This is a genomic window from Arthrobacter sp. JUb115 (assembly GCF_004365035.1).
Lineage (GTDB): Bacteria > Actinomycetota > Actinomycetes > Actinomycetales > Micrococcaceae > Glutamicibacter.
This window is the reverse complement of the sequence record NZ_SOBS01000002.1, coordinates 230687-287107: the sequence shown is the minus strand read 5'-3', so window position 1 is coordinate 287107 and position 56421 is coordinate 230687. Positions and strand designations below refer to the sequence as shown.

Below are 56421 nucleotides of genomic sequence, written 5' to 3'. Positions count from 1 at the left end.
GCGGCGATTCGGGCGGTGCTTCCCGATCACGTAGGCATCGGGGTATCGGGCGATGCGTTCGGGGCAGCCGGACTCATCGCAGGATGCGACGCGTGGTTTACCGCGGTGGGCGGAACGATCCCGGCCCCGATGCTTGGAATTACGCGTGCGGTGCAGGCCGGAGACCATCAGAAGGCGCTAGCGGTTTCCGAGGATCTGCGGCCGTTGTGGGACCTGATGGCGCAATGCGGCGGCAGCTTGCGCGTCAGTGCCGCCATTGCCGAGCACCTGGGCCTGGCAGCACCCAATTGCCTGCCCTTGCCGGTCCAGGGACTTAACCGGGAGCAGCGGGCAAGGGTGGCGCTGGTGCTCGATGGACTGGGGCAGGCAAGTCTCTAGCTGGGTGGCCAGCGGCCCTGTTCGGCCAGTGCGAGGCTTCGATTTCGATTCATGATCGTGAAGCCGGCAGATTCGAAACTGGCCAAGATGCCGGAAAATAGGCCCTCTCTGCCCTTGTAGGTGATTCCGGTATCGGTGGGGCGGGCATGCTCGACCGCGGCAGCAGGCAACTGCCCTGAAATGATCCGCCCGCGGAATGCGGGGCGGATCACGAGACAAATCAGCACCCAGGCGGATTCCGCCCCGCGGTTCCATTCTTCATCCTTGAAGTACTGGCATTGGCACCACTAGGGATCGCACTGCTGGCCGGATTCCAAGTTCCATGGAGTCTTCTTCGCGGGCTGGTTCCGGGCGCGCGGTGGGCGTACCCTGTGGCTAACCAGCGAACTTGGCCATCTTTGCCTGGCCATCTAGGAGCGAAAGGGTGCCTACCACCATGCCGCGAATCATCCGTTTTGACCATATCGGCGTCACCGTTGCAGACCTTGAGCTGGTGACTGGCTTCTTCATCGGCTTGGGCTTGAGTGTCGAGGGCAGGGTCGACGGGATGGAAGGGGAGTTCCTGGAAACCGTGTGCGGGGTCAAGGGCTCGCGCACGAATGTCGTCATGCTCAAGTCCGCGGATTCGGAGGTCGGCATCGAGCTGGCCAGCTTCGAGAAGCCTGCCCATGAACCGGGCAACCCGCACGCCATGGCCAACGAACTGGGACTGCGCTCGATCGCCTTCGAGGTAGATGACCTCCAGGGGATGGTCGCCGGCCTTGAAACCCGGGGCTATGGACTGATCGGCGGCGTCGGGGAATACGAAGGCGCCTGGAAAATGGCTTATGTGCGGGGCCCCGAAGGGCTGACGGTAGCCCTGGCCCAGCGGCTGGGAAACTAGGCGAAGCAGTCGTTAACCAGCAGGTGCCCGGGCCCGGGGGAAATCCCCCTGGTCCGGGCACCTGCTCGTTGGCTCTAGCGCTTGGCCTTCTGCAAGGACTTCTCGCTGATTGGCGCATTGTCGCTGGCGCGCAGCTTGCGGAAGTACTCCATGGCCTCATCCTGGCGCTCGGCTTCGCCGCCCGAGGAGATATCGGCACGCAGGTGGTCCTGGGTGTAGCCGAAGGCTTCCACCAAGTCCTGGGCATGCGGGCGCAGGCGGGCAAGCAGGCGGTTGATGTAGCCGGACAGGGTGCGGGCACGCTGCATCGAGAGCAGGCCGTTGGCCAGGTACCAGCCCAGGTCATCCTCGATCAGGGTTAGCGCGAAGACATCGCGCAACCAGGTCAGCACCTCCTTGGTGGTCGGATCCCCGGTCTTCTCCAATGCCGCGGTGAATGCTTCCCAGCGCAGCAGCTGGCCGTGGTCGCGTGCCGCGGAGATCAGCAGGTCCTGGTTCTCGTTGAATGCGGCGGCAGCCTTGGCCTTGTTCTTCCCGGCACCGCGCAGGGCGTTGGCCACCTCGGCGACCTTGGCGTTGATGCGGTCGGTGAACAGAGCGCGCTGGTTCTCCGGGTCCTTGAAGAAATTGGCGCTCTTGCGCTCATCGGAGATATCCGCGAACGCCTGGCCGACGCTGCGCAGGCCCGAGCGGTGCAGGGCAGTGGTGCCCACCTGCTTGGCCACGTACAGGGCCATGGCCCCGGTATCGAGCTTGCGGAATTCGGCGGCATAGTCGGTGAGCAGGCGCTTGCCCACCAGCTGCAGCAGCACATTGTTGTCTCCCTCGAAGGTCACGTAGACATCGAGGTCTGCATAGAGCTGGGTGAAGCGGTTCTTGGCGATGAACCCGGCTCCGCCGCAGGCTTCGCGGCATTCCTGCAGGGTGTCCAGCGCGTCCCAGGTGCTCAGCGGCTTGAGCGCCGCGGCGAGGGTTTCCAGATCCTGGCGGTCCGTGTCGCTGTCCTCGCGCCCGGAGAAGACCGCGTCGAACTTCTCCAGCAGCCCATCGTGGGCGAAGGAGGCAGCGTAGGTGCGGGCCAGGCGGGTGATCAACCGGCGCTGGTGGCGCTGGTAGTCCAGCAAGGTGGTTTCCTCGGTGTCCGAGGTGGAGTTGAACTGGCGGCGCTGGTTGCCGTAGGTGATCGCGATCTGCAGGGCGATCTTCGAGGCGTTGGTGGCGGCGCCATCAAGCGATACGCGGCCCTGGACCAGGGTGCCGAGCATGGTGAAGAAGCGGCGTCCCGGGGAGGGAATCGGCGAGGAATAGGTGCCGGTTTCATCCACGTTGCCGTAGCGGTTGAGCAGGTTGGTGCGCGGCACGCGGACGTTGGTGAAGTGCAGACGGCCGTTATCGATGCCGTTCAGCCCGCCCTTCAGCCCGTCATCTTCGCCTCCGATGCCTTCAAGGAAGTTGCCTGCTTCATCGCGGATCGGCACGTAGAAGCAGTGCACGCCGTGGTTCACGCCCTTGGTGATCAGCTGCGCGAAGACGGTGGCGGCCTTGCCGTGCAGGGCGGCGTTGCCCAGGAATTCCTTCCAGGCGGCCTTGAACGGAGTATGGATGACGAACTCATCGGTGGCTTCGTCGTAGGTAGCGGTGGTGGCAACTGCGGCCACATCGGAGCCGTGGCCGATTTCGGTCATGGCGAAGGCGCCGGGGGTGTCCAGGTTCATCGCCCCGGGCAGCCATGCCTTGTGGTGCTCTTCGGTGCCCAGGTGCAGGATCGCCCCGGCAAACAGGCCCCACTGCACGCCGGCCTTGATCTGCAGCGACGGGTCCGCGGCGACCAGTTCCTCGAAGGCGGCGATGGATCCGCCGTGGTCGTTCTTGCCGCCGAATTCGGTGGGGAAGGCGCGCTGGACGGCTTCCTGCTGCACCAGGATGCCCAGCTGGCCCAGAACGCGTTCGCGGTGCTCATCCATGCCCAGCAGCGGGTCGCGCTGCAGCTGCGGGTCCGCGGCGCGGGCGCGAGAGGCCTTGCGGATTTCGGCATAGGGGCCGAAGAGCTGTTCGGACAGGGCGTTGACGTTGATGCGGTTCTCGCTCATGACGTGTCTTTCTATTCGGTGGTGAGTCGGGTTGGGAGTGCACCTGGGTGCTTCAGTTGGTTTTCGGGGTCCGGGTGGAGGCGATGCCATAGGCCAGCCAATTGGTCAGTTCCGCGGCCAGCGACGGCAATGCCGGCTTGTTGGCGGAATCCGGTTGGCGCAGCCACTGTTCGCCGGCCGCGCGGACCATGCCCAGCGCCGCGCGCGGCCACAACTCCAGGGTCGCGGAAGTGGCGCGCTGGTCATAGAGCTTGAGCAGGCGTTCGCTCATCAAGCTGGATGCCTCTTCGAAGAAGGTGCTCAGGGCGCCAGCGGATTCATCGTCGGCGCAGCGCGGGGCCGATGTCACGAAGAAGTACAGGTTCGGGCTGTTGGCTGCCAGCTCCAGGTAGGAGGAAACCATGGCGTGCAGGGCGCTGATTTCGTCTTCCTTGGCCAGGCCTGCGGCGATGACGCGTTCGCGGAAGTCGTTGATGACCATGGCGCTCAGTGCCTGGCGCAGGCCCTCCTTGTCGCCGAAGTACCGGTAGTACACCGGTTTGGAAGTTTTCGCGTGATTGGCGATGTCTTCCATGGAGACCTGCGGGCCGAGCTTGTGCACGGCCTTGCGCGCCAGCTTGAGCAGTTCTTCGTGGCGCGCGGTGCGATGCGCTTGCCAGCGAGCTGCCCGGCCGTCGGTCTCGCGGTCGATTTCCCCAGTGATCTTGTTCACGTAACTCACAGTATCATGTACTCTTGGTTGCAGTAATACTTGTCACACCAGAATATTTGTAGGAGTTCAACGAACATGAGCCAGCCCTCTGTGCGCAATGCCGTGATCATCGGTGGCAACCGCATTCCCTTCGCCCGTTCCAATACCGCCTACGTCAATGCGTCCAACCAGGACATGTTCACTGCAGCACTCGAGGGCCTGGTCGCCCGCTTCGGCCTGCAGGGACAGCGCATCGGCGCCGTCGCCGGCGGCGCGGTGCTCAAGCATTCCAAGAACTTCAACCTGATCCGCGAATCGGTGCTCGGCTCCTCGCTGGATCACGCCACCCCGGCCTATGACGTGCAGATGGCTTGCGCCACCGGCATGGAAGCCATCGGCTCGCTGGCCAACAAGATCAAGCTGGGCCAGCTCGATTCCGCCATCGGCGGCGGCGTGGACACCACCTCCGACGCGCCGATCGCCGTCTCGGATGCGCTGCGCGGCATCCTGATGGAGCTTTCCCGCGCCCGCAGCACCAAGGCCAAGCTCGCCGCGCTGGTCAAGCTGCGCCCAGGCCATCTGGCCCCCGCAGCCCCCGGCACCGGCGAACCGCGCACCGGCCTGTCCATGGGCGACCACCAGGCAATCACCACCAAGAAGTGGGGCATCACCCGCGAGGCCCAGGATGAACTGGCCCTGGCCAGCCACCAGAACTTGGCGGCCGCCTACGACCGCGGCTTCTTCAATGACCTGGTCACCCCGTTCAACGGCCTGTCCAAGGACAACAACCTGCGCGCCGATTCCACCATGGAAAAGCTGGGCAAGCTCAAGCCCGCCTTCGGCAGGAACCTGGGCGATGCGGCGACCATGACCGCCGGAAACTCCACCCCGCTGACCGACGGCGCCTCGGCCGTGCTGCTGGGCAGCGAAGAGTACGCGCAAGCCAACGACCTGCCGATGCTGGCCAATTTCGTGGACTTCGAAGCGGCAGCAGTGGACTTCGTGCACGGTGCCGAGGGCCTGCTGATGGCTCCGGCCTACGCCACCGCCCGGATGCTGGAGCGCAACAACCTCACCTTGCAGGACTTCGATTTCTACGAGATCCACGAGGCCTTCGCAGGCACCGTGCTCTCGACGCTCAAGGCGTGGGAGGACGAGGAATTCTGCCGCGAGAAGCTGGGGCTGGATGCCCCGCTGGGCGCCATCGACCGGTCGAAGCTGAACGTGAACGGCTCCTCGCTGGCCGCAGGGCACCCCTTCGCCGCCACCGGCGGGCGCATCATCGCCAGTACCGCGAAAATGCTGCATGAAAAGGGCTCGGGTCGCGCGCTGATTTCGGTCTGCGCCGCAGGTGGCCAGGGCGTCGTCGCAATTCTGGAGGCTCGCAGCTAATGGCGGACAAGTACATGGAACTGGTTAATTCCGGGATCACCAAGAAGCTGGCCACCCTGCTGGGCTTGCCGCGTCCTCCGCGCTTGCGCCGCTACAGCCCCGATGCGCCACTGCTGCCCGGCCCGGTGCTGGTGCTCGGTGCCTCGTCCAAGGCCCAGGACCTGAGCGACACCCTGGTCGCCTGGGGGCTGGATGTGCGCCGGCACGACGCCGGCGATGCCAAGCTCGGCGGCCTGGTGCTGCTGCTCGATGAACTCGAGCACCCCACCGAGCTGTCGCCGCTGATGCTGGCGGCCGGCCAGGCGTTGCGCAAGCTGCTGCCAGGTGGCCGCGTGGTGGCCTTCTCCCGTCCCGCCAGCGATGACGATGCGCCGGAGCTTTCCGCCGTGTGCCAGGGCATCGACGGCATCGTGCGCTCGATGGGCCGCGAAATGCGCGGTGGAGCCACCGCCAACGGCATCGTGCTTGCCCAAGGCACCAGCGTTGCCAGCCCTAGTGCGCTGGCCGCGCTGCGCTTCTTCTTCTCCGGGCGCAGCGCCTACGTGGACGGCCAGTTCCTTTCTGTGCGCACCAATGATGGCGTGCTGCCTGCCGACTTCGCCAAGCCGCTGGCCGGCAAGGTCGCGGTGGTGACCGGTGCCGCTCGCGGCATCGGCGCGGCCATCGCCAAGACGCTGTCCCGCGACGGCGCGCAGGTGGTTGTGGTGGATATGCCTGCTGCCGGCGAATCGCTAGCCAAGGTCGCCAACTCCATCGGCGCCACCGCCTTGCAGCTGGATGTCACCGCCCAGGATGCCGCCCAGCAGATCATGGACCATGCGATCGGCCGCCATGGCTCGCTGGATCTGGTGATCCACAATGCCGGTATCACCCGGGACAAGCTGCTGGCCAATATGGATGCCGGCCGCTGGGACTCGGTGATTGCCGTGAACATCGCTTCGCAGCTGCGCATGAATGAGGCCTTCCTGGCAGCCAAGCTGCCCGGTTTGCGCATCGTTTCGCTGGCTTCCACCTCCGGCATTGCCGGGAACCGCGGCCAGACCAACTATGCAGCCTCCAAGGGCGGGGTGATCGGCATGGTGCACGCCAGCGCCAAGCTGTTTGCAGAAAATGGTGGCTCCATCGCCGCTGTGGCTCCGGGGTTCATCGAGACCGAGATGACCGCGAAGATCCCGCTGGGTACCCGCACCGTTGCCCGCATGGTTCTGCCTTCGCTGATGCAAGGCGGTCTGCCGGTAGACGTTGCCGAGGCGATTAGCTTCCTCGGGTCCGATGCCGCGGCCGGGTTGAACGGCCAGGTGCTGCGGGTCTGCGGCCAATCGCTGGTAGGTGCCTAGATGGGTGCGCAGATCGTCACCTCGATTCCCTCGATGGCCTCGGTCTATGCCAAGGCCGTGAAGACCCTGAAGCGGAAGCCGAAGAACCCGGTGCTGCCAGAAACCGTCCTGGTCTTCCAGGGTGCCAAGGCCGATCCGGTGAAACTCGCCGAGTTCCGCCAGGCCGTAGGCGCGCCGATGAACGGCGTGCTGCCCAGCCTCTACTTGCACTCGCTGGCTTTCCCGCTGGCTATGTCCTTGATGGTGCAAGATGATTTCCCCTTGCCGCTGCTGGGCATGATCCACCTGTCCAACCAGGTCGATGTGGTTGCGCCGCTGGCTGAGGATGAGGCTTTTGACATCGAGGTGCACAGCGAGAACCTATCGGCCCATCCCCATGGGGCGACCTCCGACTTGGTGATGCGCCTCGTCGTGGACGGGCAGGACCGGGTGCTGCTGCGCAGCACGTTCTTGGCCAAAGGCGTGCGGCTCGAGGGCCGTACACCGGAGAAGAGCGCGCATCCGGCCTTTGCTGCACCGCAGCGTACCGCGAGCTGGAAACTGGATCAGGGAACGGGACGTCGTTGGGCCGCAGTAGCCGGCGACTACAACCCGATTCACCTGTCCGCGCTCAGCGCCAAGGCGTTGGGCATGCCAGCGGCTATTGCCCATGGCATCTACCTGGCAGCCCGGGCATTGGCGGGGATCGAACCAGCTAACGGAACGTACCGCTGGAGCATCGAGTTCAAGTCCCCGGTAGTGCTTCCGGCATCGGTTGACCTGGCCTTCCAGCCGCAAGCCGATGGGTACAAGGTCCACGCGTGGAATGCACGCAAGTCCAAGCCCCACTTCGAGCTGGATCTGGTGCGCAGCTAGGCTCCACCGCTAGTGCCTTGGCCTTCAATGGAATTGCCTTGAAGGCCAAGGCACTATTGCGTTCAACGTACTTGGCGCTCGGACTGGGCGACACGGTAGCTGGCCAGGGTGGCCACGGCCGCGCGTTCCCAGGTGAAGAGGGCCGAATGTTCCAGCGCCCCATGTCCGGCAGCGGTAATCTGTTCAGGATCCCGGGCCAGTTCAAGCAGCTTGGCGGCCCAAAGCTGGGCATCAGGCTCGGTCATGAGCCAACCGGATTCGCCGTCATTGACGGCGTAGGCCAACCCTCCCACCGCATTGGCCAACACCGGCGTGCCACAGGCCTGCGCTTCGGCGGCCACCAATCCGAAAGTCTCGGAGAGCGAGGGCACCGCGACGACATCGGCATTGGCGAAGACGAGCGCCAGCTTCTCGGGGGAGAGCGGATCGAAGAACCGGACGACGTCCTCCAGGCCGTGGTGTTGGACTTGCGCTGGCAGGTCGTAGTCCGTTGCCCCGGACAGCGCACCGAACAGCGATGCGGTAATGCGCAGGGCTGGATCCTCGCGACGCGCGATGCCCATGGCTTCGAGCAGAAGATGGGCTCCCTTCAGCGGTTGCATGCGCCCGGCGTAGACCAGGTGCAGGTCATCGTCTCCCAGAGGCCGGCGCAGCTTGTCCTGATCCGGGTGGAAGATGCGGTGGTTGACGCCGGGCAGGACGATGTCGAGCTTGTTCGAGTCCACGGCGTAGAAGCGCTGCAGCTGTTTCGCCTCGACGGGCGTGTTCGCGATGATGCGCGCGCAGTCGGCGAGCAGCTGCTTCTCTGCTTCCTTTCGCTTCCCAGGCTCGGGGAGACCTGATTCGTGTTCCTTGGCCGCGGCCGAGGTGTGCATCGAGACCAGCAAGGGAGCGGACCAGCGCTGCGCCAGTTGCAGCCCCACCATTCCGGAGAGCCAATAGTGCCCGTGGACGACATCGAACTTCATGCCGTGCAAGTGCGTTGCGATTTCCTCCGCGGCCTCGTCGATGATCGCCGGGAGCTGTTCCTTGGCAAGGTTCCGATGGGCAGCGATCTGCACCTGATGCATCCACACGCCCTCGCTGACCTGGAGCGACTCGGATTCGTTGGCGGTGCGCGTGAGCATGTGGACTTCGTGGCCCAGGGCGCCCAGCGCATAGGAAAGGTTCTGGATGTACACGTTCATGCCACCTGCATCGCCGGAGCCCGGCTGCTGCATCGGTGAGGTATGCAGGGAAAGCATGGCTATGCGCATGTTCAGTACTCCAGTAGTGCTGTGCTAGTGACGGAATTTTTCGTTCAAAACTCCGCCTCTGATGCTATCAAGAAGCCAGGTCCAGCATGTTCGCGTTCGCCGATGTCCAGTGATCGACCATCTCCGCTCCGCCGTGGCCATCGGTCTCGCAGATAACCAGTGAGGAAGCTGGCCAGAGCTGGTGAAGTTTCCATGCCGTCATTGACGGTCCGGAAACATCGGCTCGTCCGTGGATCAAAACGGCCGGCAGGTGCCGGATCCCAGCCATATTCTCGATGATCGGCGGCTGGCAGAAACCATCATGGGCCCAGAAATGAGTGGTCAGCCGTGCCATCGAATGCCGGAAGCGGCGGTCATGCCAGCGCGGATCGCGGATTACCTGCTCCGATCCGAGGGAAATGTGGGTATCCTCCCATAGCGCCCATTCGCGGGACGCCGCATCGCGAAGTTCCAGATCGGTGGAGCCGAGCAGTTGCGCGTAGGCCTCGACCAGTCGCAGTTCACCCGCCGCGTAGGCCGGAATGTGGCTGCTGGCGAATCGCGAGAAGCGGTCCCATGCTTCCGGGAAGAGCGCTCCAACAGTTTCGGTGATCCATTGGACTTCTTCACGGCTCGTTGTCGTGACGGCGAAAAGCACCATGCCGACGACGCGTTCGGGATGGGCCTGTGCGTAGGCGAGAGCCAAGGTCGAGCCCCAGGACACGCCATTGATAATCCATTTCTCGATACCCAGCCCGACACGCAGCGTTTCGATATCGGCTATCAGCCGCTGGGTAGTGAATTCTCCGATGTCCGTATCCGCAGCGGCTGCCGAGGGGAGAGAACGTCCGCAACCGCGCTGTTCAAAACCAATGAGGCGAGTACGGGACAGATCCCAGCGGTTCCGGTAGCCGCTCGCGCCGAGTGTTCCTCCTGGTCCACCGTGCAGGTGCAGTGCCGGGATTCCCCCGGGACTGCCGAACTCTTCCCAGTACAGCTGGTGGCCGTCATCAGTTGGCATGAGCCCCTGCTGGGCGGGGACGTTGCCCGGGGAAGAGTCAGTCATATAAGCACTTTACGACAGCGCACGTGCAAGCGCGGGGGAGGCATGCGCCGCATCCTCAATCGAGGGCGGGGAGTCGTTCGGATTAAATAAAGAAATCCCCGGTTGACCGAAGTCAACCGGGGATTCTACCTGTGCGCGAAAGGGGACTTGAACCCCTACCCTCTTGCGAGGACTAGCACCTCAAGCTAGCGCGTCTACCTATTCCGCCACCCGCGCAGGTTGTCTGTTGTTCGCGTTGTTATCGCTGGCAACGAAGTAAAACTTTACCACCCCCAGCAGGGGATTTCCAATCGGGAAACTCCTCGCAACTGGAGGGTGAAAACCCCGGAATTCCGCGGGAAAACCGGGATTGAGTAGAGGTTTAAGGCAAAAAATCAGAAAATCAGTGTCGAGCGTCACAGGAATGTCATGCGATCTGCCTAGTGAAACCCGGGTTTAGCGGCTCTACTGCGCAGGTGGGCCGAGCCTGGCGGACAGCGTTGCCGCATCGATTACTTCGTTGAAGATCGCGCCACCAGGTTCCAAGCCGCGGCCCGCGGCCAAGTTGGGCAGGAGGACCGGAGAGAAGCCCAAGGCGAGGGTAAGTTCCGAAACCGTCTGGGCATCCTGCTTGTTATCCGATGCGACGCCCAGGGCGCGTTGCGCGGATTGCTTGGTTGCCCGATCCGCGTCCATGTCCCAGTGGCTGATGTGATTGAGCGCTTTGACCACGCGAGAGCTCTTGAAGTGGGTTGCAATGCCTTCGGAGCTGGACAAGCCGGCCTCAAGTGATGTTTCCAGCCAGTCGGGAAGCGGCTCGTCTTCCCAGCGATTGGTTGCATCCACCAGCAAGATGCCCGCCAGGGATGGGACATCAATGTCGTCGAGTTCCTCTTGCGGCACCATGAGCACCACCAAATCGGCATCCTCGGCGATGTCTTCGGCCAGTACGGCGGTGGCATGCGATGCGTACTGCGTCAGGTGGTACTTCATCATCCGTGGAGGCCTGGAACCTGCGATGCGTACGTCGATTCTGGCCGATGCTGCTGCGCGGGCGAGGGCTGTGCCGGCTCGTCCCGCTCCAAGGATTCCAATCCGCTTGATGCTCATAGCCTCCAGCCTAAACGCGAAAGCCATGGTGGCATGCAATTCATTGCATGCCACCATGGCTTTTGCCTAGCGAAAGGCCATCAGCTCCAGAGCGGTGCCAGTGACTTGTACAGCTGCTGTACGCCCAAGACGATGAACAGCGCAGCGGTAATCGCCAGTGCGGTGTTGGTATGCCAGCGGTTGGCCCATGCCTTGGGGATGCGCTTGCCGTTGAGCAGGCCCAGGAGGGTGACTGCCAGGAATGGCATGAACAGCGCACCGAGGACGCCATAGGCCAGAATCAGGGCAATTGGCTTGTCCAGCAGGAACAGCACCATTGGCGGGAAGGTCAGCCACAGGACATAGAACTTGAAGTACTTGCCGCCGGTCAGGGTATCCGGGTGGTTTGCCGGCTTCTTGCGCATATGGCCCCAGAAGTCGGCGAACATCAGGGAAACGCCGTTCCATACGCCGATGATCGACGAGAAGGACGCGGCCCAGAAACCAATGAGGAAGCCGTTGCCTACGACATCGCCGTATTCGGCCTTCAGCACGTCGCCCAGTTCCAGCAGGCCCTTGTCGCCACCGGAGATGCTCACGCCGGCGGCGCGAACAACTTCCGCGCCAACGATCAGCATGGCCAGCACGAAGATGCCGGTCATGACGTAAGCCATGGAGTTGTCGATGCGCATGACCCGCATCCACTTAGGGGTGTACCAGCCTTTTTCGCGCAGCCAGTAGCCGTAAGCGGCCAAGGTGATGGTACCGCCGACGCCGCCAGCCAACGCCAGGGTGTAGACCACGCCGCCTTCTGGGATCATCGGGATCAGGCCCTTGAGCATTTCCGGAATATTGGGCACAGCGATGAAAGCCAAGCCCACCACGGTTACGAACATGATGCCCACCAGTACAGCGGTGATCTTCTCGAAGAAGCTGTACTTTCCGAACCAGACCATCACGAAGCCCAGCAGGCCCATGATTACTGCCCAGATTTTCAGATCCACTGCCGGCATCAAGGCTGCCAGCGGCAATGCAGCGGAACTCATCGCTGTAGCGCCGTAAACGAAGCCCCAGATGATGATGTAGGGACCGAAATACCAAGTGGTCCACTTGCCCAGGGTCTTCCAACCCTCGAAAATGGTTTTGCCAGTTGCCAGGGTGTAGCGGCCGGCGCCTTCAACCAGAACAATCTTCAGGATCACGCCGACAATCACTGCCCAGAGCAGCGCATAGCCGTACTGGCTGCCGGCTACTAGTGTGGCAACCATGTCGGCGGCGCCAACGCCGGTCGCCGCAACGACCAGTCCCGGGCCAATGACTTTCCAGCGCGGCGGGCCGCCACCGTCTAGGTCGGCGCGTTGCGCCTGGATGTTTTCGCTCATTTGATTTTCCTTTTGCCACAGTGCGATGCCGCCGCGGAGTCGCATCGGCAGTGACGCGGACCACGGGGGTGTGAGATCGTATTCAATCTTGGTAGTGATCTTTCTTACTGGCAAACTCACAGTCAAGTACTAACACTTTCTTAGGAATGCAGTGACCTGGAGAACACTGCGTGCCCCGATTGGTAGAATTGAGCAGTTACCCATGGGCGCCGAGCCCGGATCTGAACGTCGAGGATGATGCCGTGCAGCTGTTGATCGTCGAAGACGACCACGCCGTCGCTCGCGCCCTGATCGATGCTGTGAGTGCCGCAGGCCATCAGGCCGAGCATGTCAGCCGCGGTGCTGACGCGCTCTTGAAGCACCACAATGCACAGATGATCCTGCTGGATCTGGGCCTGCCGGATATGGATGGACTGGAAGTCCTGCGCAAACTGCGCCAAATCAGTGAAGTCCCCGTGGTCATCCTCTCGGCGCGCAATGACGAGCGGAGCGTTGTCCGGGGACTGCGCCAGGGTGCCGACGATTTCCTGGTCAAGCCCATCGGGCTGGCGGTTCTTCTCGCACGCATCGATGCGGTGGCCCGCCGCGCCAAGGTCCAATCCAATGACAACGGCGGTGTGCTCATCGCCGGCGGATTGCGTGTGGACACCGGGAAGCACGAAGCAATTCTGAATGGACGGCACCTCCAGCTGACCGCCAAGGAATTCGAGCTGCTGGCATTGCTGGCCCAGCATGACGGAGCGGTGGTTACCAGGGAGCAGATTCTTGACCGCTTGTGGGGCGACGCGTTCGTGGCGGTGTCGCGCTCCCTGGATGTGCACCTCACCGGTTTGCGCTCCAAGCTTGCTGCGCCCGGGATGATCGTGAACGTCCGCGGAGTCGGCTACCGGCTAGAGACGCCAAACCCGTGAGGCTGCGCGTACTGGGCATCTTGGGCACGGCGCTGCTTGCAATCGTCGCCATCGTCAGCGCGATGCTGTTGCAGAGCGTCAGCCGTGATGCCACCGCTGAAGTCCAGCTGAACCGGTTATCGGCATTGAACCGCTTTGTCCAGCTTGCCGCCCATGCTGATCTGGCAAATGACATGTCGCTGCTCCAGCTGGAGATGGACACCTATAGCGACCTCTATGGCGAAGGGCTGCTGATCAATCTGGGCCAGCGGCAACTGGTCTCGGGCAGTATCGATCCTGCGGATCCCGAGGTCGCTGGCACCGTGCGCGATTCAGAGCTGAATCTGGGACTGGTCCAGATCCCGCCGATCGATCCTCTCTCGGATGCCACCGCCTTGCTCTCGCAGCCGTTCGGCAATTCCGCCCAAGTGCTCGGCTCTGTCACGATGCAAGTGAACTTGGAAACTGCACGCGCCAAGGTGCTGGAAAAGTCCAGCCTGCTGTGGCTTGTCGTCATTTCCATTGGCGCTGGACTCCTGCTCTTGGCCGACCGCCTGACCTTCTGGGTGCTCCGTCCGGTGCACCAGCTCAATGATGCCGTCAATGACATTGCGCGGCATCAGGCACCGGTTCTCCTCGAAGAGCAAGGCCCACCGGAACTGCGCCGGCTATCGCGGTCGCTGGGCAGCATGGCCCGAACTATGGCCGAGAGCCTGAAGCAGCAGCAGGAGTTCATTGCTGAAACTTCCCATCAGCTCCGGAACCCCGTTGCCGCCTTGCGGTTGCGCGTGGATCTTTTGAAGATGCGCATGGGCGACCAAGCGGATCCCGTCGGAGTGCACGCGGTGGAAAACGAACTGCATCGGGTGGAAACCTTGCTGGACGGCGTCATGCGCTTGGCCAGCGCCGAGCATCGGCTAGCCGAGCAAAATGCGGGGGAGTCCTTGCCCGAGACAGCCGTGCACGGCCAACAAGTCGACGTCGGGCAAATGCTCGCCGAGGAAGTCGAACGCCAATCCGAGGTTGCCCGGCAACGGGGAAACCAGCTGGTGCTCGATGGCAGTGCCACCTCGGGGCCGACCGCCATGGTGTGGTGCAACGGATTCGATTTGCAGCAGATGCTCGCAGAACTACTGGAAAACGCCTTCAAGTACGCCCCTGGCAGCAAGATCGTCCTGGGCCTGCGGCTCGATCCGGGAACTGCCAGCATCCAAATACAGGATCACGGAGCCGGAATGAACACTGCTGAACTCGCGAATGCAGGCGAGCGGTTCTGGCGTGCAGAACGTGTGCGGCACAGTCCGGGAACAGGTTTGGGACTGGCTATCGTGGATCGCTTGGCGCGCGCGAATGCCGGTGAGCTCACGCTTGAATCGGCTCCGGGCGAAGGGCTCAAAGCAACGATCAGCCTGCCCCTGCATGGCGGCAAGCCCGAGGTGCCCGATGAATCCTGAGCCCATGCCGTCGCGGCGGAACTTGCTTCGATATCTCCTGGCAGCCCCAGTCGCCGCCGGACTGCCAGTACTGAGTTCCTGCAGCTCGTTGCCCGCTGCGCATCGATTGGATATCGCCTCCGGTGAAGACGGGGGCATGTACTTCCAATTTGCCTCGTTGCTCTCCAACGCCTTGGTGGACCACGGCGTCGCCGAGCATTCCACAGCCCTCAACACCCAGGCCAGCGCCCAGAATCTGGCGATGCTCGCAGAAAACAAGGCCGGGCTGGCTCTTGCCCTAGCCGATACGGTGGACCAGTACCGGAAGGACAGTGCTCCACACGCGCAGCCGCTGGCCCTGGGCCGCGTCTACCAGAACTATTTCCATTGCATCATCCGCACAGCAGCCGGGATTAGCTCGCTGCAGGATCTGGCAGGACGCACCATCGGCACCGGCGCGCCAGGGTCAGGTACGTGGGTGACCGGCCAGCGCATATTGCGGGCAGCGAAGCTGAAGAATAGCGGGATCGCGCCCAAGGAGCTGCAGTACGGGTACGTGGCAGGGCTGGAGGCGCTGGGCAAGGGAAGCATTGACGCGTTGTTCCTTTTCGGCGGCCTGCCGGTTGCTTCGCTGAGCCGGCTCGCTTCAGCCATGGACTTGGGCCTGCTCGATGTTTCAGCGGTGCTGCCGCAGCTGCGCGAGCAGTACCCGGATCTCTACGACGGGGTAGTCATCCCGGAGGGAACCTACCGCGGAATCAAGTCCGTGGAGACGATCGGGGTTGGCAACCTGTTGATGGCGCGCGCGGACATGCCCGAGGAGCTGGCCGGAGCCGTCGTCAAGCTCCTGGTCGCCCATGCCGATCAGCTGGTGCCAGAATCCAGTGCCGGCATCCAGTTCTTGACCCCCGAAACCTTGGTCAGCACCGGAGGCCAGCCCCTGCACCCGGGCGCGAGGAAGGCCTACCAGGAACTTCACGGCTAGAAATTGCGCACGTGCGCACACGACGGTGAGGGCTTTGCCCACTAGTGTGTATTGCAAAGCACTGCTACGAGAGGATCATTGGCGATGTCCACTGCTGGCGACATTCCACTCATGGAAAATGAAGCCGTAGAGATCTGCAGGAAACTGATTCAGATCGACACGACGAACTATGGAGGCAACAAGGGCGCGGGGGAGCTTGAAGCCGCCCGCTATGTCGCTGGGCTGCTCGAGGACGTCGGCCTGGATACCAAGATCTATGAATCCGCTCCCGGGCGGGCCAACGTGGTCACCCGCATCCCGGGGGCCGATCCGTCATTGCCGGCCCTGGTCGTGCACGGCCACCTGGATGTCGTGCCGGCCATCGCCGAAGACTGGAGCGTGGATCCTTTCGGGGCCCGGATCATCGATGGGATGATCTGGGGACGCGGAGCGGTGGACATGAAGAACATGGACGCGATGATTATCGCCGCCATCCGGCACCTGCAACGCGAGAACATCACCCCGCGGCGCGATCTGGTCATCGCCTTCTTCGCCGATGAGGAAGCTGGCGGGGACTATGGCTCCGGCTGGATGGTGCAGAACCATCCCGAACTCTTCGCCGGGGCGGCCGAGGCCATTAGCGAAGTCGGCGGGTTCTCGGTCGAAATCAACGGCCGCCGGGCCTACATGCTGCAGACTGCGGAAAAGGGCATCGCCTGGCTGAAGCTGGAATCCAAGGGCATGGCCGGCCATGGCTCGCAGCTCAACACCGATAATGCGGTCACCCATCTGGCAGGAGCCGTCCATCGCATCGGTGAGCATCAATGGCCGCTGTCCTACACCAAAACCACCCGCGCATTGCTTGAGCAGGTGGCCGAGCTGTCCGGACTGGACTTCGATGAAGCCGATCCGGCCCCGCTGCTCTCGGCCATGGGCAATGTCTCGCGCTTCGTCGGGGCTACCTTGCAGAACACCGCGAATCCCTCCGCCCTGGAGGCAGGCTACAAGCACAACGTCATTCCCGGGCAGGCCCAAGCGCTGATCGACTGCCGCACCCTGCCCGAGCAGCACGAAGCCACCTTGCAGACCCTGCGTGAACTGGCCGGGGAACGCGTCGAGCTGTCCATGGTGCATGAGCAGGAATCCCTGGAGGTGCCCTTCGCCGGTGCGCTGGTGGATTCCATGATCGCGTCGTTGCTGGCTGAAGACCCGGATGCCGTGGTTCTGCCCTATATGCTCTCTGGCGGAACCGATAACAAATGGCTGGCCAAACTGGGGATCACCGGCTACGGATTCGCGCCGCTGCAACTTCCTGCCGAGCTGGATTTCACCGGAATGTTCCATGGCGTCGATGAACGCGTGCCGGTGGACTCGATCAAGTTCGGCGTGCGGGTGCTGCAAAACCTCTTGCAGGAATACTAGAACCAGCGTTGGCCCAGCCAGCACAACAGAATCCAGGAGCAGAATCCTTGACCATCGAATCCATACTGAGCGACGAGCTGCTTGAGCGTTTCCGGGACCGGGCCGCCGGCTATGACGAGTCGAACTCGTTCGCCATCGAAGACTTCAACGAACTGGTGGAACTGGGCTACCTCAAGGCGCTGGTGCCGGCAGAGCGCGGGGGACTGGGGTGGAACTTCCAGACCTTGGCCCTGGCCCAGCGCCGCCTGGCCACCGCGGCACCCGGCACGGCCCTGGCGATCAACATGCACCAGGTATGGGCGGGCGTCGCGTATTTGCTGCAGGCCCGCGGGGACCGGCGCCTGGATATGGTGGCCGATTGGATTGCCGAGGGCGAAGTGATGGCGTTCGGGATTTCGGAGCCCGGCAACGACGCGGTGCTCTTCGACTCGAAGACCAGGGCGAGAACTGCTGCCGATGGCTCGGTGGAGTTCAATGGCGTGAAGATCTTCACCTCGCTGGCGCCGGCGTTCACCCGATTGGGGGTGTTCGGCAAGGATGAGGAATCCGGGGAACTGGTTCACGGCTTCGTCGCCAGGGGCGAGGGCGTGCATTCCCTGGACGACTGGAACACCCTGGGCATGCGGGCCAGCCAGTCGCACACCACGAAGCTGGAAAATGCGGTGGCCCCGCGCGAATGGGTGCATAGCCGGCTGCCGGCCGGTCCTAACCAGGACCCGCTGGTCTTCGGCATCTTCGCATCCTTCCTGACCCTGACCGCAAGCGTCTACGTGGGCATCGCAGATCGTGCGGTGACCCTGGCTCAGGAGGCCCTGGGCCAGCGGGTGCACCAGGACGGGACCCGGTATGCGCAGGATGTGCGTGCCCGCGGGCTCTTGGCCGAAGCGGCGATGCGCCTGCTGGCCCTGGATGCCCTGCAACGCTCGGTGGCCGGTGACCTGGAGGCCAAGGCGGATCACCAGGGCGCGTGGTTCCCCAAGCTGGTGACGCTGCGCACCCTGGCCGGGGGCACTGCACGGGAGAACATCCAGGTTGCCGGACAGCTGCTGGGCGGTGGCGGATATTTCCGGGGATCGGAGTTCGAACGGCTCTACCGCGACGTGCAGGCCAGCTGGTACCACCCGTCCAATGCCGCCTCGGCAGCCAATACGGTGGCCTCGTGGCTGGTAGGCCCGCTCGACAGCTGAGGCAAGGACCCGCGATTGCCGTGAGGGCCAATGGCGGGCATGGTGCCATGTGCCCTGTTGCCGGTTCAGGGAGCCAGGGTGCTGCGAATGCGCATCACCCGGCGGCGCAGCCAGTACTTTTGGGCGCCGCCTTCATAGCGGCAGGTGCGCATGAGCTCCCATTTGCCGTTATCGGCGTGCTCCCGCAGGGCGGCGCGGGCGACATGCTTTGGTTCGCCCGGGAAAGAAGTTATGACCAGGTATTCAAAGCGCTGGTCATCGGGATGATGCAGCGGTGGCTTAATTCTTTCTTCGAGCATCCTGCCCCCTATCTAAAGAACGCCGTGCGTTGTAGCCTCATGCTATGAGTACTGAACCGAGTTTTGCACTGCAAGCATTTATTGCACGCCTGGAGCAGCACCTGGCAATTGTGTCGCAGAGCCGCGGTGCTGGCGAGGCATCCGTCGACGCGGCTTTTGGCGCGCTGGCCGATGCCTTCGAAGACTATGAAGACGCCCTCTACGATCAGTATTCCGAGTTATTGCCCTTCACCATACCCTCGGATGATGCGTGAGTACGACCACGGAGTGAATTTTTCCTATTCCGTGTTTCTGAGTCCGGATAGTCGCAATCGGTGAAGTAATGTCGAGGGGTGAATTGGTTTGAAGCAGCTTTCCTAGGATTGATCCAGGGCCTGACCGAGTTCCTCCCGATCTCGTCCTCAGCCCACTTGCGTATCGTTGGCGAACTCCTGCCCAACGCCCAAGACCCCGGAGCGGCATTTACCGCCATTACCCAGCTGGGTACCGAAACCGCAGTGATCGTCTTCTTCTGGCGTGACATCGTGCGGATCATCGGCGCCTGGTGCAAGGCACTGGCCGGCAAGATCCCGCATTCGGATCCGGATGCCAAGATGGGCTGGCTGATCATTATCGGCTCCCTGCCGATCGCGATCCTGGGCCTGCTGCTGGAAGACTACATCGATACGAACTTCCGTTCGCTGTGGATTGTTGCGACCACACTGGTGGTCTTCGGCCTGATCCTGGCCATCGCCGACCACTACGGCAAGCAGCAGCGCACCTTGGACAAGCTGACCGTCAAGCACGGCATCTTCTACGGTTTCGCCCAGGCCATGGCCTTGATTCCGGGCGTCTCGCGTTCGGGCGGCACCATCACCGCGGGTTTGCTCATGGGGTACACCCGTGAAGCCGCAGCCCGCTACTCGTTCCTGCTGGCGATCCCGGCGGTGTTCGCCTCGGGCCTGTACAAGCTGGTCAAGTCCTTCGACGAACCAGGTGTCTATACCCTGGCGCAGACCGGTGTCGCTACCGTCGTGGCCTTCGTCGTCGGCTTCCTGATTGTGGGCTGGTTCCTGAAGTTCGTTTCCACCCACTCCTACCGCTTCTTCGTCTGGTACCGCATCCTGCTGGGCCTGGCGCTGTTCGTCGCTCTGGGATTGGGCTGGATGGCCGCCTGATCCAGGTTTTCCAAGATGTCCGTGGACTGCTTCACGGGCATCTTGCAGTTAACGGGAATAAACCTCGCCTTGCTTCACTTGGAGTTAAAGGAAGAAATACGTCGCATCTGCGAAAGGATGTCCATAAGTGCACGCGTGGAATAACCCTGAGGTACCTCAGGTGGCTGGTTCAGCACCAACACTGGAACTTTTCAATACCGCCACCGGAGCCCGACAGGCCACTGCGCCAGCGGATGAAGCTATTGCGCCGGCCAGCATGTACGTTTGCGGTATCACCCCCTATGACGCCACCCATATGGGCCACGCCGCCACATATGTCACCTTCGACCTGGTGCAGCGTACCTGGCGCGATGCCGGTCGAACCGTGGCCTACACCCAGAACATCACCGACGTGGACGACCCGCTGCTCGAACGCGCCGCAGCAACCAACGTCGATTGGCGCGAACTGGCCGAGTCGCAGATCCAGCTCTTCCGCGACGACATGGAAGCCCTGAACGTCATTCCGCCGCAGAACTACATCGGCGCGGTGGAATCCATCCACTGGCTGGTCCCGGTGGTCGAGCAGCTGCTCGATGCGGATCTGGCCTACCGTGTGCCAGCTGGTGCCGATGGGGTGGAAGGCGACGTGTACTTCGACACCCTGGCCGCCCAGAACGATGCCTGGAAACTGGGTGCCGTTTCGAACTACGACCGCCAGACCATGCTCGGCTTCTTCGCCGAACGCGGCGGGGATCCGGATCGTGCCGGCAAGCGCGATGCGCTGGACCCGCTGCTGTGGCGTGCCGCCCGCGAGGGCGAGCCGTCATGGGATGGCGGCAAGCTCGGTTCCGGCCGCCCGGGCTGGCACATCGAATGCTCGGTGATTGCCCGCAAGACCCTGCCGGCCCCCTTCACCGTCCAAGGTGGCGGCTCGGACCTGATCTTCCCGCACCACGAATTCTCCGCGGCCCACGCAGCTGCTGGCGATAACGCGGAACTCGCGCAGACCTACGTGCACACCGGCATGGTGGGCCTGGACGGCGAAAAGATGAGCAAGTCCCTAGGCAACCTGGTGCTGGTTTCCAAACTGCGCGAAGCTGGCGTCGAGCCGGTAGCGATCCGCGCCGTACTGCTCTCCCAGCACTACCGCAGCGACTGGTTCTGGACCGAGCAATTGCTGGCCGCAGCCCAGCAGCGGGTGGCTGCCTGGCGCCAGGCCTTGGCCACCACCAGCACCGAGGACGCAGCCAAGGTAGTGGAAAGCATCCGCAAGCACATGGCAGATGACATCGATGCGCCCTCCGCGCTGGAGGCACTCGACCGGTGGGCTGCACAGCCGGCCGGCTCGAATGGCGACGGCGCCGAAGCGTTGCGCCACGGCATCGACGCGCTGCTGGGGCTCAAGCTCTAGGCAGCACCGCGCCAAGCATCCCGGGGTCCGGCTTCAGATATCGAAGTCGGACCCCGGGCTGTCTTTGCGGTACTTTCCCCGGCGGCGCAGATAGCGTTCGAATTCCCGGGCAATGGACTCGCCGCTGGCCTCGGGAAGCTCGCTGGTGTCCGTTGCCTGCTCCAGCTGTTCAACGTACTTGGCCACATCCGGATCCGCTGCCGCGAGCTCATCGACCCCATGCTTCCAGGCCAGCGCATCCTCGCGCAGTTTCTGGTCCGGCACGGAGACCGGGATGACTTCCTCCAGCAGCTCGATGATGGCCAGTTGCACCCGCGGGCTGGGGGACTGCGCAACATAGTGGGAGAGCTGCGCCCACAGCGACAGGCTCGGGATCCCGTACCGTTCGAACTCCACGCCGAGCACCGAGGGGATTCCGGTGGGCCCCTCATAGGTGGAGGCGCTGATCCTCAGGTGCTCCTGGAACCGCGGATCGTCGCTGGCCAGCGAGGTCGGCACCGGCCGGGTATGCGGCACATCGGCCAGCAAGGCGCCCAGGGTGAGCACGGTATGGGCATTGTGGGATTGGGCCACCTTGATGATCCGCGAGCAGAAGGTCTGCCATTTGAACGTCGGCTCGACACCCAGCACCACCAGCAGGTCGGCGGCCGCCTGGGGCAAATGGATCTTGAAGATCTCGGTGCACGGCCAGTCCACTACGCGCCCGCTCCCGGTGCGCCGGGTCTTGGGCCGGGTGAACTGGTAGTCGTAGAAATCGTCCTCGCCCACGGTGGCCACATGCTCATGGGCGTTGGACTCGAGCAGCAGGCGGACGGCGTCCGTGGCCGCCGAACCGGCGTCGTTCCACCCCTCGAAGGCAGCCAAGACGATGGTGGGGCGAATCTCATGCTGGGTCTTGGCGATATAGCTATTCAGCGTCGGGGCGTGGTATTCCTCGTTCATTGAAGACTCCTTGGCAGCACTCGATGCTCTCGGCGTGGCTCGCCGAAGCGGCTTAGCCCCACTCTTCCATCTAGAATGGACTCATGCCAAGCACCAGTTTTGACTTTGCCGCCGGAACCGAGCCCGCAACCCCGCAAGCTGTCCTGTGGGATATGGACGGTACGCTGATCGACACCGAACCCTATTGGCTGGCTGCCGAAGCTGAGCTGGTGGCTTCCCATGGCGGCTCATGGAGCCATGAACAAGGCCTGGCCCTGGTCGGCAACGCCTTGCCAGATGGCGCCCGGGCCCTGCAGCAGGCCGGGGTCAAGCTGGAGATCCGCGAGATCATCGACTGGCTCTCTGCCCGGGTGGTTGCCGGCATTCGCCGCGAGATCCCCTGGCGGCCAGGAGCCCGCGAATTGCTCGCGGCGTGCAAGCAGGCAGGCATCCCGCAGGCCCTGGTGACCATGTCCGAGCGCAGCATCGTCGATGAACTGATGCTCAGCATCCCCGAAGGCATCTTCCAGGCCAGCGTTACCGGTGAAGAGGTCGCCAACGGCAAGCCGCACCCGGAACCTTATCTGGCTGGACTGCAGCTGCTGGGCCAGTGCACCGGGAAAGAACTGGAAGCAGCCAGATGCATTGGTTTCGAGGATTCCGTGCCGGGCATCGCCTCGGCGTCCGCGGCCGGGCTGCATGCGGTGCTGGTCCCCAACGCCACCGACCCGGGCGAAGGCAATTGGCGCCGGATCGACAGCTTGGCATCCGTGGATGTACATGAAATGACTCGATGGTTGGTGCAGGTTAGCGCGTGAGCGACACTCAGGAAAAGTCCCCGGGAATCAAGCTGGGGCGTATCGGCGGCGTCCCGGTCTACCTCTCCAGCTCGTGGTTCATCATCACCGCGGTCATCACCTTCAGCGTTGGCATCCAGCTTTCGCGCGGCGGAATCATTCCGCCGCTGAACGCCTACCTGATGGGCCTGGCCTGCGCGGTGGCTATTGCCGTGGCCGTGCTGATCCATGAGGTCGCGCACGCGATGACCGCGCGCGCCTTCAAGTGGCCAGATGCGCACATCGTGTTGACGCTGATGGGCGGGCACACCCAGTTCGGTTCCTTCAAGGCCAAGCCCGGCGCCTCGCTCTGGGTGGCACTCTCCGGACCGCTGTCGAACTTCCTGCTGGCCGGAATCGGCTGGCTGGTGATCGAGAACGCGCCCATGGGCGTGTACCCGAACCTGCTGCTGGACTTCTTCGTCTATGCCAACCTGCTGCTCGGCGCCTTCAACGCGCTGCCCGGGCTTCCGCTCGATGGCGGGCGGCTGGTCGAATCGATCGTCTGGAAGGCCACCGGATCCCAGTTCAAGGGCACCATCGCCTCGAGCTGGGTGGGCCGGGCAATCGCCGTGGGCCTGGTCTTCTACTTCGTGATCTATCCTCTGGTACGCGGCGAGCAGCCCCAGATCATCACGGTGGTGGTCGGCATCATGGTGGCGATGTTCATGTGGCAAGCCACCACGCAGCTGATTGCGCACTCCAAGATGATGCTGAACCTGCCCACCGTGATCGCCACCGACTTGATGCGCCCGGCTTCGGCCATGGTTTCGCACGCAACCGTAGCCGACGTGCTCTCCCGCCAGAACGCTCGCGGGGGAGAGATCATCCTGGTCGACCCGAAAGGGATGCCGGTCGGGGTCATCGATGCGCAGGCACTGTCCCGGGTGGACCCGAACCAGGCGGCCCAGGTTCCGGCCCTGGCCGTGTCCCGTGCCCTGGGCCAGGGCGCGATCGTGGCCGAGGATTCCGATGGCCGCGCACTGATCGACTACCTGGCCAGCGTGGACAGCGCCGAATACGCGGTGATCAGCGCCACCGGGCAGGTGGTGGGCCTGCTGCACCAGCGGCAGATCGTCAACGCCGTCACCGGACGCCGCAAGTAAACTCTATACAGACTGAAAAGCACCAAGAAAAGGATCACATCAGTGAGCGAAGCTAAGAGCCAGGCGCCGCACGGCGCGGCAGCCCGTCGCGGCCCCTTCCGTGTCGGCGACCGCGTGCAGCTGACCGACGAGAAACGCCGGATCAACACCATCACCCTGCAGCACGGTGGAGAGTTCCACACGCACAAGGGCGTGCTGCCGCACGAGGCCATCATCGGCCTGCCCGAAGGCTCGGTCATCGAGAATATCGACGGCTTCCGCTACCAGGCCCTGCGCCCGCTGGCCAAGGATTTCGTGCTCTCCATGCCGCGCGGCGCCACCGTGGTCTACCCGAAGGATGCCGCGCAGATCGTGCAGTTCGGCGACATCTTCCCGGGCGCGCGCGTCGTCGAAGCCGGTGTCGGTTCCGGCGCGCTGTCCATCTCGCTGCTGCGCGCGGTCGGCGATGAGGGCTTCCTGCACTCCTTCGAGCGACGCGAGGAATTCGCCGATATCGCCCGCGGCAACATCTCCACCGTCTTCGGTGGCGAGCACCCATCGTGGCAGATCTCCATCGGCGACTTCCAGGACAGGGTCGTCGAGCTGGAAGCACCGGGCAGCATCGACCGCGTGGTCCTGGACATGCTCAGCCCCTGGGAATGCCTGGATGCGGTAGCTACCGTGCTGGCGCCGGGCGGCGTGTGGACCAACTACGTGTCCTCGGTGACCCAGATGTCCCGCGTGGTCGAGGCCATCCGTGCTTCGGGCCAGTTCACCGAGCCAGAGTGCTTCGAAACCCTGGTGCGCGGCTGGCACGTCGACGGCCTGGCTGTCCGCCCGGATCACCGGATGGTGGCGCACACCGCATTCCTGATCACCTGCCGCCGTCTGGCCGATTCCGCCGATGGCATCCCGAAAGCCAAGCGCATCAAGGAGCACTCGTACTCCGATGAGGACCTGAGCGCATGGACGCGCGATCACGCCGACGGCGAGTGGACCCCTGAAGCACTGGGCGAGCGCGGCTTGTCGGATAAGAAGCTGCGCCGGGCCGCCCGCGATGCCAACCAGTCCGTGCGCGTGCGTGCCGCTGAAGAAGACGCCGAAGGCGCTGGCGGCGAAGCCTGAGCTGCAACCATATATTGAGATATTGCGTCTCATTATGTGACATTGGGCCCCGAGTGTTCTGCACTCGGGGCCTTCAGTTCCTAGGATGGAAGCAAGACGGTGCGCCAAGCACCGGAAAAAACCTCATCAGGGCGCACGAACCGCCCCGGTGACGTTGGATGTTGGAGGTTGGAACGTGAACGATAATCGCGAGGCAGAACAATTGGCCGAGCGGCTGCAGATGACCGAACGCCAGGTCAACGTGCTGCGCGACAAGAATCGCAACCTCGACAAGCAACTCGCCGGGATCAGCGGCAATAACAAGCGCCTGGTGGCCCTGCTGGAAACCACCCGCGAGCAGATCATCAACCTGAAGTCGGCGCTGGAAAAAGACGGGGACACTCCCTTCAGCCACGGCACCATCGTGGCCAAGCACCCGCGCAAGCACCCCGAACCCGGGCTCGGCATCGAATCCACCGGCGCCCAGTCCGCAGATGTCATCTACTCCGGGCGCAAGATGCGCGTGGCCGTCAGCCCGCTGATGGATTTCGACAAGCTGGTCATCGGCCAGCAGGTGCTGCTCAATGAAGCACTGGTGATCGTCGCGGCCCTGGGATTCGAGGAGACCGGTGAACTGGTCACGGTCAAGGAACTGCTGGAAAATCACCACGCCGTAGTCATGGCCCGTGCCGATGACCAGCGCGTCGTTGAACTCGCTGGCCCGCTGCGCGAGATGCACCTGCGCGTGGGCGACCAGCTGGCCATCGACTCACGTTCGGGCATGGCGGTATCCCGCGTCCAGCTCACCGACATGCAGTCCCTGGTGCTCGAGGAAGTCCCGGACATTGCCTACTCGGACATTGGCGGGCTGAACTCGCAGATCGAAGCCATCAAGGACTCGGTGGAGCTGCCCTTCACCCACCCTGAGCTGTACCGCGAACACGGGTTGAGCGCGCCAAAGGGGATCCTGCTCTACGGCCCTCCGGGCTGCGGCAAGACCCTGATCGCCAAGGCGGTGGCGCACTCCCTGGCCCAACGTGTCGTCGAGCGCAAGGAAGGGGCCAGCAACCGCAGCTACTTCCTGAACATCAAGGGTCCGGAGCTGCTGGACAAGTACGTGGGCGAAACCGAACGGCACATCCGCCTGATCTTCGCCCGCGCCCGGGAGAAGGCGCTGCATGGAGATCCGGTGGTGGTGTTCTTCGACGAGATGGAAGCGCTGTTCCGTACCCGCGGCACCGGTGTCTCCTCGGATGTGGAAACCACCATCGTGCCGCAGCTGCTGGCCGAAATTGACGGCGTCGAGCGCCTGGATAACGTGATTGTCATCGGCGCGTCCAACCGCGAGGACATGATCGACCCGGCGATCCTGCGTCCGGGACGCCTGGACGTCAAGATCAAGATCCGCCGTCCCGATGCCGAGGGCGCCACAGAAATCTTCAGCAAGTACCTGACGACCGAACTGCCGCTGCACGCCGATGAGCTCGATGCCGATGCCGGGGATGCCGGCGCCACCATAGCGCGCATGATCCGCGGAGCCGTCCAGGCAATGTACTCCACCGAGCGGATCAACGAATTCCTCGAAGTCACCTATGTTACCGGTGCCACCGAAGTGCTCTATTTCAAGGACTTCGCCTCGGGCGCGGTCATCCACAACATCGTGGACCGCGCCAAGAAGCATGCCATCAAGGCGCTGATTACGCAGAACGAGCGCGGACTGAAAATGGAGTACCTGCTGCGTGCGGTGCGCGAAGAGTTCGCCGAGCACGAAGACATGCCCAACACCACCAACCCCGATGATTGGGCCCGGATTTCCGGCCGCAAGGGCGAGCGGATCAGCAACATCCGTTCCCTGGTCCAGCAGCAGGCCGGCAAATGAGCGCCCGTCGCCTGGTCGGCCTGGAAACCGAATACGGAATTATCCGCCCGAACATGCCCAAGGCCAACGCCACGGTGCTTTCGGCGCAGATCGTTGACGCCTACGCGCAATTGGTCGCCGAGCAGGATTCGGCGGCCAAGGCAGCACGCTGGGACTACAGCGACGAATCCCCGCTGCAAGATGCGCGCGGATTCGCCATGGACCGGGCCCAAGCGCATCCGAGCCAGCTGACCGACCTGGAGCCGGGGCTGGACGACGAGGGCATCTGGACCGCCGAATCCATTGCGCTGGATGGCAACGACGCGCATCTGGGTTCAACGCTCTACCAGGAGAAGGAATCCACGGATGTCGTGATGAACATGGTCCTGGGCAACGGCGCACGCCTGTACGTCGACCACGCCCACCCGGAATACTCCAGCCCCGAATCGATGACCCCGCGTGATGCGGTGCTCTGGGACCAAGCCGGCGATGAAGTGATGCGCCGCGCCGCGGCCGCCGCCCAGCGCCTGGGCAGCGGGGAACTGCTGCTGTACAAGAACAACACCGATAACAAGTCGGTCTCCTACGGCTCGCATGAGAACTACCTGATGCCGCGCGGCATCGAGTTCTCTTCGATTGTCCGCGGGCTCACCCCGTTCTTTGCCAGCAGGCAGATCTTCTGCGGTGCCGGCCGGGTGGGCCAGGGCATGCTCAACGAGCGCGCCGCCTTCCAGGTCTCCCAGCGTGCCGACTTCTTCGAGGCGGAAGTGGGCCTGGAAACCACGATCAACCGCCCGATCATCAACACCCGCGATGAACCGCACGCGAACTGGGACAAGTACCGCCGCCTGCACGTGATCATCGGGGATGCGAACCTCGGGCAGATCTCCACCCTGCTGCGCGTGGGCACCACCAACTTGGTGCTCTCGCTGATCGAAGCGGGGATGGCCCCGCAGCTGGAACTGGTCGAGCCGGTCCTGGCCTTGCAGCAAATCAGCCACGACCCCACCCTGAAGGCCAAGGTGCGGTTGCGCGGCGGGGTCCAGCTCACCGCCATTGAAATCCAGCGCCATTACCTGCATGCGGCAGAAAACTACTGTGCGGCACGCGGCATTGATGATCCGGACACCACCGAGATCCTCAGCCGTTGGGCGCAGATCCTGGAGTTGCTCGAGCGCGACCCGATGGACGCGGCAGACCAGATTGACTGGATCGCCAAATACCAGCTGGTCAACGGCTTCGCCCAGCGCCACCAGCTTGAGCTGTCCGATCCACGCGTGGCGATGCTGGACCTGCAATGGGCTGATTTGCGGACCGACAAGGGCTTGTACTACCGCATGGCCGAACGCGGGGCCATCCAGAGGATCTTCAGCCAGCAGGAGATCAACCAAGCCGTGGCCAGCCCGCCGGAAGATACCCGGGCCTACCTGCGCGGCATGACCCTGCAGCGCTATGCGCCCTACGTGGTCGCAGCGAACTGGGATGCGTTGTCCTTCGCCGTCCCCGGGGCGCGCAAGATCAGCCGCTTCCACATGCCCGAACCGCTGGGCGGAACCCGTGCGCAGGTTGGCGAGCTGTTCGACACGCAGCTGGAGATTGCGGAATTTATCGACGAATTGGCCAGGCGTCGCTAATCGGCGCAGAATAGGTATGAGTCTCGGCGCGTAATTCCGGGATTCACGACGACTTAGGAGAAAACGATGACTCAGGAAAGCTTCTCGGCCCGCCGCAGCATCCAGAACCAGCAGGCCGAAACGGAACAGGTCCAGGTGAACACCACCGGCCAGTCCGCCGGCGTGGATGACCTGCTGGACGAGATCGACTCGGTGCTGGAATCCAACGCTGAAGAGTTCGTCCGCGGATTCGTGCAAAAGGGCGGCCAGTAAGCCCCAACGGGCACACAGCTTTGGAAGTCGTGTTCTGGCCAATATGGCGGAACCGCAGTTGAGGGGAAGTAGCTTCGCGTGGATCGCAGAATCTTTGGTCTGGAAACCGAATTCGGGCTGAATTATGTCCCGTCGGATGGGCGCCGGCTCACCCCGGAGGATGCCGCACGGCACCTGTTCAAGCCGGTAGTCAGCTGGGGGCGCAGCTCGAATGTGTTCCTGGAGAACGGCTCGCGCCTCTACCTGGATGTGGGCTCGCACCCGGAGTACGCTACCGCGGAATGCGACCAGCTCAAGCAGCTGATCGCCCACGACCGCGCAGGGGAGGCGTTCATGCTGGACCTCGTTGACCAGGCAGAGGACCAGCTGGCCGAGGAAGGCCACGAAGGCCGGATCTACATGTTCAAGAACAATGTGGACTCCGCCGGGAACTCCTATGGCTGCCACGAGAACTACCTGATTCCACGCAAAATCGAGTTCAAGCGCCTCGCTGACATGCTCATCCCTTTCCTCGTCACCCGCCAGCTATTGTGCGGTGCCGGGCATCTGATCACCGATGAAGAGCAGACCAAGTACGTCTTCTCCCAGCGCGCCGATCACATGTGGGAGGGGGTCTCCTCGGCCACAACGCGCTCGCGTCCGATCATCAACACCCGCGACGAGCCGCACGCAGATGCCGAGTACCACCGCCGTCTGCATGTCATAGTGGGCGACTCGACGATGAGCGAAACCACCCAGCTGCTCAAGATCGGCGCCACCGACCTGGTGCTGCGCCTGATCGAATCCGGGGAAATCTACCACGATCTGCGACTGGAAAACCCGATTCGCTCCATCCGCCAGATCTCCCACGATTTCACTGGCCAGACCGTGGTGCGGCTGATGGGCGGCGACGAGCCGACCGCACTGCAGATCCAGTGGATCCTCTTCGAATCCGTCAAGGAATTCATCGTCCGCCACGGCGCGCACCACGACCAGGTGGATACCGTCCTGGAATTGTGGGAACGCACGCTGAACGCAGTGGAAAGCCAGGACTTCTCGCTGATCGACCGGGACATCGACTGGGCGATCAAGCACAAGCTGCTCACGGGCTATGCCCAGAAGAACTCCCTGGAGCTCTCGGCGCCACGGATCGCGCAGCTGAACCTGACCTACCATGACATCGACCCGCAGCGCGGCCTGTTCCACCTGCTCAAGCGCCGCGGCCTGGCCAGCGCAGTCGTCTCCGACGCTGAAATCAATCAGGCTGTGAACAACCCGCCAGCCACGACACGCGCGGCACTGCGAAGCAAATTCATTCGCGCCGCCCGCGCCAATGGGCGACGCTATAGCGCCGATTGGGTCCACATGAAGTATGAGGATGGCCCGGGCGGAATTGTGCTGTGCAAGGACCCGTTTGCAACCACCAATTCACAGATTGACGAGCTCATTGAGCTGATGGGCCAGCAGCTTTAGCTAGCTGGAAACAAGTATTTACACAGCAAAAACCTCTAAGCTGGACGCAGATCATTACGGGCCTTGCTCTGTGCAGGCCCGCAATGCATGACCAGCTAGTCCAACCGGAAAGAAGATTCGTGCGAAAAGTTTTGGCAGTATGCGCCACCGCGTCCATCCTTGCCCTGGCGTCCTGCGGTTCGGGTTCGTCATCCCTGAGCGGCATCGACGTCAAGCCAGCAGAAGATAGCAAGACCGCACCTGAGGTCAAATTCGATGCGCCGCTCCTGACCGAAAAGTCAGAAGCAGTCACCGTGGTGGAGGGCGAGGGCTCCGACATCAAGGAAGGCGACACCATCCAGATCCAGTCGGGCCTGTACAAGACCATCGACGGCCTGCTGACCAATGAGAACTTCACTGCTGATCCGGCTCCCATGAAGGTTGACGAGACGCTCAAGGAGCAGATGCCCGAGCTCTACGAAACCCTGCTGAAGTCCCAGATTGGCGATTGGATCGCTTATGCAGCCATCGAAGGCGTGCAGCAGCCGGACGGGTCCATTGCCGAACCGGCCGAAGGCTCGCGTGCCGAACGGCTGATCGTGATCAAGATTGCGGACTCCAAGAGCCCTAGCCAGACGATGGGCAAGGAAGAAGTCCAGCAGCTCAAGGACGACGGCAAGCTCCCCACCGTGAAGACCGGCAAGGGCGATCCGCAGATCACCATCCCCAAGGACACCGAAGCCCCGGCAGGCCTGGCAGTGGACGTCCTTGAAGAAGGCGACGGCCCAGCCGTTGGCCAAGCGTCCAAGGTCACTGCCCACTACCACGGCGTGCGCTGGGAGGATGGCAAGAAGTTCGACGGCAACTTCGGCAACGAAGAAGGCTTCGAAGCCGATATGGCCGGCGGAGTCATCCAGGGTTGGCTGCAGGGCTTCCAGGGCCTGAAGGAAGGCAGCAAGGTCTTGCTGACTGTCCCGACGGACTTGGCCTACGGTGAAACTGCTGAAGCCCAGGGGCGTCCTGCAGGACCACTGGTCTTCTACGTAGAATTAGACAAGGTAAGCGAAAGCAAGTAACAGAAAGGCCGTGACTATGTCGTTCGGAGAACGCAACTACGACCGCACCAAGCCGGAGATCGATTTCCCGGGCACCGACGCTCCTGAAGAACTGGTCATCACCGACCTGGTCGAGGGAACCGGCGCCGAGGTCACCCCAGGCACCACCGTTGAAGCGCACTATGTAGGCGTTGCCTGGTCCACCGGCGAAGAGTTCGACTCTTCCTGGGGCCGCGGGCAGACCCTCGACTTCCCAGTGGGTGTCGGAATGGTTATCCAGGGCTGGGACCAGGGCTTGCTGGGCATGAAGGTCGGCGGCCGTCGCCGACTGGATATCCCATCGCACCTGGCCTACGGCGAGCGTGGCGCCCCAGGCGCCATTGCGCCTAACGAAGCACTGATTTTCGTTGTGGATCTGATGGGCACCAAGTAATTCCAAGTGCTGGCAATGGCCCCGATTAAATAATCGGGGCCATTGCTGTCCCAGAAGTCATCCTTATCGGCGAAAGTTGGTTAGTCTAGGCACGTGAGCACAAAGCAATCCCCAGGACCCAGCAAGGCAGAACGCCTGACCAGCCTCATCTATGCGCTGGCAACTAAATCACGGAAGTTCAACGCCGACCGCATTGGATCCTATTTGGTGCCAGGCGGTACCAAGGAGACCCGAGAGAAGGCGCTGGATCGCCTCAAGGACGATATCCGCAATGACTTCGGGCTGCAGCTGGACAAAGAAGTAATCGACGATGTTACGTACTACAGCATCGACACGACCGAGTGGTTCTTGCCGCCGGTGGAATTCAGCCCCGCAGAAGCCGGCCTGGTCGCATTGGCCGCGAGCCTTTGGAAAGACACCAAGCTCCAGTCATTGGGGCTCAATGCCGCGGCCCGAGTCACCGGCCATGATGGCGTGGCCTCGCCGGTCGCTCCGTTGGCCGGCTCATTGGTCCCACGCCTTTCCATGGATGAACCGAACTTCCGCGAATGCGCCCTGGCAGCCTTCAACCGCAACACGCTCAAGTTCGCCTATACGTCCTCTGGCGGTGCGCAGAGCGAACGGATTGTTGATGTGTGGGGGATCGGGCAGCGCTACGGCAACTGGTACTTCACCGGCTATGACCACACGCGGAAAGATACCCGTGTCTTCCGCCTCTCGCGGGTTCAGGGCAAGTTCACGAATTACCGGCATGGCGGCGCTAACGCCGACGGGCAGTACCACGCCCGTCCCCAGGATTTCGACACGACCCAGGTCTTGCAGGATTTCGACCTGCAGAATCCGGGACTGGTGGCAACGGTGCGGCTCTTGGGCGATGAAGCAATCCCGCTGCGCGCCCAGGCAGTAAATGGCCGCAGCGATCAGGACGAGCTGCAGATCGGCTATGCGGATCCGCATTCATTTGCCCAGCAGCTGGCAGCTTATGGTCCGGCCGTGAAAGTCCTGGGACCCTCCGAACTGGTGGCCCAGGTGCGCCGGATCCTGCGCGACGCGCGCAGCTCCCAGACCAGCCAGGGCAACCAGGATGCCTACGCAGAGGTGAAGTTCCGTCCGCATCGCGCCACCGGCCGTGGCACCACCACGACTCAGGTCATGCGAAATATCGACATGATCCAGTATGTGCACGCCCATGGTGCCGTAGAAATAGAAGCGCTGGCAGAACGCTACTCCATGAGCGTTGCCAAGGTTCGTGAAGAGCTGGCCATGATCATGATGTGCGGTGTCCCGTACGGCCAGCATGACGAACTGATCAACGTCAATGACGGCGACGTTGAATCCGATACCGTTACGATCTCCAATGCAGCCCTGCTGGCCGAGCCGCAGAAGCTGGCGCCGCTGGAAGCTGTAGCCGTGCTCGGCGGGCTCAACGCCCTGGCAAGCATTCCCGAGTTCGAGCACCAGCAGGTGCTCGATGCGGCACTGGCCAAGGTGAATTCCGCGGTGGCCCGTTTTGACGGCTGGAGCGGGGCGCTGGGCTTCGCACTGTCCAAGGCGCGCGAGAACGATATTCCGCAGCAGCTGATTCAGGCGATTCGTTCCCAAGACGTCGTGCGCATCGATTACTACTCGGCCCGTTCGCGAACTCACCAGGTTCGCGATGTGGAACCGATCCGGCTCATTGAAGACGGAGCGGTGCAGTACCTGCGGGCTTGGTGCCGAAAGCGCCAGAGCCTATTAACTTTCCGGGTGGACCGGATGTTAAGTGTGGAAACTGCCGGTGAACAATTCGAGCTGGCGGTTCGGCATGAAGACCAGCAAGATGTCCAGATCCGGTATGCCTCCAGCGACGATGACTTAGAGGTCATGGTCTATGTAGACGCCGAGATCTTGCCGGCTATCGAAGCTTTCCATCCTCTTTCCTGGTCCACGGGAAAGGTCGGTACCGGGTATCTGGCTAATGTCCGGTTCTCGGATCACCAGGTAGCTGCGCCGCTCGTGGCTCGCCATAGCGGTAAACTGACTGTGGTCTCTCCTGACGCTACGCGCGAACAGGTAGTGAACTGGTTGGACGAGGCTATCGCAATGTATGAGGATTAATAGATGCTTCCTTGGTGGTTTTGGGTACTTTTGTGGACTGTGCTCGTTTTGGCGACAATACTTGTTGCGGCACTTGCCGGCTTCCGTTTGTTCAAACGGGGAATGGCTGTCGTCGAGGGCCTGGGCGACGCTGCGGATCACATCAGCGCCGGTTTAAGCCAGGAGGGCACCGTCGTCGAGTACGCTGCGAACCCTCGTCGCTACCCGCACGGAACCGATGCCACGCACGCGGATCCGGAGAAGATCAAAAAGCTTCGCGATAAGGGCAAAGCTGAAAGAATCGAGGCGCGTCGAGTTCGTCGCGTCGCACGTCGCGCACAGCGCGGCCAAGCTCAGAACATGCGCGATCTTGGCTTGTTCTGACGTAGACTTTAGATAGAGAGAAGGGAATCCACATGGGTGGCTTACAGGGATGGCATTTGGTCATCATTATCGTGCTTGCACTGCTGCTTTTCGGCGCTCCAAAGCTTCCAGGCTTGGCTCGCTCGATGGGCCAGTCGCTGCGCATTTTCAAGTCCGAGGTTCGCCAGATGAAGGATGATGATCCTAAATCTGAAACCGTTGATGGCACCATCAATGATCCGAACCCCAACGAAAAGAACAACTCGTAGACCTCTTCAGTGGCAACAAATAAAGACAAGAACCCGCACAGCAAGAAGAAGCGGGCCAAGGACGCAGAAGGTCGGATGGCTCTCAAAGAGCATCTGATTGAAGCACGGAACCGGTTATTCAAGTCGCTCATCGCGCTGACCTTGGGCACGGTAGCCGGTTTCTTCGTATACGACTGGCTGCTTGCCTTGCTGATCGCACCCGTGAAAGCTGCCGGCGGCTCGGTAGTGTTCACCGCGGTGATGTCACCCTTCGACATCATGATCAAGGTGGCGCTGTTCGTCGGCCTGATCGTTTCCTCGCCGGTGTGGCTCTACCAGCTGTGGGCATTCATCGTGCCGGGACTGAAAAAGAACGAGCGCCGTTTGAGCTACAGCTTCGTAGCAGCCGCGGTTCCGCTGTTCCTTGGCGGCGTGGCGATGGCCTACTTCGTTCTTCCGTTTGCGCTGGAATTCTTCATTAGCCTGTCGCCGGAGAACTCGGATAACCTGCTGAACATTTCCGAGTACCTGCCGTTTATCTTCCGCCTGCTCCTGGCATTCGGCTTGGCCATGCTGGTACCGGTACTGATGGTTGGCCTGAACATGGTTGGCGTCCTGCCAGCCAAGCTCATCTTGAAGAACTGGCGTATCACCGTCTTCCTCATCGCCCTGGTTGCCGCTATGGCAGCACCAGGCGGCGATGCAATCACCATGTTCGCGTTGGCTGGACCGTTGTTCCTCACCTTCGCCGTTGCCACCTTGATCTGCCACTTCAACGACAAGAAGCGCGCAAAGAAGCTGGCGGCACGGGAAGCCGAGAATGAACGCCTAGCAGCTGGTGAAACTTCTGGCATTGAAACCCCTAGCTCGATTGACGAACCTAAATCCCAGCTCTGAACCAGGGCAAGAAAGTGAACGACCACAAGTGACTTCACCCGCGGAACGCTACGCGAATTCCAAGGCACGGCAGGTCGAAAACGGCACTGCACTTCCTGGATTCCGGGCAAGCATCTCCTTCGACCTGGATCCATTCCAGGCCGAAGCTTGCCAGAAGGTCGCAGAAGGGCACAGCGTACTGGTCGCTGCGCCCACCGGCGCCGGAAAAACTGTTGTTGGCGAATACGCCATCTACCAGGCTCTAGGCGAGAACCGCAAGGCTTTCTACACCACGCCCATCAAGGCGCTGAGCAACCAGAAGTATTCGGAACTGGTCAATCGCTATGGAGCGCAGAAGGTCGGGTTGCTGACCGGCGACACCTCCATCAACTCCGAAGCGCAGATCGTCGTCATGACCACCGAAGTGCTGCGCAATATGCTGTACGCGGATTCCCAAACCCTCGACGGCTTGGGCTACGTGATCATGGATGAGGTCCACTACCTCGCCGATAAATTCCGTGGTGCCGTATGGGAAGAAGTCATCATCCATCTGCCGTCCAACGTGCAGATCATTTCACTCTCGGCAACCGTGTCCAACGCCGAGGAATTCGGTGGCTGGCTGGATACCGTCCGGGGCCAGACCGATGTCATCGTCTCCGAGCATCGCCCGGTGCCGCTCTTCCAGCACGTCATGGTCGGCCCTAACGTGGTGGACCTGTTTGCCGAAGACGTAGCCTTCGACAAGGTGGCTGAAGACGATTCAAAGGCCTCGGTCAACCCCGAACTGCGAAAACTCGTACGCTCCCACAGCCCTGGCGGCCGAGTGCAGCGCGGCCGGGGTCGCGGCGGCCGCGGCCCCCAGCGCAGTTCAGGCATGGGGCACCGCATCAACCGTCCAGCGGTTATCGGGAAGCTTGACCGGGCTGCTCTGCTGCCAGCTATCTTCTTCATTTTCTCCCGCAAGGGCTGCGATATGGCCGTGCAGCAGTGCGCCATGGCTGACCTGCGCCTGACGACCAATGAAGAAGCCGCCGAGATCGCGCAAGCGCTGGATGAAGTCGCCTACCGGATCCCCAGCGAAGACCTGGACGTTCTGGAATTCTGGTCCTGGCGCGATGGTCTGGTTCGCGGCTTCGCTTCCCACCACGCCGGCCTGCTCCCGATCTTCAAGGAAATCGTTGAAGACCTCTTTGCACGCAACCTGATCAAGGTGGTGTTCGCAACCGAGACCCTGGCACTGGGCGTGAACATGCCAGCACGCTCGGTCGTGCTGGAAAAACTGGTCAAATTCAACGGCGAATCCCACGTGCAGATCTCTTCGGGGGAGTACACCCAGCTCACCGGCCGTGCCGGGCGCCGCGGCATTGACGTCGAAGGCCATTCAATTGTTGTCTGGAACCCCGACCTGGAACCGGAATCCTTGGCAGGACTCGCTTCGAAGCGAACCTATCCGCTGAATTCCTCGTTCCGTCCGACCTACAACATGTCCACCAACTTGCTGGCGCAGTTTGGCCGTGAACAGACTCGTCAAATCCTCGAAACCTCCTTTGCCCAGTACCAGGCGGACCGTTCGGTGGTGGGCATGGCGCGCCAGGTGCGTTCCAAGGAAGAGTCCCTGGCCGGCTACGCCAAATCGATGGAATGCCATCTCGGAGATTTCACCGAGTACCTGAAACTCCAACGAAACCTGGCCCAGGTCGAGAAGAACGCTGCGAAGGACCGCCGCCACGAGCGCCGTTCGGCAGCTGAGCAGTCCCTGCAGGCCGTGATCCGCGGCGACGTGGTGGACCTGCCAGGTGGCCGCCGCTTCGGCCGCGCCGTGGTCGTCGAGCTTGATAAGGCCATGTACAACCCGCGACACACCGTGCTGACCGAAGAAGCGCAGCTTCGCCGGCTCTCGGTGGAAGACCTCAACGGACCAGTGCAGATTATTTCGCGGATCAAGATTCCCAAGGGATTCAACGGGCGCACACCGAAGGAGCGCCGGGACCTTGCTTCATCCTTGCGCAACGCGATCTACGAGTCGCGTCCTCCACGCCAGGACGCCCAGAGCTTTGATTTCGAAGGCTCGGATTCCTTCGAGCGTGAAATCAACGCACTGCGCCTGGAGCTCAAGGACCATCCTTGCCACGCCTGCTCGGAGAAGGACCAGCACATGCGCTGGGCCGACAGGTACTGGAAGCTGAAGAAGGACACGGACAAGGCCCGTCGCGCCATCCGCGGGCGAACCAATACCATTGCCACGCAGTTCGACAAGGTCTGCAAAGTGCTCGAGCAGTTCGAATACCTCGTGCCTTCCGAGGGCGGCGAAGATTTCGCGCTGACCGACTCGGGCCGCCGCCTGCGCCGCATCTATGGCGACCGCGATCTGCTCACCAGCCAAATCCTGGAGACCGGCAAGCTCACGCAGCTCAATGCGGAAGAACTCTGCGCGGTTGTCGCCAGCCTGGTCTACCAGGCACGCCGCGACGGGGACCGTGCCGATCCGAAAATGCCAACGGGCAAGATCGATGACATCTGGAATAGCACCATCAAGATTTGGGGCGAGCTATCGGACGCTGAAGAGGCCTTGGGCCTTGACCCGACCGCTCCACCGGAATCCGGTTTGATCTGGCCAATGTACAAGTGGGCCCGCGGTTCGAGCCTGAACAGCGCGCTGCGCGGTACCGATCTGGCACCGGGTGACTTCGTGCGCTGGGCCAAGCAGGTCATCGACACCTTGGACCAGTTCGCAAAGAATAGCGACCTTCCGCCATTGCTGGTTCGCAATGCCTACAAGGCAGTAGACCAGATCAAGCGCGGTGTAGTGGCCTACTCGAACGTGCTGGAATAGCCAGCAGGTCCAGCCGAAAATCTTATTAGCCAGTGCACGAGAAAAGGGAGACGCTGATGGCAAAAACACTCTACCGAAACGGGTCCATCTACTCAGCGGCCGATCCATTTGCTACCGCAATGGTGGTGGACGGCGACACCATTTCATGGTTGGGCGGCGAGGACGCCGCCGAGCGCCATGCGTCTGCCGTCGACGAAGTGGTCGACCTCAATGGTGGTTTGATTACCCCGGCGTTCGTCGAATCCCACACGCACCTTGCCGCCTTGGGCCGCACCCTTTCGGGAGCCGATTTGGGTGCAGCAACCTCGGCTTCTTCGCTGCTTTCCCTCGTCGCCGAGCAGGCGCAGAAGTCGACCAAGCTGGTCCTGGCTCAGGGGTGGGACAACTCGAACTGGGCTGACCAGCAGCTGCCCGCGGAAACCGACCTGACCAGTGCCGTGGAAGGCCGCGGCTATTACCTGGCGCGTCGCGATGTGCACAGTGCCCTGGTCAATCGGGAACTGCTGGATCTGCTGGACCTGGGCCACCTCGCCGCTGGCATCATTTCTGGTGCGGATCACGACGCCGTGCGTGAAGCCCTCACCAATACGCAGAAGGCCGAACAGGAATACCAGCGCCTGGCACTGGAGCACTACGCCTCGCGTGGTTTCGCCAGCGTTGTGGAGATGGCGGCCCCGCATATTGAGGGCCGAGAGGCGCTGGAGCAGTTGCTGGCCATCGACAACCCTGAACTGCCGCAAGTCCATGCCTACTGGGGCGAACTGGTTAGCGATGCAGACATCGCCCAGGAGCTGGTCGCATCCTTCCCAACGGGAAAGGTGCTGGGCTTGGGTGGCGATCTTCGCGTGGATGGTTCGCTAGGCAGCCACACGGCGTACCTGCGCGAAGACTACAGCGATCAGCCGGGCGAACGCGGCACCCTGTACCTGAAGCGTGACGAAATTGCGGCCCACCTGGTCGCTTGCAGTTCCCGGGGGATCCAGGCCTCGTTCCATGTGATCGGAGACGGCGCCCTGGACGAGGTGTTGGCAGGTTTTGACCTGGCTGCTGAGCAGATTGGGGCAGCTAAGCTGCAGATGTGCCGGCACCGTCTGGAGCATGTCGAGATGGTTGATGAAGACTCGCGGGCCCGTTTGCTGCAGTACGCCATCATGGTTTCGATGCAGCCGGTCTTCGACCATGCGTGGGGCGGCTCGAACGGCATGTACGCGCAGCGCCTGGGGGAGCGCGCAGCATCGATGAACAACCTCTCCGCTATGCTTTCGGCTGGTGTGCCAATGGTGCTTGGCTCTGATGCTCCGGTAACGGAGGTTGATGGCTGGCAGGTTGTTCGCGCCGGCATGAACATGACGAATGCTGAGGCTCGCATTTCGGCTCGTGCGGCCTTCTTGGCTCAAACCCGATCCACCTACCGCGCCATGGGCGAGATGAACCCGTTCGCCGGGCAGCTCGTGATCGGCGCGCCGGCGACTTTTGCAGTGTGGACTGCCTCTGAACTTGCTGTGCAAACTCCGGACGTCCGAATCAGTTCTTGGAGTACCGATGCACGAGCTGGAACTCCGATGCTTCCGGTCGTTGATGAGGAAATTCCGCAGTGCCTGCGTACAGTACGCGCTGGAATCACGCTTTTCAATACCCTTGAGCCAAGCGAATCGGCTTAAAGCGAAACAGATGCTCAATAAGCAGAATGAATTCGCAAAATTTGCCCTGACTAGTGGTGTCTAGGTAAAGAGTGAAGTCATTTGATGGTTGACAGCCTAGGTGGGGTACCCACTAGGCTGGTCTAAGCGCCTCTTCGAGATGCACATGCATTGCGTTGGAAACTACGCAATTTAAACAACGATCCTCAGTGACCTTAGATAACATTCTCTGTGCCTTTCGGCGTGGAGAATAGGGCCGAAGTCACTGAGGATCGTTCGTTAATGCGGTGTCTCCAGCGCGCTGATTGGCAAATGATGACTATACTTTGAGTTTGGATTAACTCTTTTCGACCCGGTGTCCTGCATAAGCCATGCAGTCGACGCCGAGCAGGCAAGAGGCTTTGTGTTGTATACCCAGAAAGGTGCCGCCGCGTGCGCGTCATTACAATCATTCCGACTTACAACGAACTGGAGTCGCTCCCGCTGACCGTAGGACGCTTGCGTACCGCAGTTCCTGACTCGGATGTATTGATCGTTGATGATAACTCGCCTGACGGCACCGGAGAACTTGCAGACAAGATGGCTGCTGAGGACTCGAATATCCACGTATTGCACCGTACCGGCAAGGATGGCCTGGGAGCCGCCTACATTGCAGGTTTCGAATGGGCGTTGGCTCGCGACTACGACGTACTGGTAGAGATGGATGCCGATGGCTCGCATATGCCAGAGCAGCTTCCACGCCTTTTGGAAGCCAGTGCCGCGGGCGCAGATCTCGTAATCGGTTCGCGTTGGGTCAAGGGCGGCGAAGTCGTGAACTGGCCAATGCTGCGCAAGATCATCTCGCGCGGCGGCAGCTTCTACTCGCGCACCATGCTGGGCTTGCCTCTGCGCGACATCACCGCAGGCTACCGCGCCTTCAAGCGCGAAACCCTGGAAGCAATCGATTTTGACGCCGTTGAGTCGCGCGGCTACGGCTTCCAGGTGGACATGACCTTCCGCGTGGCCATGCTGCGCAAGACGATCGTTGAAGTTCCCGTGACCTTCGTAGAGCGCGAACTGGGCGCGTCGAAGATGAGCGGCAACATTGTGTTCGAAGCAATGTGGAATGTCACCCGCTGGGGCTTGGGCGCCCGGTGGAAGAAGCTGACTTCCAAGAAGTAATACCCGTGGTTAAGCGAACTGGCGTGCAACGATGGATCGTTGCACGCCAGTTCGTTTAACCAGGAATCATCATCAGGTCTCGGGCAGGCAGTGAAATACAAACCAGCCCACCGCCCCAAAGGCGGACTGTGCAGGATGAAGATAGCTTCTACGAAGCTGCTTAGGCCGGCGGCGCTGGCCGCGCAATTTCATGCAGGCTCTTTGACGCAGTTGAAAATACTGGGCGTGGTCTTTGAGCCCCATAGCAGACAGGCAAAAGAGTGAGGGCTGGGTTTGATAACCATTGGTCATCAAACCCAGCCCTCAACCAAGCCCCTACGGCCATGCTAAGGCAGCATGGAACCGTGCGTGGGGGAGATTAGGCAGTTTCCCCGCGAGCAGCGCGCAGCTGCTGGAGGCGGTCTGCCAGAGTCTTTTCCAGTTCTTCTTCGGAACGGCGCTCAAGAAGCATGTCCCAGTGGGTACGGACAGGCTTTTCATTGCCCGGTTCTTCGGCCTTGGCTTCGCCGTGGACGAGCTTGGCTTCCTTACCGGTCTTGGTGTGCCAGGTTGCTGGAATTTCAGCTTCGGCAGCAAAGACGACGAAGACGGTCTCGCCCTCTTCGGTACGGTATTCCACACGCTGACGGGCAGCCGGCTCCACACCTGCCTCAGATTCCATGCTCTGTGCACCCAGGCGCATGCCTCGTAGGCTGCGATCGCTCATGTTTTCCCTCCGCGATGATTGAAGAATTCGCTACACGTACCAACGTTTGGCACTCGGAAATAATTCCCTCCGACTAGAGGTGAAGATAATTCTTGGTGCCAAAACATCCATTATACGCGTCTGCGGCGAGGTGCATTGTATGCACCTCGCCGCAGACGGCTAATCGGTTCTAAACCAGCTGTTGCTACAGGTTGCTACCTGGGGCCGATGGCGATTCCGGAGTGGCAGGCTTGCTGCCCGATCCGTTGCCGCCCAGCGCTCCGCCGATGCCCTTGAGTGCTTCGGTCAGTTCGCTTGGAATCACCCACAGGGTATTCGAAGTGCCTTCGGCAAGCTTCGGCAGAGTCTGCAGGTACTGGTAGGCGAGCAACTCATGGTCCGGCTTGCCGGCGTGAATTGCATCGAAGACCTTCTGGATGGCCTGGGACTCGCCGTCAGCGCGCAAGATTGCGGCCTGTGCATCGCCCTCGGCTTCGAGGATGGAAGCCTGGCGTGCGCCTTCGGCAGTAAGGATGGAGGACTGCTTGGTGCCCTCAGCGGTCAGGATGGCAGCACGGCGGTCACGCTCGGCGCGCATCTGCTTCTCCATCGAGTCCTGGATGGACAGAGGTGGATCGATAGCCTTCAGCTCGACACGGGAAACACGGATGCCCCACTTGCCGGTTGCCTCGTCAAGGACACCACGCAGCTGGCCGTTGATCTGGTCGCGGCTAGTCAGGGCCTCTTCCAGATTCAGGCCACCGACGACATTACGAAGCGTAGTGGTGGTCAGCTGTTCTACGGCCTGGATGTAGTTAGCGATTTCATACGTCGCGGCACGCGGCTCGGTGATCTGGAAGTAGACCACGGTATCAATCGAAACTACCAAGTTGTCCTCGGTAATAACTGGCTGCGGCGGGAAGGAAACAACTTGTTCACGCAGGTCCAGCAGCGGCAGCAAGCGATCCACAAAGGGGATCAGGATTGTCAGACCGGGATTTAGGGTTCGGTTGTACTTGCCGAGGCGCTCAACGATGCCAGCACGTGCCTGCGGCACGATGCGCACGCTGCGCAGTAGGACGACAATCACGAAGATTGCCAGAACGACAAGCACAATAGTCAAGCCAAAGCCATCTGAATTCATGGTTCGTACTCTCTTTCCTTGTGCAGTAGTGATGAATTTGGGGGCGTCAGGCTAGCTAGCCGTTAGCAGGGTCAGGGGACTTCGCGGTGAGGTATGCAGTTGCCCCGTCGATACGTGAAACCACGGCATAGGTGCCGGGATTCATGGTCGGAACGCTGGATTCAGCACGGGCGGTCCAGATCTCTCCACGGATCTTGGCCGAACCCGACATGCGCGAGGTCGGCTCGAGAATAAGTGCATCCGCACCGATTAATCGCTCGATATTGGTGCGGAAGCCCTCGGGTGATTTCCGTAAATGTTTGACGGCAATAGGTCGAACCAGGAAGATCATCAACAATGAAATGACGCAGAATACAAGGACCTGCAACCACATGGGTCCACTGAGCAGTGCGACCGCTACACCACCAAGGGCACCTACGCCGAGCATGATGAAGTAGAGATCAAGAGAAAGCATCTCGATGATCGCCAGCAGCAAGAACAGTGCCAGCCAGATCACCCAAGCGTTGCTGATGATCCATTCGGCTGTTGTCATGGCATTCACCTAAATTCTGTTAGGACATTGACCAGTCGTAACTGGTCTTTCCTACATTCTGCCGTAGAAGGCAGATAAAAGGTGTAGTCATTTTGGGGTATCTTCTAGCCCTGCGTGACGAATGCGTGTACTCCAAAGGAAGCTGTTACAGGCTGGGAACCCAACGCCAGCGTCTGCTGATGAAGAATTTCAGGGGAGAGGTGGTGCCCGGACGGACCCATGAATGCAAGGTTATAGAGATCGTCCGCATTCAGGTTCATCCGATATGTCAGATTCTTGGATCCGCGATGATTAAGGCCTTCAGCCGCAAATTTTTCCACCAAGGCGGCTTGCTTGCCCTGTCCTACGGTGAGCATGCCCAGCGGGTCGACGACTTCGTTGAGATGATCTGGTTCGCCGGTCACGACAATGCATAATCCACCAGTACGCAGTACACGTTGGAACTCTGCCGGGTTATGCGGTGCGAAGCAGTTGATCACCACATCGCGTGATCGGTCGGCAGTAGGCAATTTGCGCCAGACATCCCAGACCACAGCGAGCGTGCTTGGAACCTTCGCGGCACGACGCATGGCAAAGCGGGAGATGTCCAGAGCCAAAGCATCAAGTTCAGCAGCAGGAGAGTTCTCTAGAATCTTCCCCAGGTAGTAGCCGGTACCTGCGCCCGCATCCAGCACGTCAAGCGAATGTCCGTCGTGATGATCATTGATCAGCTCGGACAGCGCGCGCGCCAGAGGCTCATAATGTCCCTTTGACTGGAAAGCATCGCGGGCTTGGACCATGGCCGAGGTGTCTTCGAGGAAGTTCGTTCCTTTGCCAGTAAGGAAGTTGAAGTAACCCTGTTTGGCAGCATCAAAACGATGCCCGGCTTCGCAACTCAGGGTTCTATCCCGAGATTCCTCGAAGCCAAGGGGTTGCTCGCAGACCGGGCAAGTAACGTTCGTGGTGCCGGAGAACATTAGAATTTCAGAACCTCTTGTGCCGTTGCAACGTCCATGCTTTCATGGCGCCACAGTTCGGATTCGTTAATCAAGGAGCGGGTAAGTGCTTTGTCGATATAGACAGTGCCCGACAGATGATCAGTTTCGTGCTGGACAATGCGGGCCTGCCAACCGGAGAAGCTTCGAGTTATTTCCTGGCCGTCCCGATCTTTATAAGTGGCGGTGATATCGGCGGCCCGGCTCACTACGCCTTGGAATCCTTCGAAAGACAGGCAACCTTCGTAGAAGACTGCCGCGCGCTCTGTTGATGCCGTATATACGGGGTTGAAGATCTCGAAGTACTCCAGCGGCTCACGCTCTCTGTGCGAGGCAGCTTCCTCCGGAATGGGATAGAGATCTTCGAGCACGGCAATCTGCAGGGGGATACCCACCTGAGGAGCGGCGAGTCCTACGCCAGGGGCGTCGTACATGGTCTGGCGCATTGCTTCAAGGAGTTCTTCGAGCAGTTCCTGCGGAAGCTGCTGCTCGTAGGCCACCGCCTGCTGGCGGAGAACGGGATGTCCCAGCTGGACAATAGGCAGTATGAGGTTCTCATCTGCAGTCTCCAGGACTTCTCGAACTATATTCTCGATGTCCTGTGCGGTGTACTCGGTGTTCATCGGCAAGCGCTAGTCCGTTCGTATTCGTTGAGCTGAAGTTGAGCCAGGCGCGAGGTGAGTCGGGCCTTTTCAGTGTCATGCAGCATGTGTCCAAGATTGCCCAGATTGTCTGCGGCGTACAGATGGACTTCCACGTTCTTGTCGTAGAAGATATCGATAAGATTCGCCAATCGGCGTTCCTCATCCATTGGCATGGTGGCACTAGCTGGGATGCAGGTTATATGCCAGCGCGAATACCGGCTTGCCAAATCCAGATAGTCGGCAGTGTTGCGGCGGGTTCGGCAGATCTGATCGAAGCTGATCCAGATCTCATACGCATTCACGTGGACTGGCCCGATTTCGTCGTAGCCGATCTGGATCATCGTATCGTGGACCGGCAGTTCTCCTGGTGCTTCGAAGAGATTTAGCGTGCCTCTCCGATACCCGTCCAAGACCTGCTCGGGATCGGCGGCGAGCTGTCGGTAGTCCACCGAATGATCCAGTGAGAATACAGTGAAGTCCCGTTGGATCCGGTCAATAATTGGCTGAACCAGGTGATGGAAAGTGTCATCGTCAAGCAGCTTCTCCGGCCCGTAGTTCGACGTAGTGACCAGCTGGATCTCGTGTTCCGTGCAATGCCGAATGAGCTTGGCCATGAACATCGCGTCGCCAGGTTCGGTGCAATGGAACTCATCGAAGACCAGCAACTGCAGTCCAGCGAGCTCGCGCTCAAGCCCTTGCGAGAAAATCGCGCCCAGCGGCTGGCCCGGGACACGGTTGACCGGGGAATTTACGCGCTGGAAGAACTCGTGGAAATGGAAGCGCGCTGTCGTGGTTTCAGGCAGCACCGAGACCAAGGTATTGATGATGAGGGTTTTGCCTCGACCAGGAGGGCCATAAATGTAGACGCCAGGGTGCTTTGCCGTCATCGTCGTACGCAAAGTACGTCCTAGAAGGTCGATCAGATCACTCTGAACCGGGTCAACTTCGATACCTTGCAGCTTGAGAGCTTCGCGGATCTGAAGAGCGTACTTATTCCCGTGGGGAATGCGTAGCAACGGATTAGCCATATCTAAATTTTGCCACTGAGCGCAGACGCGGCCAATCTTCTGTGATGCAATCGCCACCATTCCAGCTTGCAGGGATGCCTTGCGGTGCCGAGGCGACGTTAAAGTGCCTAGTCAAGAAGCCTTCGATTTATTTCGAAACGGATGATTTAAATAGGGGAGTGCTCCCAAAGATGGCTACGAGCCTGTTTAGTCTTGTGAATTTTGAGCATACCTATCGCTTTATCTTGATCCGTGGCCATAATGGACACACCCACAGAGCTGGGTTGAAGCAGTTGAATCGAACCAGGGCGGGCGAAATGCGGAGAGGGAGCGCGTGAGATGACCAGCGAATTCATTGTCCCAACGGCTGAAGACGAGATCGTCTCCAGCGATCTTTTGGACATGTCGGCAACGGTACTCAAAACCTTGTCGGATCCGGCAAGGCTCCAGATGCTCTGGGCGCTGTCCATGGACGATCTTTCCCTGTCCGATTTGGCTCAGTTGATCGGCGTTAGTCCAACGGTTGCCGGCCAATTGCTATCCAAGCTGCGAGCAGCCGGTGTATTGCAAACGAGGAAGTCCGGCCGCCATGTCATCTACTCGATGCATGATGAGCGATCGCGCGAGTTCATTCGGCAGACCCTGGACTTCGCGAGGCATCGGCTGGATTTGCAGGATCAGCGTCAACAAGCTGAGCAGTAAGCGGCCTTCGAAATCCGAGGCGTAAATGGACGAATAAGGCTACTTCCAGCGACATTGCGAATAAGCCGATAATCTACATTATGTAAAGTAATGGAAATCCACGACTCCCCACGCAGGGTCTCACTGCAGCCATTTGTGCTGGCTGCCCCGTCTATCGAAGCAGGCTCCTTTCATGCCCATCATTCGAAAGTTCGCGGACGCTTCGGCGGGATCTGTGGATCTCAGGTGGTCCTTCGGCGTATCGACCGACAGGCTTTGGCAGGCAATGAGTGATCGTCAGGCATTGCCACTCTGGCTGGGAACTCACGTCGCTGGAAGCCTTGGCGTGGGTTCTACTGTGCAGATCGAGCATGCGGAAAACTACATCTGCGAAAGCCGGATTGAACAGGTCGAGCCAGCATCCGCCCTCGTGATGTCCTGGAAGTTTCCGGAAGAATCTGTGTCGGAGGTTAGTTTGACTCTGCAGTCGAGCCTCTTCGGAGCTGAACTTGCGCTGAGCCACTCCAAACTCAGCGTTGGCGTCTCGAATTACTTGGCGGGATGGGAAACGCATCTCATGTATCTGGAGGCCGTCCTGCTTGGGGCTCCGCGCTCGATGGATCAATTCTGGGACGTTTATCAGGAGGTATTCGAGAACTAGGGCGCTTTCCTCTTGCCACTCCCCTCGATGTTATTCCAAACGATGATCGATCCGGCTAGAGTACACCGCGCCGGGTCAATGCCGACCTCAAATCCGCAGCGGAAGCAAAGTGATGTGTGTGGATCCCGAGATCGGTCGCCCCGACAAGTTTCCCGGCGGAATCGTCGGTAAAGAGGATCTGGTTTGCACACAGGTGCAGAGCATTGATTACGTGCAGAAATGCTCGTCGGTCTGGCTTCGGATAACCGATTGTTGCTGAATTGAATACTCGGGCGACGTGGGTGGCGATTCCTTGCCGCTTAAGTTCGATGTCAATGGTGTCGCTGCCGTTCGTGAGAATGGCGGTGGTGATACCTGCACGTTGTAGATCGTCGAGTAGCTGCAGCACATCCTGATCTACAACGGGCTCTATGCGACCCCATGCGTTGGCGGCTTCCGTGGATCCAATGCTCTTCCCAATCTCCTTGATCCATGTCAAACGAGATATTTTACCTGTAGTGAGTCCTTCCAGGCGAGCAGGGTCGAAAGCCGCCGCGTTCAAAGTGCCCGACGGCAACCCATATTCCATTTCAACGTCAGCAGTGGCGGCCTCGGGAAAGTTGCGGATCACTCCGTCCAAATCGAAAACTACTGCGTGGATCATGGGGCAATCCTGCCAGATGCAGGCGCATTGGGGCATCTGGGGCCAAGTGCATGCGGTGCCTTTCCTGCAGCGAGGGCCTGCCTAGAAATCTAGCAGGTGCTGCGTCAACCGGGAACTCCATGTTCCAGGGCAGGATGTCGGCGGTATCCCGGGAGCCAGATAGGCTAGTACTTGACCGAGTTCCCGGACTACTCCCCTATCTACCTTCAAGGACAGAAAACACCCTATGTCTCCAAGCGCCCTGTACCGTCTAGTTGCCCGCGCTGAAGCTGTCACATGGACGATGCTGATCATCGCATTGATTTTGAAGTACGTCGTCAAGGTTGGTGATTGGCCTGTATCCATTGCCGGCTTCATCCACGGCTTTGTCTTCCTGACTTATGCAACGATGGCTGTGCTCATTGGCATGAATCAGCGCTGGAGGAAGTCGCTGATCATTGGAGCTGCCGCGACCGCCGTCGTCCCATATCTGACCATTCCTTACGACAAGTGGCTGGAACGCAAGGGAAAGCTGGAAGGTACCTGGCGTACCGAAGCAACCGATCATCCAGATGATCGCAAGTGGACCGACGCGACGATGCGTTGGCTTGTTGCCCGCCCGGCGCTGACCACGGTCCTGCTATTCGTCGTTATTGCCGGTATCTTCTCGGCCATGCTTTTCATTGGCCCTCCAGGTGGCGAGCACTAATCATGGATTCTATGAGGAGCAGGCTGCTTTCGCCTGGGCATCACTGAATGCACTGACTCCTCAATCCAATTTGCCTGGCCCGGTCACTTCCATGTGTTCTTGGCCAGGCAAATTCTGTTTAATCCGGACATAGCAGGGTAAGGCTCGAACTACTTGGTGGTGCGTTGCTTCGGTGCGTAGTGAACCATCACCAACATTCCAATTAGCTCTACCAAGGTCTGGCTAACGACCACGGCAGAAGCTAATTCCAGCTCCGCGGGCAAAGCCAGGGCCAGGGGAAGCACCACCAGAGAATTGCGTGTGACGCCGCTGAAAGTAACTGCCCGCCGCGAGGCGGTGGGCAGCTTGAAGAGTTTCCCCGCGGAGTATCCAAGGACATTCATGATGCAGATAAACAGGGCGAAAACCATAATGGCCAGCCCTAATTGACCCAGGCTTGCGCTCACCGTGAAGATCTGCGAGCCCACCACGCTAAATAGCGTTCCCATCATCAACGGAACCATTAGATAGTCGGCCCAATCCCCGATGGGCTCTGCCCAGGTAAATCGTTTGGCGAGTGCCTGGGTGAGTGCTGCTGCCAGCAGTGGGAGCACGATCAGTCCCAGCAGTGCCCCCAGGAAAGGAGCTGGCACGATCACGTCGATCGCCGAGGGTCCAGCAAATATATAGAGGTATGCCGGCACGAGCAGCATCTGCAAGATCAACAAGAGCGGTGTGGCCGCCAGCAACCGTTGGCTGTCTCCCCCGGCTAAGCCGGTAAAGACGATAACGTAGTCGATGCAGGGCGCTAGCAAGACCAGCAGCACGCCGAAGAGCAGTGCCTGGTCCCCCGCCACTATTCGCGATAGCCCGAAGGCCACGAGCGGCACCACGGCAAAGTTGACCGCGCACAGTGCACCCATGAAGCGAGTGTCCCGGAAGGCCTCCGGAAAACGGGTCAGCGGCATGCCCAGGAAAGTAGCGTAGAGCAGCAATCCAAGGAACGGGTTAACCGAGTTCTCGAGACCCTTGCTTGCGGCAGGCAAGGCCAGGCCGAGAACGCAACCGGCAGTGATCGCGGATAAATAGAGGGCGATCTGGTGCGTTTGCATCCATGCATTGCCAGGCCAGATCTTCATAGGACTAATGCTAGAACAATAGCTGCGGCCACCATGGCCGTGAGCTCATTCGGGCGAGCCTCGACGGCGACCTTCTGTGTCTGAACCGACAACGATCCAGCCAACGCCGAATTACTCACGGACACCGGGGTAAACCTATGATGAGTACATGAAGGATTCTATTCGTAAGTGGCCGCTGTGGATGGCTGTCGACGTTGTTCTCATTGTTCTATTCGCCCTGCTCGGTCGACGTGAACACGAGCATGCCTTGAGCATTGGCGGCATCCTGATGACCGCCCTGCCGTTCTTGGTTGCCTACGTCGTCGTGACCTTGCTGTCCAAGCCTTGGACCACGATCAACAAGCTCTTCCCTGTTGGCGTACTGGTCTGGGTGGTGACCGTAGCAGCGGGCCTTGCGCTTCGCGTTGGCATGGATTCCACTGCGGCACTCCCCTTCATCATTGTCGCGACATTGGTTCTGGGCGCATTCTTGATGGGGCGTCGGCTGGTTACCTCAATGGTGGCTAAGCGGCTAGGTAAATAGCAGGCCGAGCCCGTAGGAACCGGCAGCGACGAGACCGCTGGCGAAAGTCCCCAGAATAAACTGTTCGGCGGCGCGATGGTTTTTCAGTTCAGAGAACCGGCCAAGACCCTTGACCGCCAAGACGACGGCAATGCCTTCTGGCCAACCGGCCCAGAGGCTTCCAACGATGGCCGTGCGCTCCAGGAGTCCGATCCACAGCCCGCCTCGAAGCGGTGAAGGGTCGGACTCCTCCTTTTGGAGCTCGACATCATTCTTCGCAGCAAGCCGGAAAACAAGTTCCGTAAACGGACCGCCGAAACTAATGGCAAAGATGGAACTCAGGACGATCGCGTACACCGGCGAAAGCCCGTTCTGCTCCAACGAAGTTTGAGAAGCAACTGCCAGCAGGGCCGAGAGAATGGCGAACAGGGCAGAGCCCACAACTAGCCAGTCGCGGACACGAGCTCGTTTGCCCATGGCATAGCCAAGGTAGGCAGCTATGCAAGAGACAAACGCCGCCAGGCTCAGACTCCCCCAAGCGATCCAAAGCATTTACTGCTCCTTTAGCATCTTCAGCTGTCGGTTCAGCGATTTGGCAGCTTCATCCATCATTCGGTTCGCCTCAAACCATAGCGCGGCCGACAGACGAGAAGAGACAGCCTGCTGGGTGATTCCTAATTCTTGGGCAATCTGCTGCTGGGTCAGGCCTTCATCGGCCAGAGTGCCAGCTTCCCATGCCGTGGCCCGTCGCTTTGAAACTATGCAGGCAGTCAGCTGGAGCTCGGCTTCCAGGCGGGTGGCTTCATGCGACGGTCCATGAACAGCTAGATGCGCATTGGTGTTCTTTGCCCGCTCAACTGCGACACGAGCATATTCAAAGGCAGGCCCCCGTCCGGCACGGGTTTCTTCGGGCAGTGGCGTTTCAACTTGCCCGAAGCCAATGCCGACACTCCAGTCCCCTGAAGCTGCCATCATCACTGCCAAGCGAATTGCTTCGTTGGCGTTATCCAAGACAGCTTGGACTTCATCGCCGGCGGTTCGCTGGAAGGGGCGAACCACTGGAACGGTAGCATTAGCTTGCTTGACTAGAGCCTCCACCTTGTCTTCGGTGGAACGTGAACGCCGCTGGTCAATGGTCAACACAATCATGAAACAATTGTAAAACTTTGTATCCGAATCTACAAATTAAAATCATTGTACTATGCGAAGCGGGGCGATGCGCCCATGCCTCTCATTCGCTGCTTTTCGACTAGAGTTGATTCCAGATCAGCCGCCTCCTGGCAGGCGACAAGTTAGAACCGAAAGGCACAGTGATGGTCACCGCATTCGTCATGATCCAGACTGCAACGGACAGTATCCCTGAATGCGCTAAGCAGATCTCCGCAATCTCGGGCATCAGCGAAGTCTATTCCGTAGCAGGCGACTGGGACTTGATTGCAATTGCACGAGTCAACAAGCACGAGGACCTTGCCGAAGTCATTGCCAATAAGCTTTCCAAGATTCCAGGCATCCGCGGCACCCAGACCCACATTGCATTCCGCGCATATTCGGAACATGATCTTGAAGCAGCTTTTTCCCTAGGCCTAGGCGACTAAGGACTTTTCAAGAACAAAGCCGGCCTTCGGTTCAGCGATTGTAAAATCGCGAACCAAAGACCGGCTTTGTTGGCATCTGACGGTGCTACGCGCCTACGATCGCCTGGGTCGTTGAGGACCAGGCTTCCAAGGTCGCCTTCGCCGCACCGGAATCGATGGAATGCGCTGCTTTCCCAATCGCCGCCCGCATGCGGTCTTCGAAACTGCCTTCAGCAGTATCGCTGTAAGCCACCATTCCGGCAGCCGCGTTCAGGAGGACCGCATCTCGAACGGGTCCGGGACTCCCCGAGATGACATCTCGTACAACCCCTGCGTTATGTAGTGCATCTCCACCGCGCAGATCATTAAGCGTCGCACGGGCAAATCCCACGTCCCGGGCATCGAACGTGAACTCGGAGACCGTGCCGTTGCGCACTTCCCAGACGCGGTTAGCTGTAGTGGTGGTTAGTTCATCCAGTCCGTCATCCCCGCGGAAGACCAGCCCACGCACGCCACGGCTTGCAAGAACGCCCGCCATGATTGGTGCCATGACCATGTCGGAGCAGCCGATGGCGGATGCGCTGGGCAATGCGGGATTGGTCAAGGGGCCCATGAAGTTGAAAGCGGTTGGTATGCGCAATTGACGGCGTGCTCCGGCAACGTGGCGCATCGAGGGATGGAAGACGTTGGCGAAGCAGAACGCAATCCCAACCTTGTCGTACACCTCTACAAGGCGCTCGATTGGTACCTCCAGGCGGACGCCCAATGCTTCAAGCACGTCGGCGGAACCCGAGGACGAAGAGGATGCGCGGTTGCCGTGTTTAACTATGCTCACGCCGGCGCCAGCGCACACCAGTGTGGCCATCGTTGAGATGTTGACGGTGTTCTGGCGATCGCCACCGGTCCCAACAATGTCCAAAGTTTGTGCATCGATGGTCAAAGGGCGCGCATTGGCGACCATGGAGTCCACCAAGCCGGTCAATTCGGCCACGGTCTCACCCTTGGATCGCAGTGCAACCAGGAACCCGGCAATCTGAACGTCGCTCGCCTCGCCGGACATGATCTCATTCATTGCCCAAGCGGCCTGTTCGCGGCTGAGATCGCCACCGTTGATCAGGGTGGCCAATAGATCTGGCCACGTCGGGAACTTTTCGTTTACAAGGCTCGTTGACACATGGGAAAGCCTATCCAGACACCGGGGCGCTACCCAATTCATGTCGTTAGATGATGTGGCTCAGGTCGCTAAAAATGCCTAGTTTCTGGGGTTAAATACGAAACACTTTCGTTGCATAAATGATTGTTTCGTGAGACTCGCCGGACGAAGCTCTACGAATTGTAGAAAGAGTTTTCTCTGTACTTCCGCATGTTTCCGCGGATGTTGCCAAGATGTGGCGCAACAAACCTCTGCCAACCCGCTTTTGCATTGGTATCTGAGGGGCATTTAGAGACATAATGTCAGTGTGACAACTGCGACTCATGCCCCAAATACGACGGCGCCACATGCGCCGAACCGCCCAAACATGGTGTCGGTGGGAACGATGGTGTGGCTCTCCAGCGAGCTCATGTTCTTCGCCGCCCTCTTCGCCATGTACTTCAGCCTCCGGGCTGCCGCGCCCGAACTATGGGCGACTGAAACTGCCAAGCTCAACGTACCGTTCGCGCTGGTTAACACCATCATCCTGGTGTCCAGCTCGTTCTCGTGCCAGCTAGGCGTGTTCCGTGCCGAAGAATTCAAGCCTCGCCGTTCCGGTGGGCTTTTCAACTTCAAGGAATGGGGAATGATTGAATGGTTCATTCTTACCTTCATCCTTGGCGCGATCTTCGTTTCGGTTCAGGCCTACGAATACGCTGTCCTCGTTAGCGAGGGCGTGGCATTCGACTCGAACTCCTACGCTTCGGCCTTCTACATTACGACCGGCTTCCACGGCATTCACGTCGCTGGTGGTCTGATTGCATTCTTGCTGATCATTGGTCGTGCGATGCTGGCTAAGAAGTTTGGTCACTTCGAAGCAACCGGCTCCATCGTCGTGTCCTACTACTGGCACTTCGTTGACGTTGTTTGGATCGCCCTGTTCGCGATCATCTACTTCTTGAAGTAGCAACTTAAATTCATTAGTTGCCTCAACAAGAAGTACGGCAACACCACACCAAAGAAACTAAGTGAGGAACCAGCAAGTGAAGGCTCTTTCGAAAAAGCGCCGCCACCCGCTCGCCGCTGTGGCCCTGCTTCTGTTCGGATTGCTGATTACCGGCAGTCTTTACACTGCAGCCGGTAACATCAGCGAAGCGAAGGCAGCTGAGACCACTTCTGCATCGCAGGCCGATGTAGAAGAAGGTCAGAAGCTTTTCGTCGCCAACTGCGCTACTTGCCACGGCATGAATGCCGAAGGCTCTGACTCCGGTCCATCGCTGATCGGCGTTGGCGCGGCTTCTGTTGACTTCCAGGTCGGCACCGGCCGTATGCCGATGCAGATGCAGGGCCCGCAGGCCCAGGTCAAGCCAGTACAGTTCGACGACGAGCAGATCTCCCAGCTGGCAGCGTATGTTGCAAGCCTGGGTGCAGGCCCAGCGATCCCTGATGAGGAATACTTGGATACCACCCAGGGCGACGCCGCCCACGGTGGCACCGTCTTCCGTGTGAACTGCGCAATGTGCCACAACGCGGCTGCTGCCGGTGGCGCGTTGACCCGCGGCAAGTTCGCACCAACCCTGACCGGTGTATCCGAGAAGCACATCTACGAAGCGATGGCTACCGGCCCACAGAACATGCCAGTGTTCAACGACTCGAACATCACCCCAGAAGAGAAGCGTGACGTTATCACCTTCCTGAAGACCATTGAAGCAAATGGTTCCGCTGGCGGTGCAGCCCTGGGCTCCCTGGGTCCAGTTGCTGAAGGCTTGTTCACCTGGACCGCAGGTCTGGGTATCATCATTGCCTTCACCATTTGGTTGACCTCGCGTCCTTCCTAAGGCAAACCCGCGGCCTCGGCCGTAACCATCACTACGTACATAAATTCCTAACAGAAGGATGAGAGAGAAACATGGGCGACCATAGTCACGGCAGTCCCGAAAACTCGGGCACCGTTGCTAAGGCTGACGATGTAGCTCAGGATCGATTCCCAGATCCGGGCTTACCACCCCATCGTCCGCGTCTCGCAGACCGCGATCCGCGCGCAGCCAAGCGACATGAGCGTCAAGTAGCGCTCCTATTTACCATCTCCATCATCGGCACGCTCTTCTTCTTCGTGGCCTACTTCGTCCTGGGCCACCTGGGCGAGATGACCTTCGCTGAACTGCGTGTGCAGAACGCTGCACTGGGACTGGGCACCGCTTTCGCGATGCTCGGTATCGGTGTGGGTATTGTTCACTGGGCCAAGACCCTGATGCCGGATCACGAGCTCATGGAAATGCGCCACGAGATCCGCTCGGAAGAAGATCGCCAGGATGCCGTCGAAATCATCGATACCGTGCTCGAAGAGTCCGGCATCAAGCGTCGTCCGCTGATCCGCAATACCCTGATCGGTGCCATCGCCTTGGCGCCAATCCCAGCAATCTTCATGTTCCGCGACCTGGATCGCACCGGTAACACCGCGAACGAGATGATCGATTCCCTGCGCCACACCATGTGGGACAAGGGCATCCGTCTGACCCGCGACCCATCTGGTACCCCGATCAAGGCTTCGGATGTGCAGATCGGTTCCGCATTCCACGTGATCCCAGAAGGCCTCAACGAGACCGAGCACCCGCTGAACGAAAAGGCCAAGGCCGTCGTTCTGCTGATGCGCATGGATCCAGCAGAAATGCAGATCTCCGAGGGACGCGAAACGTGGAACGTCGACGGCATCGTCGCATACTCCAAGATTTGCACCCACGTGGGTTGCCCGATTGCTCTGTACGAGCAGCACACCCACCACTTGCTGTGCCCTTGCCACCAGTCGACCTTCGACCTGACGCAGGAATGCAAGGTCATCTTCGGCCCAGCTGGCCACGCACTGCCACAGCTGCCAATTACCGTGGACTCCGAGGGCTACCTGGTAGCTCAGAGTGACTTCCACGAACCAGTTGGCCCGTCCTACTGGGAGCGTGGTTAATCATGACGACGACTAACGAATACCAGGCATCGACCGCTACAGGTCGCATCGCCAACTTCGTGGATTCCCGCGTCGGCGCTTCGGGCATGGTCAAGGAATTCGGTCGCAAGATCTTCCCGGACCACTGGTCGTTCATGTTCGGCGAAGTGGCAATGTACACCTTCGTACTGCTGCTGCTCTCGGGCACCTTCCTGACCTTCTTCTTCGATCCGTCGATGGCTCACGTCGTCTACGACGGCTCGTACGTACCGATGAAGGGTATCGGCATGTCGACGGCTATGGCCTCGACCATGGATATCTCCTTCGACGTGCGCGGCGGCCTGTTCATGCGACAGGTACACCACTGGTCGGCACTGCTGTTCGTCGCTTCCCTGTCCGTGCACATGCTGCGCGTATTCTTCACCGGCGCATTCCGTCGCCCACGTGAACTGAACTGGGTTGTCGGCGGCGTGCTGCTGATCATGGGTCTTGCTGCCGGCTTCACCGGCTACTCCCTGCCAGATGATCTGCTGTCCGGCAACGGCCTGCGCATTATCGATGGCGTCATGAAGG

Annotated in this window: 58 protein-coding genes and 1 tRNA gene (2 of these 59 only partly in view); 38 read left to right on the top strand and 21 right to left on the bottom strand. The window is 60.6% G+C overall.

The features are described 5' to 3' along the window. Window positions 1-378 carry the 3' portion of a dihydrodipicolinate synthase family protein gene (locus EDF61_RS04520; RefSeq protein ID WP_105661257.1) on the top strand. Its footprint begins 561 nt before the window's first position, so 378 of the gene's 939 nt are visible here — the last part of the coding sequence; its start codon lies beyond the left edge, outside the window; it ends in the stop codon at window positions 376-378. Here EDF61_RS04520 and EDF61_RS04515 read toward each other — a convergent pair. Then, complete coding sequence (locus tag EDF61_RS04515; RefSeq protein WP_105661258.1) at window positions 375-590, bottom strand: hypothetical protein; 216 nt, start codon at window positions 588-590, stop codon at window positions 375-377. The two genes, EDF61_RS04520 and EDF61_RS04515, sit on opposite strands and share 4 nt — an antisense overlap. Before the next feature lie 212 nt (window positions 591-802). On the opposite strand from EDF61_RS04515, the gene EDF61_RS04510 reads away from it, so the two are divergent. Beyond that, window positions 803-1261 (top strand): VOC family protein, encoded by a 459-nt coding sequence (locus tag EDF61_RS04510; protein WP_332504360.1) that lies wholly within the window; start codon window positions 803-805, stop codon window positions 1259-1261. 74 nt (window positions 1262-1335) lie between these two features. Here the strand turns inward: EDF61_RS04510 and EDF61_RS04505 are convergent, their stop codons facing one another. Both EDF61_RS04505 and EDF61_RS04500 read right to left on the bottom strand, forming a co-directional pair. After that, window positions 1336-3441, bottom strand: coding sequence for an acyl-CoA dehydrogenase family protein (locus EDF61_RS04505; RefSeq protein ID WP_502699056.1), 2106 nt, complete (start codon window positions 3439-3441; stop codon window positions 1336-1338). Continuing rightward, window positions 3404-4063 (bottom strand): TetR/AcrR family transcriptional regulator, encoded by a 660-nt coding sequence (locus EDF61_RS04500; protein ID WP_105661260.1) that lies wholly within the window; start codon window positions 4061-4063, stop codon window positions 3404-3406. Before EDF61_RS04500 ends, EDF61_RS04505 begins: the two co-directional genes overlap by 38 nt. Before the next feature lie 75 nt (window positions 4064-4138). On the opposite strand from EDF61_RS04500, the gene EDF61_RS04495 reads away from it, so the two are divergent. From EDF61_RS04495 to EDF61_RS04485, 3 genes are read left to right on the top strand one after another with little or no spacing between them, the layout of a single operon-like run. Then, complete coding sequence (locus EDF61_RS04495; RefSeq protein ID WP_133833389.1) at window positions 4139-5434, top strand: acetyl-CoA C-acetyltransferase; 1296 nt, start codon at window positions 4139-4141, stop codon at window positions 5432-5434. Further along, window positions 5434-6771: a 3-oxoacyl-ACP reductase gene (locus tag EDF61_RS04490; protein WP_105661262.1), complete on the top strand. Its 1338-nt coding sequence runs from the start codon at window positions 5434-5436 to the stop codon at window positions 6769-6771. The genes EDF61_RS04495 and EDF61_RS04490 overlap by 1 nt, the downstream gene beginning before the upstream one ends. Continuing rightward, the gene (locus EDF61_RS04485) at window positions 6772-7626 is read left to right on the top strand and encodes a MaoC family dehydratase (protein WP_133833388.1); all 855 of its coding nucleotides are present in this window, start codon (window positions 6772-6774) and stop codon (window positions 7624-7626) included. Window positions 7627-7688: 62 nt separating this feature from the next. On the opposite strand, the gene EDF61_RS04480 is transcribed toward EDF61_RS04485, so the two are convergent. The 5 genes from EDF61_RS04480 to EDF61_RS04460 all read right to left on the bottom strand — a co-directional run bounded on the left by EDF61_RS04480 (window position 7689) and on the right by EDF61_RS04460 (window position 12377). Next, the gene (locus tag EDF61_RS04480; protein WP_105661264.1) at window positions 7689-8882 is read right to left on the bottom strand and encodes a glycosyltransferase; all 1194 of its coding nucleotides are present in this window, start codon (window positions 8880-8882) and stop codon (window positions 7689-7691) included. A 67-nt stretch (window positions 8883-8949) separates the two neighbouring features. Beyond that, the gene (locus EDF61_RS04475; RefSeq protein ID WP_105661265.1) at window positions 8950-9927 is read right to left on the bottom strand and encodes an alpha/beta fold hydrolase; all 978 of its coding nucleotides are present in this window, start codon (window positions 9925-9927) and stop codon (window positions 8950-8952) included. Between the two features lie 132 nt (window positions 9928-10059). Beyond that, window positions 10060-10143, bottom strand: a tRNA-Leu gene (locus EDF61_RS04470). A gap of 228 nt (window positions 10144-10371) precedes the next feature. Continuing rightward, the gene (locus EDF61_RS04465; RefSeq protein ID WP_133833387.1) at window positions 10372-11016 is read right to left on the bottom strand and encodes an NADPH-dependent F420 reductase; all 645 of its coding nucleotides are present in this window, start codon (window positions 11014-11016) and stop codon (window positions 10372-10374) included. Between the two features lie 80 nt (window positions 11017-11096). Next, on the bottom strand, window positions 11097-12377 hold the full coding sequence (locus EDF61_RS04460) for an Nramp family divalent metal transporter (protein ID WP_133833386.1): 1281 nt from the start codon (window positions 12375-12377) through the stop codon (window positions 11097-11099). 242 nt (window positions 12378-12619) lie between these two features. Here EDF61_RS04460 and EDF61_RS04455 point away from each other — a divergent pair, with 242 nt between their 5' ends. The 5 genes from EDF61_RS04455 (at window position 12620) to EDF61_RS04435 (ending at window position 18273) form a co-directional block, all read left to right on the top strand. Then, window positions 12620-13288: a response regulator transcription factor gene (locus EDF61_RS04455; RefSeq protein WP_133833501.1), complete on the top strand. Its 669-nt coding sequence runs from the start codon at window positions 12620-12622 to the stop codon at window positions 13286-13288. Beyond that, window positions 13285-14721 (top strand): sensor histidine kinase, encoded by a 1437-nt coding sequence (locus tag EDF61_RS04450; protein WP_133833385.1) that lies wholly within the window; start codon window positions 13285-13287, stop codon window positions 14719-14721. Before EDF61_RS04455 ends, EDF61_RS04450 begins: the two co-directional genes overlap by 4 nt. After that, window positions 14618-15685, top strand: a complete 1068-nt coding sequence (locus tag EDF61_RS04445) for a TAXI family TRAP transporter solute-binding subunit (protein WP_133833384.1) — start codon at window positions 14618-14620, stop codon at window positions 15683-15685. Before EDF61_RS04450 ends, EDF61_RS04445 begins: the two co-directional genes overlap by 104 nt. Before the next feature lie 84 nt (window positions 15686-15769). After that, window positions 15770-17086, top strand: a complete 1317-nt coding sequence (locus EDF61_RS04440; RefSeq protein ID WP_208294228.1) for a M20/M25/M40 family metallo-hydrolase — start codon at window positions 15770-15772, stop codon at window positions 17084-17086. A gap of 47 nt (window positions 17087-17133) precedes the next feature. After that, a complete protein-coding gene (locus tag EDF61_RS04435) occupies window positions 17134-18273 on the top strand; it encodes an acyl-CoA dehydrogenase family protein (RefSeq protein ID WP_133833383.1) in 1140 nt (379 codons plus the stop codon). Window positions 18274-18338: 65 nt separating this feature from the next. Here EDF61_RS04435 and EDF61_RS04430 read toward each other — a convergent pair whose 3' ends face one another. Beyond that, window positions 18339-18572, bottom strand: a complete 234-nt coding sequence (locus EDF61_RS04430; protein WP_105657828.1) for a DUF5703 family protein — start codon at window positions 18570-18572, stop codon at window positions 18339-18341. A 44-nt stretch (window positions 18573-18616) separates the two neighbouring features. Here EDF61_RS04430 and EDF61_RS04425 point away from each other — a divergent pair, with 44 nt between their 5' ends. The 3 genes from EDF61_RS04425 (at window position 18617) to mshC (ending at window position 21119) form a co-directional block, all read left to right on the top strand. Continuing rightward, on the top strand, window positions 18617-18826 hold the full coding sequence (locus tag EDF61_RS04425) for a hypothetical protein (RefSeq protein ID WP_105657829.1): 210 nt from the start codon (window positions 18617-18619) through the stop codon (window positions 18824-18826). A gap of 78 nt (window positions 18827-18904) precedes the next feature. Beyond that, window positions 18905-19729: an undecaprenyl-diphosphate phosphatase gene (locus tag EDF61_RS04420; RefSeq protein WP_105657830.1), complete on the top strand. Its 825-nt coding sequence runs from the start codon at window positions 18905-18907 to the stop codon at window positions 19727-19729. Between the two features lie 127 nt (window positions 19730-19856). Then, window positions 19857-21119: a cysteine--1-D-myo-inosityl 2-amino-2-deoxy-alpha-D-glucopyranoside ligase gene (mshC, locus tag EDF61_RS04415; RefSeq protein WP_133833382.1), complete on the top strand. Its 1263-nt coding sequence runs from the start codon at window positions 19857-19859 to the stop codon at window positions 21117-21119. Between the two features lie 33 nt (window positions 21120-21152). Here mshC and EDF61_RS04410 read toward each other — a convergent pair whose 3' ends face one another. Next, window positions 21153-22061 (bottom strand): PAC2 family protein, encoded by a 909-nt coding sequence (locus tag EDF61_RS04410; protein WP_133833381.1) that lies wholly within the window; start codon window positions 22059-22061, stop codon window positions 21153-21155. A gap of 83 nt (window positions 22062-22144) precedes the next feature. Between EDF61_RS04410 and EDF61_RS04405 the strand changes: the two genes are divergently transcribed. From EDF61_RS04405 to EDF61_RS04330, 16 genes are all read left to right on the top strand, one after another. Further along, window positions 22145-22858 (top strand): HAD family hydrolase, encoded by a 714-nt coding sequence (locus tag EDF61_RS04405; protein WP_133833380.1) that lies wholly within the window; start codon window positions 22145-22147, stop codon window positions 22856-22858. Then, window positions 22855-23982 carry a site-2 protease family protein gene (locus EDF61_RS04400; RefSeq protein WP_133833379.1) on the top strand — a complete coding sequence of 376 codons (1128 nt, stop codon included), beginning with the start codon at window positions 22855-22857 and terminating at the stop codon, window positions 23980-23982. The genes EDF61_RS04405 and EDF61_RS04400 overlap by 4 nt, the downstream gene beginning before the upstream one ends. Window positions 23983-24024: 42 nt before the next feature. Further along, window positions 24025-25086, top strand: coding sequence for a tRNA (adenine-N1)-methyltransferase (locus tag EDF61_RS04395; RefSeq protein ID WP_133833378.1), 1062 nt, complete (start codon window positions 24025-24027; stop codon window positions 25084-25086). A 220-nt stretch (window positions 25087-25306) separates the two neighbouring features. Next, complete coding sequence (gene arc, locus EDF61_RS04390; protein WP_166650701.1) at window positions 25307-26944, top strand: proteasome ATPase; 1638 nt, start codon at window positions 25307-25309, stop codon at window positions 26942-26944. Further along, entirely contained in the window at window positions 26941-28557 is a 1617-nt protein-coding gene (gene dop, locus EDF61_RS04385; protein ID WP_133833377.1) for a depupylase/deamidase Dop, read from the top strand. The genes arc and dop overlap by 4 nt, the downstream gene beginning before the upstream one ends. 66 nt (window positions 28558-28623) lie before the next feature. Further along, on the top strand, window positions 28624-28809 hold the full coding sequence (locus EDF61_RS04380) for a ubiquitin-like protein Pup (RefSeq protein ID WP_133833376.1): 186 nt from the start codon (window positions 28624-28626) through the stop codon (window positions 28807-28809). A 78-nt stretch (window positions 28810-28887) separates the two neighbouring features. Then, window positions 28888-30261 (top strand): Pup--protein ligase, encoded by a 1374-nt coding sequence (pafA, locus tag EDF61_RS04375; protein ID WP_133833375.1) that lies wholly within the window; start codon window positions 28888-28890, stop codon window positions 30259-30261. Window positions 30262-30380: 119 nt separating this feature from the next. Continuing rightward, on the top strand, window positions 30381-31316 hold the full coding sequence (locus EDF61_RS04370) for an FKBP-type peptidyl-prolyl cis-trans isomerase (protein ID WP_166650694.1): 936 nt from the start codon (window positions 30381-30383) through the stop codon (window positions 31314-31316). 16 nt (window positions 31317-31332) lie between these two features. Further along, a complete protein-coding gene (locus EDF61_RS04365; protein ID WP_013348985.1) occupies window positions 31333-31728 on the top strand; it encodes an FKBP-type peptidyl-prolyl cis-trans isomerase in 396 nt (131 codons plus the stop codon). 93 nt (window positions 31729-31821) lie between these two features. Further along, window positions 31822-33825 carry a helix-turn-helix transcriptional regulator gene (locus tag EDF61_RS04360; protein WP_133833373.1) on the top strand — a complete coding sequence of 668 codons (2004 nt, stop codon included), beginning with the start codon at window positions 31822-31824 and terminating at the stop codon, window positions 33823-33825. A gap of 102 nt (window positions 33826-33927) precedes the next feature. Then, window positions 33928-34188, top strand: coding sequence for a hypothetical protein (locus EDF61_RS04355; protein ID WP_133833372.1), 261 nt, complete (start codon window positions 33928-33930; stop codon window positions 34186-34188). A 32-nt stretch (window positions 34189-34220) separates the two neighbouring features. Then, window positions 34221-34436: a Sec-independent protein translocase subunit TatA gene (gene tatA, locus EDF61_RS04350; RefSeq protein WP_105657843.1), complete on the top strand. Its 216-nt coding sequence runs from the start codon at window positions 34221-34223 to the stop codon at window positions 34434-34436. A gap of 9 nt (window positions 34437-34445) precedes the next feature. Next, on the top strand, window positions 34446-35312 hold the full coding sequence (gene tatC, locus EDF61_RS04345) for a twin-arginine translocase subunit TatC (protein WP_133833371.1): 867 nt from the start codon (window positions 34446-34448) through the stop codon (window positions 35310-35312). A 28-nt stretch (window positions 35313-35340) separates the two neighbouring features. Beyond that, window positions 35341-38124 (top strand): DEAD/DEAH box helicase, encoded by a 2784-nt coding sequence (locus EDF61_RS04340; protein WP_133833370.1) that lies wholly within the window; start codon window positions 35341-35343, stop codon window positions 38122-38124. A 56-nt stretch (window positions 38125-38180) separates the two neighbouring features. Continuing rightward, window positions 38181-39785 carry an amidohydrolase gene (locus EDF61_RS04335; protein WP_133833369.1) on the top strand — a complete coding sequence of 535 codons (1605 nt, stop codon included), beginning with the start codon at window positions 38181-38183 and terminating at the stop codon, window positions 39783-39785. 411 nt (window positions 39786-40196) lie between these two features. After that, on the top strand, window positions 40197-40925 hold the full coding sequence (locus tag EDF61_RS04330; protein ID WP_105657847.1) for a polyprenol monophosphomannose synthase: 729 nt from the start codon (window positions 40197-40199) through the stop codon (window positions 40923-40925). A gap of 358 nt (window positions 40926-41283) precedes the next feature. On the opposite strand, the gene EDF61_RS04325 is transcribed toward EDF61_RS04330, so the two are convergent. The 6 genes from EDF61_RS04325 to zapE all read right to left on the bottom strand — a co-directional run bounded on the left by EDF61_RS04325 (window position 41284) and on the right by zapE (window position 45992). Continuing rightward, on the bottom strand, window positions 41284-41631 hold the full coding sequence (locus EDF61_RS04325) for an RNA polymerase-binding protein RbpA (RefSeq protein WP_105657848.1): 348 nt from the start codon (window positions 41629-41631) through the stop codon (window positions 41284-41286). Between the two features lie 184 nt (window positions 41632-41815). After that, window positions 41816-42754, bottom strand: coding sequence for an SPFH domain-containing protein (locus tag EDF61_RS04320; RefSeq protein ID WP_105657849.1), 939 nt, complete (start codon window positions 42752-42754; stop codon window positions 41816-41818). A gap of 55 nt (window positions 42755-42809) precedes the next feature. Continuing rightward, a complete protein-coding gene (locus EDF61_RS04315; RefSeq protein WP_105657869.1) occupies window positions 42810-43286 on the bottom strand; it encodes an NfeD family protein in 477 nt (158 codons plus the stop codon). Window positions 43287-43390: 104 nt separating this feature from the next. Further along, window positions 43391-44242, bottom strand: a complete 852-nt coding sequence (locus tag EDF61_RS04310; protein ID WP_133833368.1) for a putative RNA methyltransferase — start codon at window positions 44240-44242, stop codon at window positions 43391-43393. Next, window positions 44242-44883: a peptide deformylase gene (gene def, locus EDF61_RS04305; protein WP_105657851.1), complete on the bottom strand. Its 642-nt coding sequence runs from the start codon at window positions 44881-44883 to the stop codon at window positions 44242-44244. Before def ends, EDF61_RS04310 begins: the two co-directional genes overlap by 1 nt. Further along, window positions 44880-45992, bottom strand: coding sequence for an AFG1/ZapE family ATPase (gene zapE / locus EDF61_RS04300; protein ID WP_133833367.1), 1113 nt, complete (start codon window positions 45990-45992; stop codon window positions 44880-44882). Before zapE ends, def begins: the two co-directional genes overlap by 4 nt. A 258-nt stretch (window positions 45993-46250) precedes the next feature. Between zapE and EDF61_RS04295 the strand changes: the two genes are divergently transcribed. Beyond that, a complete protein-coding gene (locus EDF61_RS04295; protein WP_105659237.1) occupies window positions 46251-46613 on the top strand; it encodes an ArsR/SmtB family transcription factor in 363 nt (120 codons plus the stop codon). A 172-nt stretch (window positions 46614-46785) separates the two neighbouring features. Next, window positions 46786-47253, top strand: coding sequence for an SRPBCC domain-containing protein (locus EDF61_RS04290; protein WP_133833366.1), 468 nt, complete (start codon window positions 46786-46788; stop codon window positions 47251-47253). A gap of 55 nt (window positions 47254-47308) precedes the next feature. Here EDF61_RS04290 and EDF61_RS04285 read toward each other — a convergent pair whose 3' ends face one another. Further along, window positions 47309-47896: an HAD-IA family hydrolase gene (locus EDF61_RS04285; RefSeq protein WP_133833365.1), complete on the bottom strand. Its 588-nt coding sequence runs from the start codon at window positions 47894-47896 to the stop codon at window positions 47309-47311. A gap of 226 nt (window positions 47897-48122) precedes the next feature. On the opposite strand from EDF61_RS04285, the gene EDF61_RS04280 reads away from it, so the two are divergent. Then, the gene (locus EDF61_RS04280; RefSeq protein WP_105661272.1) at window positions 48123-48584 is read left to right on the top strand and encodes a DUF3817 domain-containing protein; all 462 of its coding nucleotides are present in this window, start codon (window positions 48123-48125) and stop codon (window positions 48582-48584) included. 149 nt (window positions 48585-48733) lie between these two features. On the opposite strand, the gene EDF61_RS04275 is transcribed toward EDF61_RS04280, so the two are convergent. Continuing rightward, the gene (locus tag EDF61_RS04275) at window positions 48734-49702 is read right to left on the bottom strand and encodes an arsenic resistance protein (protein ID WP_105661273.1); all 969 of its coding nucleotides are present in this window, start codon (window positions 49700-49702) and stop codon (window positions 48734-48736) included. Between the two features lie 148 nt (window positions 49703-49850). On the opposite strand from EDF61_RS04275, the gene EDF61_RS04270 reads away from it, so the two are divergent. Further along, window positions 49851-50225 (top strand): DUF3054 domain-containing protein, encoded by a 375-nt coding sequence (locus EDF61_RS04270; protein ID WP_105658356.1) that lies wholly within the window; start codon window positions 49851-49853, stop codon window positions 50223-50225. Here EDF61_RS04270 and EDF61_RS18935 read toward each other — a convergent pair. Both EDF61_RS18935 and EDF61_RS04260 read right to left on the bottom strand, forming a co-directional pair. Continuing rightward, the gene (locus tag EDF61_RS18935) at window positions 50214-50756 is read right to left on the bottom strand and encodes a hypothetical protein (protein WP_208294227.1); all 543 of its coding nucleotides are present in this window, start codon (window positions 50754-50756) and stop codon (window positions 50214-50216) included. The two genes, EDF61_RS04270 and EDF61_RS18935, sit on opposite strands and share 12 nt — an antisense overlap. Continuing rightward, window positions 50757-51353, bottom strand: a complete 597-nt coding sequence (locus EDF61_RS04260; protein WP_105661274.1) for a sigma factor-like helix-turn-helix DNA-binding protein — start codon at window positions 51351-51353, stop codon at window positions 50757-50759. A gap of 164 nt (window positions 51354-51517) precedes the next feature. Between EDF61_RS04260 and EDF61_RS04255 the strand changes: the two genes are divergently transcribed. Beyond that, window positions 51518-51799 carry an Lrp/AsnC family transcriptional regulator gene (locus EDF61_RS04255; protein WP_105658354.1) on the top strand — a complete coding sequence of 94 codons (282 nt, stop codon included), beginning with the start codon at window positions 51518-51520 and terminating at the stop codon, window positions 51797-51799. 85 nt (window positions 51800-51884) lie between these two features. On the opposite strand, the gene trpD is transcribed toward EDF61_RS04255, so the two are convergent. After that, entirely contained in the window at window positions 51885-52952 is a 1068-nt protein-coding gene (trpD, locus tag EDF61_RS04250) for an anthranilate phosphoribosyltransferase (protein WP_133833364.1), read from the bottom strand. A 286-nt stretch (window positions 52953-53238) separates the two neighbouring features. Between trpD and ctaE the strand changes: the two genes are divergently transcribed. The 4 genes from ctaE to qcrB form a co-directional block, all read left to right on the top strand. Then, window positions 53239-53877, top strand: coding sequence for an aa3-type cytochrome oxidase subunit III (ctaE, locus tag EDF61_RS04245; RefSeq protein ID WP_105658353.1), 639 nt, complete (start codon window positions 53239-53241; stop codon window positions 53875-53877). 76 nt (window positions 53878-53953) lie between these two features. Further along, window positions 53954-54748 (top strand): cytochrome bc1 complex diheme cytochrome c subunit, encoded by a 795-nt coding sequence (gene qcrC / locus EDF61_RS04240; RefSeq protein WP_105658352.1) that lies wholly within the window; start codon window positions 53954-53956, stop codon window positions 54746-54748. A 71-nt stretch (window positions 54749-54819) separates the two neighbouring features. After that, the gene (qcrA, locus tag EDF61_RS04235) at window positions 54820-55869 is read left to right on the top strand and encodes a cytochrome bc1 complex Rieske iron-sulfur subunit (RefSeq protein WP_105658351.1); all 1050 of its coding nucleotides are present in this window, start codon (window positions 54820-54822) and stop codon (window positions 55867-55869) included. Window positions 55870-55871: 2 nt separating this feature from the next. After that, on the top strand, window positions 55872-56421 hold the beginning of the coding sequence (gene qcrB / locus EDF61_RS04230) for a cytochrome bc1 complex cytochrome b subunit (RefSeq protein WP_133833363.1). Its footprint extends 1121 nt past the window's final position; the window shows 550 of its 1671 coding nt (coding positions 1-550); its start codon is at window positions 55872-55874; the stop codon falls past the right edge of the window.

Bases quoted from the DNA above. Each gene is read 5' to 3' on its own strand.
- EDF61_RS04490 (WP_105661262.1), top strand. From the start codon at position 5,434: ATGGCGGACAAGTACATGGAACTGGTTAATTCCGGGATCACCAAGAAG.
- EDF61_RS04445 (WP_133833384.1), top strand. From the start codon at position 14,618: ATGCCGGTGAGCTCACGCTTGAATCGGCTCCGGGCGAAGGGCTCAAAG.
- EDF61_RS04425 (WP_105657829.1), top strand. From the start codon at position 18,617: ATGAGTACTGAACCGAGTTTTGCACTGCAAGCATTTATTGCACGCCTG.
- EDF61_RS04310 (WP_133833368.1), bottom strand. From the start codon at position 44,242: ATGTTCTCCGGCACCACGAACGTTACTTGCCCGGTCTGCGAGCAACCC.
- EDF61_RS04325 (WP_105657848.1), bottom strand. From the start codon at position 41,631: ATGAGCGATCGCAGCCTACGAGGCATGCGCCTGGGTGCACAGAGCATG.
- EDF61_RS04410 (WP_133833381.1), bottom strand. From the start codon at position 22,061: ATGAACGAGGAATACCACGCCCCGACGCTGAATAGCTATATCGCCAAG.
- EDF61_RS04270 (WP_105658356.1), top strand. From the start codon at position 49,851: ATGAAGGATTCTATTCGTAAGTGGCCGCTGTGGATGGCTGTCGACGTT.
- EDF61_RS18935 (WP_208294227.1), bottom strand. From the start codon at position 50,756: ATGCTTTGGATCGCTTGGGGGAGTCTGAGCCTGGCGGCGTTTGTCTCT.
- EDF61_RS04290 (WP_133833366.1), top strand. From the start codon at position 46,786: ATGCCCATCATTCGAAAGTTCGCGGACGCTTCGGCGGGATCTGTGGAT.
- EDF61_RS04480 (WP_105661264.1), bottom strand. From the start codon at position 8,882: ATGCGCATAGCCATGCTTTCCCTGCATACCTCACCGATGCAGCAGCCG.
- EDF61_RS04260 (WP_105661274.1), bottom strand. From the start codon at position 51,353: ATGATTGTGTTGACCATTGACCAGCGGCGTTCACGTTCCACCGAAGAC.
- dop (WP_133833377.1), top strand. From the start codon at position 26,941: ATGAGCGCCCGTCGCCTGGTCGGCCTGGAAACCGAATACGGAATTATC.
- EDF61_RS04320 (WP_105657849.1), bottom strand. From the start codon at position 42,754: ATGAATTCAGATGGCTTTGGCTTGACTATTGTGCTTGTCGTTCTGGCA.
- def (WP_105657851.1), bottom strand. From the start codon at position 44,883: ATGAACACCGAGTACACCGCACAGGACATCGAGAATATAGTTCGAGAA.
- EDF61_RS04485 (WP_133833388.1), top strand. From the start codon at position 6,772: ATGGGTGCGCAGATCGTCACCTCGATTCCCTCGATGGCCTCGGTCTAT.
- qcrA (WP_105658351.1), top strand. From the start codon at position 54,820: ATGGGCGACCATAGTCACGGCAGTCCCGAAAACTCGGGCACCGTTGCT.
- EDF61_RS04380 (WP_133833376.1), top strand. From the start codon at position 28,624: ATGACTCAGGAAAGCTTCTCGGCCCGCCGCAGCATCCAGAACCAGCAG.
- EDF61_RS04280 (WP_105661272.1), top strand. From the start codon at position 48,123: ATGTCTCCAAGCGCCCTGTACCGTCTAGTTGCCCGCGCTGAAGCTGTC.
- EDF61_RS04315 (WP_105657869.1), bottom strand. From the start codon at position 43,286: ATGACAACAGCCGAATGGATCATCAGCAACGCTTGGGTGATCTGGCTG.
- EDF61_RS04275 (WP_105661273.1), bottom strand. From the start codon at position 49,702: ATGAAGATCTGGCCTGGCAATGCATGGATGCAAACGCACCAGATCGCC.
- tatA (WP_105657843.1), top strand. From the start codon at position 34,221: ATGGGTGGCTTACAGGGATGGCATTTGGTCATCATTATCGTGCTTGCA.
- arc (WP_166650701.1), top strand. From the start codon at position 25,307: ATGACCGAACGCCAGGTCAACGTGCTGCGCGACAAGAATCGCAACCTC.
- EDF61_RS04505 (WP_502699056.1), bottom strand. From the start codon at position 3,441: ATGGCATCGCCTCCACCCGGACCCCGAAAACCAACTGAAGCACCCAGG.
- EDF61_RS04430 (WP_105657828.1), bottom strand. From the start codon at position 18,572: ATGCTCGAAGAAAGAATTAAGCCACCGCTGCATCATCCCGATGACCAG.
- EDF61_RS04465 (WP_133833387.1), bottom strand. From the start codon at position 11,016: ATGAGCATCAAGCGGATTGGAATCCTTGGAGCGGGACGAGCCGGCACA.
- EDF61_RS04475 (WP_105661265.1), bottom strand. From the start codon at position 9,927: ATGACTGACTCTTCCCCGGGCAACGTCCCCGCCCAGCAGGGGCTCATG.
- EDF61_RS04295 (WP_105659237.1), top strand. From the start codon at position 46,251: ATGACCAGCGAATTCATTGTCCCAACGGCTGAAGACGAGATCGTCTCC.
- zapE (WP_133833367.1), bottom strand. From the start codon at position 45,992: ATGGTGGCGATTGCATCACAGAAGATTGGCCGCGTCTGCGCTCAGTGG.
- EDF61_RS04440 (WP_208294228.1), top strand. From the start codon at position 15,770: ATGTCCACTGCTGGCGACATTCCACTCATGGAAAATGAAGCCGTAGAG.
- EDF61_RS04460 (WP_133833386.1), bottom strand. From the start codon at position 12,377: ATGAGCGAAAACATCCAGGCGCAACGCGCCGACCTAGACGGTGGCGGC.
- EDF61_RS04355 (WP_133833372.1), top strand. From the start codon at position 33,928: ATGGCTGTCGTCGAGGGCCTGGGCGACGCTGCGGATCACATCAGCGCC.
- EDF61_RS04335 (WP_133833369.1), top strand. From the start codon at position 38,181: ATGGCAAAAACACTCTACCGAAACGGGTCCATCTACTCAGCGGCCGAT.
- EDF61_RS04255 (WP_105658354.1), top strand. From the start codon at position 51,518: ATGGTCACCGCATTCGTCATGATCCAGACTGCAACGGACAGTATCCCT.
- EDF61_RS04495 (WP_133833389.1), top strand. From the start codon at position 4,139: ATGAGCCAGCCCTCTGTGCGCAATGCCGTGATCATCGGTGGCAACCGC.
- EDF61_RS04405 (WP_133833380.1), top strand. From the start codon at position 22,145: ATGCCAAGCACCAGTTTTGACTTTGCCGCCGGAACCGAGCCCGCAACC.
- EDF61_RS04285 (WP_133833365.1), bottom strand. From the start codon at position 47,896: ATGATCCACGCAGTAGTTTTCGATTTGGACGGAGTGATCCGCAACTTT.
- EDF61_RS04365 (WP_013348985.1), top strand. From the start codon at position 31,333: ATGTCGTTCGGAGAACGCAACTACGACCGCACCAAGCCGGAGATCGAT.